The sequence below is a fragment of the Arthrobacter sp. TmtSoilC77 genome, from assembly GCF_059739415.1.
This window is the reverse complement of record NZ_AP046050.1, coordinates 3,215,714-3,273,384: the sequence shown is the minus strand read 5'-3', so window position 1 is coordinate 3,273,384 and position 57,671 is coordinate 3,215,714. Positions and strand designations below refer to the sequence as shown.

General features: G+C 62.4%; 50 protein-coding genes and 2 tRNA genes (2 of these 52 running past the window's edge). 35 read left to right on the top strand and 17 right to left on the bottom strand.

Annotation, left to right across the window (positions count from 1 at the left end):
• The 4 genes in view from thiO to AC6I99_RS15015 are tightly spaced (at most 14 nt apart) and all read left to right on the top strand, a layout consistent with a single transcriptional unit that may run on beyond the window.
• On the top strand, positions 1-998 hold the 3' portion of the coding sequence (thiO, locus tag AC6I99_RS15030; protein ID WP_497961212.1) for a glycine oxidase ThiO. Its footprint begins 259 nt before the window's first position; the window shows 998 of its 1,257 coding nt (coding positions 260-1,257); the start codon falls outside the window, past its left edge; the stop codon is at positions 996-998.
• The gene (gene thiS / locus AC6I99_RS15025) at positions 995-1,231 is read left to right on the top strand and encodes a sulfur carrier protein ThiS (RefSeq protein WP_224088178.1); all 237 of its coding nucleotides are present in this window, start codon (positions 995-997) and stop codon (positions 1,229-1,231) included. The genes thiO and thiS overlap by 4 nt, the downstream gene beginning before the upstream one ends.
• Positions 1,232-1,234: 3 nt before the next feature.
• Entirely contained in the window at positions 1,235-2,032 is a 798-nt protein-coding gene (locus tag AC6I99_RS15020) for a thiazole synthase (RefSeq protein ID WP_497961211.1), read from the top strand.
• A gap of 14 nt (positions 2,033-2,046) precedes the next feature.
• The gene (locus AC6I99_RS15015) at positions 2,047-2,418 is read left to right on the top strand and encodes a 4a-hydroxytetrahydrobiopterin dehydratase (RefSeq protein ID WP_497961210.1); all 372 of its coding nucleotides are present in this window, start codon (positions 2,047-2,049) and stop codon (positions 2,416-2,418) included.
• Between the two features lie 58 nt (positions 2,419-2,476).
• Here AC6I99_RS15015 and AC6I99_RS15010 read toward each other — a convergent pair whose 3' ends face one another.
• The 3 genes from AC6I99_RS15010 to AC6I99_RS15000 are packed head-to-tail and all read right to left on the bottom strand — an operon-like array spanning position 2,477 to position 3,824.
• On the bottom strand, positions 2,477-2,779 hold the full coding sequence (locus tag AC6I99_RS15010; RefSeq protein WP_224088176.1) for a hypothetical protein: 303 nt from the start codon (positions 2,777-2,779) through the stop codon (positions 2,477-2,479).
• Positions 2,780-2,814: 35 nt separating this feature from the next.
• The gene (locus tag AC6I99_RS15005; protein ID WP_224088175.1) at positions 2,815-3,039 is read right to left on the bottom strand and encodes a DUF3107 domain-containing protein; all 225 of its coding nucleotides are present in this window, start codon (positions 3,037-3,039) and stop codon (positions 2,815-2,817) included.
• 50 nt (positions 3,040-3,089) lie between these two features.
• Complete coding sequence (locus AC6I99_RS15000; protein WP_223946458.1) at positions 3,090-3,824, bottom strand: TetR/AcrR family transcriptional regulator; 735 nt, start codon at positions 3,822-3,824, stop codon at positions 3,090-3,092.
• A 6-nt stretch (positions 3,825-3,830) separates the two neighbouring features.
• Here AC6I99_RS15000 and moeB point away from each other — a divergent pair, with 6 nt between their 5' ends.
• Positions 3,831-5,030, top strand: coding sequence for a molybdopterin-synthase adenylyltransferase MoeB (gene moeB / locus AC6I99_RS14995; RefSeq protein ID WP_497961209.1), 1,200 nt, complete (start codon positions 3,831-3,833; stop codon positions 5,028-5,030).
• A 40-nt stretch (positions 5,031-5,070) separates the two neighbouring features.
• On the top strand, positions 5,071-6,060 hold the full coding sequence (locus tag AC6I99_RS14990; RefSeq protein ID WP_497961208.1) for an SDR family NAD(P)-dependent oxidoreductase: 990 nt from the start codon (positions 5,071-5,073) through the stop codon (positions 6,058-6,060).
• 10 nt (positions 6,061-6,070) lie between these two features.
• Here the strand turns inward: AC6I99_RS14990 and AC6I99_RS14985 are convergent, their stop codons facing one another.
• Positions 6,071-7,390, bottom strand: coding sequence for a glutamyl-tRNA reductase (locus AC6I99_RS14985; protein ID WP_224088172.1), 1,320 nt, complete (start codon positions 7,388-7,390; stop codon positions 6,071-6,073).
• 159 nt (positions 7,391-7,549) lie between these two features.
• On the opposite strand from AC6I99_RS14985, the gene hemE reads away from it, so the two are divergent.
• The 10 genes from hemE to AC6I99_RS14935 all read left to right on the top strand — a co-directional run bounded on the left by hemE (position 7,550) and on the right by AC6I99_RS14935 (position 18,967).
• Entirely contained in the window at positions 7,550-8,677 is a 1,128-nt protein-coding gene (gene hemE / locus AC6I99_RS14980) for a uroporphyrinogen decarboxylase (protein WP_497961207.1), read from the top strand.
• A 5-nt stretch (positions 8,678-8,682) separates the two neighbouring features.
• Positions 8,683-10,176, top strand: coding sequence for a protoporphyrinogen oxidase (gene hemG, locus AC6I99_RS14975; protein ID WP_497961206.1), 1,494 nt, complete (start codon positions 8,683-8,685; stop codon positions 10,174-10,176).
• A 72-nt stretch (positions 10,177-10,248) separates the two neighbouring features.
• Positions 10,249-10,950 (top strand): hydrogen peroxide-dependent heme synthase, encoded by a 702-nt coding sequence (hemQ, locus tag AC6I99_RS14970; protein WP_216924089.1) that lies wholly within the window; start codon positions 10,249-10,251, stop codon positions 10,948-10,950.
• A complete protein-coding gene (locus tag AC6I99_RS14965) occupies positions 10,947-12,170 on the top strand; it encodes a ferrochelatase (RefSeq protein ID WP_497961205.1) in 1,224 nt (407 codons plus the stop codon). The genes hemQ and AC6I99_RS14965 overlap by 4 nt, the downstream gene beginning before the upstream one ends.
• Positions 12,167-13,153 carry a hydroxymethylbilane synthase gene (hemC, locus tag AC6I99_RS14960; protein ID WP_497961204.1) on the top strand — a complete coding sequence of 329 codons (987 nt, stop codon included), beginning with the start codon at positions 12,167-12,169 and terminating at the stop codon, positions 13,151-13,153. The genes AC6I99_RS14965 and hemC overlap by 4 nt, the downstream gene beginning before the upstream one ends.
• Position 13,154: 1 nt before the next feature.
• On the top strand, positions 13,155-14,063 hold the full coding sequence (locus AC6I99_RS14955) for a uroporphyrinogen-III synthase (RefSeq protein WP_497961203.1): 909 nt from the start codon (positions 13,155-13,157) through the stop codon (positions 14,061-14,063).
• Complete coding sequence (gene hemB, locus AC6I99_RS14950) at positions 14,060-15,040, top strand: porphobilinogen synthase (protein ID WP_224088163.1); 981 nt, start codon at positions 14,060-14,062, stop codon at positions 15,038-15,040. The genes AC6I99_RS14955 and hemB overlap by 4 nt, the downstream gene beginning before the upstream one ends.
• A complete protein-coding gene (locus AC6I99_RS14945) occupies positions 15,040-16,155 on the top strand; it encodes an LLM class flavin-dependent oxidoreductase (RefSeq protein WP_497961202.1) in 1,116 nt (371 codons plus the stop codon). Before hemB ends, AC6I99_RS14945 begins: the two co-directional genes overlap by 1 nt.
• A gap of 54 nt (positions 16,156-16,209) precedes the next feature.
• Complete coding sequence (gene hemL / locus AC6I99_RS14940; RefSeq protein ID WP_497944766.1) at positions 16,210-17,529, top strand: glutamate-1-semialdehyde 2,1-aminomutase; 1,320 nt, start codon at positions 16,210-16,212, stop codon at positions 17,527-17,529.
• 157 nt (positions 17,530-17,686) lie between these two features.
• Positions 17,687-18,967: a glycoside hydrolase family 3 N-terminal domain-containing protein gene (locus AC6I99_RS14935; protein ID WP_497961201.1), complete on the top strand. Its 1,281-nt coding sequence runs from the start codon at positions 17,687-17,689 to the stop codon at positions 18,965-18,967.
• Between the two features lie 134 nt (positions 18,968-19,101).
• Here the strand turns inward: AC6I99_RS14935 and AC6I99_RS14930 are convergent, their stop codons facing one another.
• The 4 genes from AC6I99_RS14930 to AC6I99_RS14915 all read right to left on the bottom strand — a co-directional run bounded on the left by AC6I99_RS14930 (position 19,102) and on the right by AC6I99_RS14915 (position 22,608).
• Positions 19,102-19,839 (bottom strand): amino acid ABC transporter ATP-binding protein, encoded by a 738-nt coding sequence (locus AC6I99_RS14930; RefSeq protein WP_224088148.1) that lies wholly within the window; start codon positions 19,837-19,839, stop codon positions 19,102-19,104.
• Positions 19,836-20,600, bottom strand: coding sequence for an amino acid ABC transporter permease (locus AC6I99_RS14925; protein WP_224164821.1), 765 nt, complete (start codon positions 20,598-20,600; stop codon positions 19,836-19,838). Before AC6I99_RS14925 ends, AC6I99_RS14930 begins: the two co-directional genes overlap by 4 nt.
• A 12-nt stretch (positions 20,601-20,612) precedes the next feature.
• Positions 20,613-21,563, bottom strand: a complete 951-nt coding sequence (locus AC6I99_RS14920) for an ABC transporter substrate-binding protein (protein WP_497961200.1) — start codon at positions 21,561-21,563, stop codon at positions 20,613-20,615.
• Positions 21,564-21,897: 334 nt separating this feature from the next.
• On the bottom strand, positions 21,898-22,608 hold the full coding sequence (locus AC6I99_RS14915; RefSeq protein ID WP_224164819.1) for a 3'-5' exonuclease: 711 nt from the start codon (positions 22,606-22,608) through the stop codon (positions 21,898-21,900).
• A 66-nt stretch (positions 22,609-22,674) separates the two neighbouring features.
• Between AC6I99_RS14915 and AC6I99_RS14910 the strand changes: the two genes are divergently transcribed.
• From AC6I99_RS14910 to AC6I99_RS14900, 3 genes are read left to right on the top strand one after another with little or no spacing between them, the layout of a single operon-like run.
• Complete coding sequence (locus AC6I99_RS14910; RefSeq protein WP_309928724.1) at positions 22,675-23,091, top strand: MGMT family protein; 417 nt, start codon at positions 22,675-22,677, stop codon at positions 23,089-23,091.
• Positions 23,088-26,405: an ATP-dependent helicase gene (locus tag AC6I99_RS14905; RefSeq protein ID WP_497961199.1), complete on the top strand. Its 3,318-nt coding sequence runs from the start codon at positions 23,088-23,090 to the stop codon at positions 26,403-26,405. Before AC6I99_RS14910 ends, AC6I99_RS14905 begins: the two co-directional genes overlap by 4 nt.
• Entirely contained in the window at positions 26,402-29,932 is a 3,531-nt protein-coding gene (locus tag AC6I99_RS14900) for an ATP-dependent helicase (RefSeq protein ID WP_497961198.1), read from the top strand. Before AC6I99_RS14905 ends, AC6I99_RS14900 begins: the two co-directional genes overlap by 4 nt.
• Before the next feature lie 24 nt (positions 29,933-29,956).
• Here the strand turns inward: AC6I99_RS14900 and AC6I99_RS14895 are convergent, their stop codons facing one another.
• Complete coding sequence (locus AC6I99_RS14895) at positions 29,957-31,282, bottom strand: macrolide 2'-phosphotransferase (RefSeq protein WP_497961197.1); 1,326 nt, start codon at positions 31,280-31,282, stop codon at positions 29,957-29,959.
• A gap of 179 nt (positions 31,283-31,461) precedes the next feature.
• Between AC6I99_RS14895 and nudC the strand changes: the two genes are divergently transcribed.
• Genes nudC through AC6I99_RS14880 form a run of 3 tightly spaced genes read left to right on the top strand, consistent with a single transcriptional unit; the run spans position 31,462 to position 35,203 of the window.
• Positions 31,462-32,451: an NAD(+) diphosphatase gene (nudC, locus tag AC6I99_RS14890; RefSeq protein WP_497961196.1), complete on the top strand. Its 990-nt coding sequence runs from the start codon at positions 31,462-31,464 to the stop codon at positions 32,449-32,451.
• Complete coding sequence (locus tag AC6I99_RS14885) at positions 32,448-34,580, top strand: ATP-dependent DNA helicase UvrD2 (protein WP_224164807.1); 2,133 nt, start codon at positions 32,448-32,450, stop codon at positions 34,578-34,580. Before nudC ends, AC6I99_RS14885 begins: the two co-directional genes overlap by 4 nt.
• Positions 34,580-35,203, top strand: a complete 624-nt coding sequence (locus tag AC6I99_RS14880) for a M48 metallopeptidase family protein (protein WP_497961195.1) — start codon at positions 34,580-34,582, stop codon at positions 35,201-35,203. Before AC6I99_RS14885 ends, AC6I99_RS14880 begins: the two co-directional genes overlap by 1 nt.
• Positions 35,204-35,248: 45 nt before the next feature.
• Here the strand turns inward: AC6I99_RS14880 and AC6I99_RS14875 are convergent, their stop codons facing one another.
• Complete coding sequence (locus tag AC6I99_RS14875) at positions 35,249-36,685, bottom strand: zinc-dependent metalloprotease (RefSeq protein WP_497961194.1); 1,437 nt, start codon at positions 36,683-36,685, stop codon at positions 35,249-35,251.
• A 211-nt stretch (positions 36,686-36,896) separates the two neighbouring features.
• Between AC6I99_RS14875 and AC6I99_RS14870 the strand changes: the two genes are divergently transcribed.
• The 3 genes from AC6I99_RS14870 (at position 36,897) to AC6I99_RS14860 (ending at position 41,437) form a co-directional block, all read left to right on the top strand.
• Complete coding sequence (locus tag AC6I99_RS14870) at positions 36,897-38,033, top strand: YlbL family protein (RefSeq protein WP_224164800.1); 1,137 nt, start codon at positions 36,897-36,899, stop codon at positions 38,031-38,033.
• A 130-nt stretch (positions 38,034-38,163) separates the two neighbouring features.
• Positions 38,164-41,160, top strand: a complete 2,997-nt coding sequence (locus AC6I99_RS14865) for a UPF0182 family membrane protein (protein ID WP_497961193.1) — start codon at positions 38,164-38,166, stop codon at positions 41,158-41,160.
• 203 nt (positions 41,161-41,363) lie between these two features.
• Positions 41,364-41,437: transfer RNA gene (locus AC6I99_RS14860), tRNA-Met, on the top strand.
• A 117-nt stretch (positions 41,438-41,554) separates the two neighbouring features.
• On the opposite strand, the gene AC6I99_RS14855 is transcribed toward AC6I99_RS14860, so the two are convergent.
• Positions 41,555-41,794 (bottom strand): hypothetical protein, encoded by a 240-nt coding sequence (locus AC6I99_RS14855; RefSeq protein WP_497961192.1) that lies wholly within the window; start codon positions 41,792-41,794, stop codon positions 41,555-41,557.
• A 48-nt stretch (positions 41,795-41,842) separates the two neighbouring features.
• Between AC6I99_RS14855 and AC6I99_RS14850 the strand changes: the two genes are divergently transcribed.
• Together AC6I99_RS14850 and AC6I99_RS14845 are read left to right on the top strand one after the other, a co-directional pair.
• Positions 41,843-41,916, top strand: a tRNA-Met gene (locus AC6I99_RS14850).
• 150 nt (positions 41,917-42,066) lie between these two features.
• A complete protein-coding gene (locus AC6I99_RS14845) occupies positions 42,067-42,864 on the top strand; it encodes a GntR family transcriptional regulator (protein ID WP_224164796.1) in 798 nt (265 codons plus the stop codon).
• 101 nt (positions 42,865-42,965) lie between these two features.
• Here the strand turns inward: AC6I99_RS14845 and AC6I99_RS14840 are convergent, their stop codons facing one another.
• Entirely contained in the window at positions 42,966-43,754 is a 789-nt protein-coding gene (locus AC6I99_RS14840) for a PspA/IM30 family protein (protein ID WP_216924066.1), read from the bottom strand.
• Positions 43,755-43,853: 99 nt separating this feature from the next.
• A complete protein-coding gene (locus AC6I99_RS14835) occupies positions 43,854-45,902 on the bottom strand; it encodes a TPM domain-containing protein (protein WP_497961191.1) in 2,049 nt (682 codons plus the stop codon).
• 346 nt (positions 45,903-46,248) lie between these two features.
• Between AC6I99_RS14835 and AC6I99_RS14830 the strand changes: the two genes are divergently transcribed.
• From AC6I99_RS14830 to AC6I99_RS14805, 6 genes are all read left to right on the top strand, one after another.
• Positions 46,249-47,940 (top strand): S1C family serine protease, encoded by a 1,692-nt coding sequence (locus AC6I99_RS14830; protein ID WP_497944776.1) that lies wholly within the window; start codon positions 46,249-46,251, stop codon positions 47,938-47,940.
• A 254-nt stretch (positions 47,941-48,194) separates the two neighbouring features.
• On the top strand, positions 48,195-48,998 hold the full coding sequence (locus tag AC6I99_RS14825; protein ID WP_216924063.1) for an electron transfer flavoprotein subunit beta/FixA family protein: 804 nt from the start codon (positions 48,195-48,197) through the stop codon (positions 48,996-48,998).
• 12 nt (positions 48,999-49,010) lie between these two features.
• On the top strand, positions 49,011-49,964 hold the full coding sequence (locus AC6I99_RS14820; RefSeq protein ID WP_224088130.1) for an electron transfer flavoprotein subunit alpha/FixB family protein: 954 nt from the start codon (positions 49,011-49,013) through the stop codon (positions 49,962-49,964).
• Positions 49,965-49,969: 5 nt separating this feature from the next.
• Complete coding sequence (locus tag AC6I99_RS14815) at positions 49,970-50,749, top strand: PIG-L deacetylase family protein (protein ID WP_224164788.1); 780 nt, start codon at positions 49,970-49,972, stop codon at positions 50,747-50,749.
• 74 nt (positions 50,750-50,823) lie between these two features.
• Entirely contained in the window at positions 50,824-51,369 is a 546-nt protein-coding gene (locus tag AC6I99_RS14810; RefSeq protein ID WP_497961190.1) for a gluconokinase, read from the top strand.
• Complete coding sequence (locus AC6I99_RS14805; RefSeq protein ID WP_497944778.1) at positions 51,366-52,769, top strand: GntT/GntP/DsdX family permease; 1,404 nt, start codon at positions 51,366-51,368, stop codon at positions 52,767-52,769. The genes AC6I99_RS14810 and AC6I99_RS14805 overlap by 4 nt, the downstream gene beginning before the upstream one ends.
• 97 nt (positions 52,770-52,866) lie before the next feature.
• On the opposite strand, the gene AC6I99_RS14800 is transcribed toward AC6I99_RS14805, so the two are convergent.
• The 4 genes from AC6I99_RS14800 to AC6I99_RS14785 all read right to left on the bottom strand — a co-directional run bounded on the left by AC6I99_RS14800 (position 52,867) and on the right by AC6I99_RS14785 (position 55,988).
• Positions 52,867-53,700: an anti-sigma factor gene (locus AC6I99_RS14800; protein WP_497944779.1), complete on the bottom strand. Its 834-nt coding sequence runs from the start codon at positions 53,698-53,700 to the stop codon at positions 52,867-52,869.
• A gap of 1 nt (position 53,701) precedes the next feature.
• Positions 53,702-54,307 (bottom strand): ECF RNA polymerase sigma factor SigK, encoded by a 606-nt coding sequence (sigK, locus tag AC6I99_RS14795; protein WP_497947011.1) that lies wholly within the window; start codon positions 54,305-54,307, stop codon positions 53,702-53,704.
• Positions 54,308-54,493: 186 nt separating this feature from the next.
• Positions 54,494-54,961 (bottom strand): tRNA (cytidine(34)-2'-O)-methyltransferase, encoded by a 468-nt coding sequence (locus AC6I99_RS14790; RefSeq protein WP_224088121.1) that lies wholly within the window; start codon positions 54,959-54,961, stop codon positions 54,494-54,496.
• Positions 54,962-55,046: 85 nt separating this feature from the next.
• The gene (locus tag AC6I99_RS14785) at positions 55,047-55,988 is read right to left on the bottom strand and encodes a J domain-containing protein (RefSeq protein ID WP_224088120.1); all 942 of its coding nucleotides are present in this window, start codon (positions 55,986-55,988) and stop codon (positions 55,047-55,049) included.
• Positions 55,989-56,110: 122 nt separating this feature from the next.
• Here AC6I99_RS14785 and AC6I99_RS14780 point away from each other — a divergent pair, with 122 nt between their 5' ends.
• Together AC6I99_RS14780 and AC6I99_RS14775 are read left to right on the top strand one after the other, a co-directional pair.
• Positions 56,111-57,037, top strand: coding sequence for a diacylglycerol/lipid kinase family protein (locus AC6I99_RS14780; RefSeq protein WP_224088119.1), 927 nt, complete (start codon positions 56,111-56,113; stop codon positions 57,035-57,037).
• A gap of 129 nt (positions 57,038-57,166) precedes the next feature.
• Positions 57,167-57,671: the 5' portion of a hypothetical protein gene (locus AC6I99_RS14775; RefSeq protein ID WP_497961189.1), read on the top strand. 212 nt of this gene lie beyond the right edge of the window; 505 of the gene's 717 nt are visible here — the first part of the coding sequence; its start codon is at positions 57,167-57,169; its stop codon lies off the right edge, out of view.

Here is a 57,671-nt window from a genome sequence, read left to right as displayed (position 1 = left end):
ACGGCAGCGAATCAGCCGCCGGATACCGCACGACGTCGACCATCGCCGTTGGTGCGGACGCCGCCGACCGCCGTGCGCTGGCAGACCTCCGCACAGTCCAGCAGGCCGCGGGGCTGCACGTGGAGCCACTGTCTTTGCGTGAAGCGCGCGAGCGTGAGCCTCTGCTCAGCCCCGGGATTTCCTGTGCCTTCGACATACCGGCCGATCACCAAGTGGATCCGCGGCGCCTTGCACGATGCCTCCTGGACGGGTTATCAGCCCACGGACCAAGTGACGCAACCTGGGTTTCCGGAGCGGAGGACGGTTTCGCCCTGCCGTTCCAAGCGTCCCGCCTGCTCTGGGATGGCGGCCGAGTCTGCGGGGTCCAGCTCGGTCCGGGCGCCGGGCGCGTTGTTTGGGCCTCAGAGACTGTGCTCGCCTGCGGGCTGGATGCAGCCAGGATCGGCGGTCTCCCCGAGGGTCTCAACCTGCCCCTGCGGCCCGTTTACGGCGACATTCTCAGGCTGCGCGTTCCCCAACACCTCCAGCCGCTGCTCACATCCACCATCCGGGGCATGGTCCGCGGGGTGCCGGTCTACATCGTCCCCCGCAACGACGGAACGGTGGTGATTGGAGCCACCCAGCGGGAGGACGGGTTGTCTGCGTCCAGCAACGCAGTGTCCGCCGGGGGCGTCTATCAACTCCTGCGTGACGCCCAAGTGTTGGTTCCTGCCGTGGCGGAGCTGGAACTGTTGGAAGCGACAGCCCGTGCACGGCCAGGCACACCGGACAACGCACCATTACTGGGACGCGTTACCGGGTCCGGGGGCACCATCGACGGTCTCGTGATCGCCACCGGGTTCTTCCGCCACGGCGTTCTCTTGACGCCTGTGGCCGCCAAAATCGTAGGCGGGCTGATCAGCGGCCCAGCCGACCCCCGATGGTCCATTTTCCGGCCTGATCGATTTACGGCAACTCAGGATCACCTCCTCCAACCAGCAATCAAGGACACACCATGAACATCAAACTCAACGGCTCCGAACACGCCGTGGCGGACGACGCGTCCGTGAGCACACTCGTCAGTGCCATCACAGGCCGCGCGCTGGACCACCGGGGACAGGCAGCCGACGGCGGCAAGCTGGGTGTCGCCGTCGCACGTAATTCCGAGGTTGTGCCGCGCAGCCAATGGGCAGCGACTGCGCTCGCCGATGGAGACGAACTCGAACTCGTAACCGCAGTCCAGGGAGGCTGAAAAATGACCGCAGCAAAAACTGACGTCCGCACTGACGCTTTGGTGATCGACGGCGTCGAATTCGGCTCCCGCCTGATCATGGGTACCGGTGGTGCGCCGAGCCTGGACGGGTTGGGAGCAGCCCTCCTGGCTTCAGGAACGGAACTGACCACTGTTGCGATGCGCCGATACTCACCGGCCGAGACAGGTTCATTGTTCCAGCTCCTGGTGGACCACAACATCCGGGTCCTGCCGAACACGGCTGGCTGTTTTACTGCCAAGGACGCCGTGATGACCGCGGAGCTCGCCCGGGAGGCCCTGGAGACGGACTGGGTGAAGTTGGAAGTCATTGCCGATGAACACACGCTTCTTCCGGACGCGGTGGAACTCGTTGAGGCCACGGAACAGCTGGTGAACCGCGGCTTCAAGGTTTTCGCTTACACCAATGACGATCCCGTTCTGGCGCTGCGCCTGGAAAACCTGGGCGCCACAGCTGTCATGCCCCTCGGTTCGCCTATTGGAACGGGGCTGGGCATCCTGAACCCGCACAACATCGAACTGATCGTGTCCCGGGCCTCCGTACCGGTAGTGCTCGACGCCGGCATCGGGACCGCCTCCGATGCCGCGCTTGCGATGGAGCTGGGCTGCGATGCCGTCCTGCTGGCAACAGCCGTGACCCGTGCGCAGAATCCGGTACAGATGGGCGAAGCCTTCAAACACGCGGTGATCGCCGGTAGGCTGGCCAAGCAGGCTGGCCGTATTCCGCGCCGGGAGCACGCCCTCGCGTCATCGGCCATGGAAGGCCGGGCAGAGTTCCTCTGAATGAAGGAGCCGTGGTGGCTGACAGGAAAGAGCAATTGACCCAGGTCGCCATGGAGGCCGCCCTCAAGGACCTCCCGGACTGGAAGCTCCAGGACGGCCTCGTGACGGTGTTCAAAACCTCGACGGCGGCCAACGCCTTGGCGCTCATCGCCGCCATTGGCCGGATCGCCGAGGAACAGAACCACCATCCGGATCTTGACTGGCGTTACAACAAGGTGTTCCTGCGTTACGTTTCCCATGACGCCGGCGGCCAGGTGACCCAGCGCGACATCGCCGCTGCGACCGCCGTGAGCGAGGCGGCAGCGGCGTCCGGTGCCAAGGCGCAGCCGGATCGCTACCCAGCAGCCGGATCGCTACCCAGGGGCTTGAACGGGATAGAACGTTAAACTTCGCTGGCCATCACCCATGGGTGATGGCCAGCGACGTTTATTGAGTGAACAGTGCCTAGAGCCTCAGGGCTTTGGTGAGGGCGGCGGTGTCATGCTGGGTGCGCTTGCGGCCCAGAAAGACCACAACGGCAATCGCGATGACCGTCCCCAACACGATGGGGAGGACCCAGGGGATCCAGGTCAGCCCGGGCTGGTAACCAAAGCCGGCCATGATGAAAGCTATCCAGCTGAGCACGCCGACGGTTGCCGAAACGCCCGCCGGCAATGCGATCCCGTACTTGCCGTGTCGCTTGTCATTTGCCCACACGATGAATCCTGTAGCGATCGTGGCAAGAACCACCACAACGAGTGAAAGCATGGAGACTCCTTAGCGGCAGCTGTAACCGGGAACCGCTAGAGTGCGCCGAAACCGACGCGGCGCACTTCCTCGGCACCAATTTCAACGTAGCCCAGCACATTGCCGGGAACGATGATTTGGCGGCCCTTCTCATCCGTGAGCCGCAGATCCGATCCCTTGGAGATGGCCTCTCCGACAATCTTGGCGACAGCATCAGCATCGAGTGCGGATTCGAGCACAATTTCACGGCCAACATTCTGAATGCCGATCTTTACTTCCACAGCAAGGCCTCCAAGCCAATCAAGTTTTAAGTCAGTCCTCTATTTGTAGCTTAGGACTCTTTGGGGAATCGACTGATTCCGCGCCAAGCTAAACGATAGATCAGATCACTGGCTACATCGAGGTCGAGATTTCCATCGGTTTCGAGCCAGTAGCGGGCGCTGACCTGCGCCATTCCTGCCAGTCCGCGGCCAAGGAGCTGCGCCTCCAGAGGGGGCAACTTGGTGTCCTCGGCGATGACGTGGGCCACGGCGTCGGCGAACGTTTTGTTGAACGTCTCCAAGCGCGAGCTGACATCGGGGTCATTGATGAGGTCAGACTCGAAAACCAGGCGGTGGGCTTGGTCGTCGTCGGCGATGAACCTGTAGTAGGCCCGCATGACTGCCTTCACGCGCTCTTTGTTATCCGTGGTGGAGTTCAGGGCGTTGAGCATCAAATCGGTCAGGGCGGCCAGGTGGCTGTCCAGCAGCGCCATGTACAGCTCGCGCTTGGAAGGGAAGTGCTGATACAGGACCGGCTTGCTCACATGTGCTGTCTCGGCAATTTCGTCCATGGCCGCACCGTGGAAGCCGTTGGATACGAAAACTTCCAAGGCGGCGTTCAGCAACTGCGCGCGGCGCTCGTCCCGGGGCAACCTTGCTGAACGCGTCGAACCAGTCCGTTCTTGCTTCGCTGGTGCTCCATCGTTTGCCCGTGTGCCGTCAGCCACAGTCTGCCGCCTTTCCTTTGCAGTTATGACCACTGTACCGGTGGGTAATATGACCGGGCGGCATCGGCAGGCATACATTGGGGTATGGCCTCAATTCTTGCTGCCCGCCCCGCGCCCGCCGTCCTGCCGCCCCTCGTTGAACCGGCCGCCGAACTAACGTCGGCCGAGGTGGAACGGTACTCCCGGCATCTCATCATTCCGGAAATCGGCGCTCTGGGCCAACGCAGGCTTAAGAATGCGAAAGTTCTTGTCATAGGTGCCGGCGGGCTGGGATCTCCGGCATTGCTGTACCTCGCCGCGGCGGGCGTTGGAACCCTGGGAATCGTCGACGATGACGACGTAGACCTCAGCAATTTGCAGCGGCAGGTCATCCACGGCGTCAGCGATGTGGGCACGCCCAAAATCGAATCTGCGCGGAAGGCCATTGCGGAGCTGAACCCTTTGGTGGATGTTGTCCTCCACAACGTCCGCCTTGACTCCTCGAATGCCCTGGAGCTGTTCGCGGATTACGATCTCATCCTGGACGGTGCGGACAACTTTGCCACCCGTTACCTGGTCAACGACGCCGCCGCGATTCTCGGCAAGCCGTACGTCTGGGGCTCCATCTTCCGCTTCGACGGGCAAGCCAGCGTCTTCTGGGCCGAGCACGGCCCCACCTATCGCGACCTCTACCCTGAAGCCCCGCCTGCCGGCTCAGTGCCTTCATGCGGTGAGGGCGGAGTCTTCGGTATGTTGTGTGCTGCCGTTGGATCCCTCATGGTGACTGAGGCAGTCAAGCTGATTACCGGCGTCGGCCGTTCCTTGCTTGGCCGGGTGGCGCTGTTCGATGCGCTTGGCGGCAGCTGGCGCGAAATCAAGGTCTCCAAGGATCCTGAAGCGGAGCCCATCACTGAACTCGTGGATTATGAGGCATTCTGTGGGGTGACTCCGGCTGCGGCCACTGACCAGGAGCACACGGTCACTGCCAAGGACCTCGCGCGGATGTTGGCCGAGCGGGAGGCGGGTGAACGCGACTTTGAACTGGTGGATGTCCGCGAGTCCGGCGAGCACAGCATCGTGAACATCGATGGATCGGTCCTTATCCCGCAGGGCAGGATTCTTTCAGGCGAGGCCTGGGTCGACTTGCCGCAGGACAAGGACATCGTGTTCCACTGCAAGGCCGGGACGCGCTCTGCTGCGGTCCTGGAGGCCGCGCAGAAGGCAGGCTACAAGCGCGTCAGCCATCTCGACGGCGGTATCCTCGCCTGGGTCCGCGACGTCGAGCCCGAAAAGCCTGTCTACTAGTCGTTGCCTGCATCGGTCCTGATCTGTGCAAAGCTCAAGCATGAGCGAAGAATCCACAGCAACGCCCCAACGCCCCATCGGCTCCGGTTTTGGGCACGGCTCAACCGCCATGGAAGTGGTAGAAGGCCTTGACCTGACGGGTAAGACGGCAATTGTCACCGGTGGTTACTCCGGGCTTGGACTGGAGACAGTGCGGGCTTTGGCCTCGGCCGGGGCGGCGGTTACCGTTCCGGCGCGCAGGCTCGAACACGCACGGAAAGTGCTGGCAGAGGCAGGTTTGGCGGACACCGTGGAAGCGGACGTCGTGGACCTCGCCGACCAGGCGGCCGTCAAGGCGTTCTCAGCGCGCTACCTGGAACAGCACGACACCCTGGACATCCTGATCAACAACGCGGCGATCATGGCAAGCCCGGAGCATCGCGTTGGGCCGGGCTGGGAGGCTCAGTTCGCCACGAACCACTTGGGGCATTACACGCTGGTCAACCTGTTGTGGCCTGCGCTGGCCGCCTCCGGGAACGCGAGGGTTGTGTCCCTTTCCTCCACCGGCCACAAGCTCTCACCCATCCGCTTTGACGACATCAATTTCACGTCCGGCTATGACAAATGGCGCGCCTATGGGCAGGCCAAAACCGCGAATTCGCTCTTCGCCGTGGAGCTGGACCGCCTGGGCCGGGAATCGGGCGTCCGTGCTTTCGCGGTCCACCCCGGCGGAATCATGACCGAACTTCAACGCCACCTGCCTCAGGAAGAAATGGTGGCTGCGGGATGGATGGACGCGGAAGGAAACCTCCGTGAGGGTTTCAAGACGCCGGAGCAAGGCTCCGCGACGTCTGTCTGGGCTGCAACGTCTCCGGCTTTGGCCGGTATGGGTGGTGTCTACTGCGAGGACTGTGACATTGCCGAACCCACGGACAAGGATTCGCCCCTGGCAAGGTACAGGGGAGTCGATGCGCACGCGATTGACAGGGCAGATGCCCGGAAGTTGTGGGAACTATCGGCCGAGCTGACGGGCGTGAACGCCTTCAGCTGATTCCGGTTGGCTAGGCGCTTTCGGAGCGGAGTTGCTCGTGGTCCACGGGGCATTCTGCAGCAGCGGGAGCCTGGGGCTGCTCCACCTGGATGCCGTACAGGGCTTCCAGTGCGGCCACGTAGTCGTCCTGCTGCCCGTTGGCTGCAAGTTCGCGGGCGCGCACTGTTGGAATGTGGAGGAGTTGCTTGACCATCCGGCGGAGCGCAAATTCCACCTCTTCGGCGGCAGCGGTGCATCCGTGGCGGGCGCGGACTTTTTCCATCTCCGCATCCAGTACGTTCATGGTGTGGCGGCGCAGGGCTACGATCGCGGAGTCGACGGAGCGGGATTCGCGTTCCGCTTCGAAGGCGGACGCAGCCCCATTGACGATCTCGCTGGCATGGGACAGGGATTCTGCCTGTTCCTGGGGTGCAGCGAGACGTACGGATTCAAGCGTGAGGAGCTCGACGCCGTCGAGCTCGCCTACTGCGGGGTCGAAGTCGTGGGTGAGCGCAAGATCGATCGCGATTAGTGGCTTACCTGAATTTGCCCTGACCCGCGCAAGATCATCGGCTTCAACGCGCGTGTCCGAACCGCTGCACCCGATCATGACGTCGGCTGCGGCAACCGCCGCCGGAAGGCTGTCGGCGTCGAGCGCTGTCCCACCGCGGGTAGCGACGAAACCCTCGGCGCGGCCGGAGGAGGAGTAGACGGAAACATCGGTGCATCCGCGTTCGCGGAGCAGGGACATGGTGGCCCCGGCATAGGCGCCCGTTCCGAAGACAACTACCTTCTTGGCAGACCAATCGTCACTGTCAGAGAGGTCCGTTGCCAGATCCAGGGCTACAGAGACGATGGAAAGGCCGCGGGAGCCGAGGGCCGTCTGGGCGCCAACGTCTTTTGCGGTCTTGGATGCAGCCTGGAACAGGCGGACGAGTCCGGAACTTGCAGTGCCTTCCTGCTGCGCGGTGATCAGGGCCCGGCGGACCTGGCCCGCTATTTCGCGTTCGCCCACCACCGCAGAGTCCAGGCCGGCGCTTACAGCGAAGAGGTGCCGGGTGACGTCAGGTCCCGTGTGCGTGCTGAAAGAGCGGGACACGAGTTGTTCGTTGAGGCCGCTCAATTCGCTGATCTGGGAGACAAGGGCCGATCGGGCAGCTTCGAGGCCCGCTCCGTTGGCTGTTTCGCCGTAGATCTCATAGCGGTTGCAGGTTGCCAGGACGACGGCACCGGAGACCAGCGGGGATCCGGAGAGGGCCGAAGAGGCAAGCTCAGAGGAACCGTTGCTCAGCTGAGCAACGGTTTCGAGATCGATGTCGGCGTGTGTAGCCACCAATGAGAAAAGAACCACAGCACCCCAATCATAGCTTTTTCGCAGGCCGGTAGAACAATGCGGCGCAGTGGGAATTCACACGCGGTTACGTGATCCCCGCCACGCCACCGGTTGGAAGGGTGGGACGTGACAGCCTGTCGTTATCTTTTGGCCGGGATTTTCGGCACAATCAAAGGCATGACTTCTAGCGCGGCAGCATCCAATAGTACGGCCACCAACGCCACTGCAGGCGAACCTGCCGGCAAACTTGGCGCGGATCACCCGTTGATGGACGGCCGTACGTCGGACTCCCCGCTCATCACCGCCTACCGGGGCGGCAAGCCCTCGCGCAGGCCGGTGTGGTTCATGCGCCAGGCCGGCCGCTCCCTGCCGGAATACCTGAAGGTCCGCGAGGGCGTTGCCATGCTGGACTCGTGCCTGCGTCCCGAGCTGGCCGCGGAGATCACCCTGCAGCCGGTTCGCCGCCACGATGTGGATGCAGCCATCTTCTTCTCCGACATCGTTATCCCGCTGAAGCTCGCAGGCGTTGGCGTGGACATCGTTCCGGGCGTGGGCCCGGTCCTGGACAAGCCGGTCCGGACGGCCGCCGATGTCGCCGCCCTCCCCAAACTCACCTGGGAAGCACTTGAGCCCATCCGCGAAGCCGTCCGCCTGACTATTGCGGAACTGGGCAAGACTCCACTCATCGGGTTCGCCGGTGCGCCGTTCACGCTCGCCGCGTACATGGTCGAAGGGAAGCCTTCACGGGACCACCTCGGCCCCCGGACCATGATGCACGCGGACCCCGAAACCTGGACCGCCCTCGCCAACTGGGCAGCGGATGCTTCCGGAATGTTCCTTCAGGCACAGCTTGAGGCCGGGGCGTCAGCCGGACAGCTCTTTGACTCCTGGGCCGGCTCCTTGGGCCTGGCTGATTACACCCAGTACGTCGCTCCTGCGTCAGCGCGGGCCCTGGATCATGTGCGCGGGCTGGGTGCTCCGCTGGTGCATTTCGGTACCGGCACGTCGGAGCTCCTTGTCGCCATGCGCGACGTCGGCGTGGACGTTGTTGGGGTGGACTACAGGTTGCCACTGGATGAGGCCAACCGCCGCCTGGGTGGCACGGTGCCGCTCCAGGGCAACATCGATCCCGCCCTCCTCCCGGCTCCGTGGGAGGTCCTGGAGGCGCATGTCCGCGAAGTCATAGCCGCGGGCTCGCACGCTCCAGGCCACGTCCTGAACCTGGGCCACGGCGTGCCCCCGGAGACGGACCCGGCTGTCCTGACGCGGGTTGTGGAGCTCATCCACTCGATCCCGGCAGAGTAGGACGCATGCGCGGGGGACACGTCCATGGCAAGGCGAAGGAAGCAGCCACAACGCAACCATCGCCGGGGCCTACCGCTGTTGTGATCGGTGGCGGCATTTCCGGCCTTCTGGCTGCGAGGGAACTGGCCATGGCGGGTACCTCGGTGACGATCCTTGAGGCGAGCGAAGCCTGGGGTGGTTGCGTCGGAAGGCACGTGGTGGCCGGCCTGTCATTGGACAGCGGGGCCGAGTCCTTTGCTACGCGGTCCACGGCCGTGGCCGATCTGGCGCGCGAACTCGGGCTGGAGGGCCAGATCGTTTCCCCGCACCCTGGCGGCGCCTGGGTGCAGCTACCGAATGGACCGCAAGAGCTGCCCAAGACTGGAATTCTTGGTATCCCGGCCAATCCTTGGGACCCCGAGGTCAGGCGCTCGCTTGGCCTCTCCGGCGCCCTGCGTGCATCCCTGGACCGCTGGCTGCCCGCTTCGATTGGCACAACATCCGAGGTCACAAGCGTGTCCTCACTGGTCCGCGCCCGCATGGGGAAGAAGGTCCTGGAACGGCTGGTTGCTCCTGTGGTGGGCGGTGTGCACTCCGCCGATCCCGGGCTCTTGGACGTCGATATGGTGGCTCCGGGCCTCCGCTCCGGCCTGAAGAAACACGGGTCCCTGGCTGCGGCTGTTGCTGCGCAGCGCAAGGCAGCCCCCGGCCCAGGTTCCGGGTCCGCCAGGGCGGGTTCCGCCGTCGCGGGTTTGAAGGGCGGCATGAACACACTGGTCACGGCGCTGGTTAACGACCTGCGCCGCCGGGGCGTGGACATGCTGAGTGGAAAGAGCGCTGACACCGTTACGAAAACCGCCACGGGGTGGCGGGTCGCCGCCGGAGAAACCACGTACGACGCCGGCCGGCTGGTAGTAGCGCTGGACGGTCCCGCTGCGGTGGGACTCCTGGAAAGGGCTTTACCGGAACTGTCCGGCCTGCGCCCCGCGCCCGGACCCTTGGTGAGCTTGGTGACACTGGTTGTTGATCTTCCCGAACTGGATGGACGGCCCCGCGGCACCGGAATCCTGGTGGCCCCCCAGACCCCGGGCATCCGGGCGAAGGCACTGACGCACGCCACTGCCAAATGGGATTGGCTGGCAGAGGAGGCCGGACCGGGAACGCACGTCCTGCGCCTTTCCTATGGCCGCCGTGAGGACGCCGATGGGGGAGTGCCGGATGTTGTCATGGACGATGAAGAGTTGCTGGCTGCAGCACTTGATGATGCTTCCGCGTTGTTGACTGTGCCCGTTACGCGCGCAGACATTGTTGATTGGGATGTGGTGCGCTGGGCAGGCGCCTTGCCGTTTGCCGCCGTCGGTCATAAACAGCGCGTAGCCCGGGTGCGGGAACTGTGCGCCGCAGCCGATGGCCTAATGGTCGTTGGTGGCTGGTTGGCAGGTAATGGCCTTGCCGCCGTGGTGGCGGATACCCGCTCGCAGCTCGCCCAGGGCATCGGCGATATTCGCCCCATTTCGTGATTTATGTCACTTCTACGCCTTGTAGAAGTGATCCGTTTCGACTTAGTGGCTGGCACGGGGCAAACTTGAACCATGAGCCACACTTCTGCCGAATCTGTCACTAAAACTGCTGGAACCGAAGAGCAGTTCTTTACGCTCTGGACCGTCTTCAAACGCTCGGCCGATGTCCTGCGCAGCGGCGATGCTGCCCAGGAATTCGAAGCCCTTGAAGGGAAGCTCGCCGAAGAAGGCGTGACCCTGCGGGGCAGTTACGACGTTTCGGCCATGCGCTCGGATGCCGACATCATGGTGTGGCTCCACGGATCCAAGCCGGAAGACCTCCAGTCAGCCGTCCGTTCCATTCGCCGCAGCAAGCTCTTTGCCGGCACTGAGATCGTCTGGTCCGCCATGGGCGTCCACAGGGAAGCCGAGTTTGCCAAGAGCCACGTTCCGGCCTACGCACGGGGCGTTGAGCCCAGCACCTGGCTGTGCGTCTACCCGTTCGTCCGCTCCTACGAGTGGTACCTGCTTCCCGCGGAAGAACGCGGAAAGATGCTGCGTGACCATGGAATGCTGGGCCGGGAGTTCCCGCAGGTCATCTCAAACACCGTTTCCTCGTTCGCGCTGGGTGACTGGGAATGGATCCTGGGCCTGGAGGCACCTGAACTCGTTGACCTCGTTGACCTCATGCGCCACCTGCGCGCAACCGACGCCCGCAACCATGTCCGCGAAGAAATTCCGTTCTACACCGGCCGCCGCGTGACTGCCGCCGAGATTGCAGAGGTCCTCGCATGAGTGGCCTTGCCGTCTCCACCACCCCCAACGAAGTCACCGGGCGTGGCCGTCAGGAAGCAAAGCAGTACGATGCCGTGCTTCTTGCATCCTTTGGTGGTCCTGAAGGCCAGGAAGATGTCATTCCCTTCCTTCGCAACGTCACCCGGGGCCGTGGCATCCCGGATGAGCGTCTTGAAGAGGTCTCACACCACTACCGCGCGTTTGGGGGCATCAGCCCCATCAACCAGCAGAACCGCGAACTGAAGGCCGCAATCGAAGCCGAGTTGGCCAAACGCGGCATCGAGCTTCCGGTCCTGTGGGGTAACCGGAACTGGGACCCGTACATCGCTCCGGTTCTGCAGGACGCCTACGACGCCGGCCACCGCCGCATCCTGATGCTCACCACCAGCATCTACTCCTGCTACTCCAGCTGCCGCCAGTACCGTGAAGACATTGGCATCGCCCTGACCGAAACAGGACTGGACGGCAAGCTCGAGGTGGACAAGATCCGCCAGTACTTCGACCACCCCGGTGTTGTCCAGCCCTTCCTTGAGGGGACCGCCGCCGGGCTGGAAGAGATCCGCGGCAAGTTGGCAGCCGCCGGTGAATCCGATCCCGATTCAAAAATCCGGGTCTTGTTTGCTACCCACTCCATCCCCACGCGCGACGCCGAAGCAGCCGGCCGGTCCGAGGACGAGCCGCGCGAATTCGCAGAGGGATCTGCCTACGCAGCACAGCACCTGGCAAACGCCCAGGCCATCATGGATGCCGTTGCCCCGAACGTGGCCTGGGACCTCGTGTACCAATCACGCTCCGGCGCGCCGCACATTCCTTGGCTGGAACCGGACATCAACGATCACCTCGAAGAAATCGCCCCCGAAGGCGTACGCGGCGTCGTGATCGTTCCCCTTGGCTTTGTCAGTGACCATATGGAGGTTGCCTGGGACCTGGACACCGAGGCCCTGGAGACCTGCAGGAACCTGGAGATGGAAGCCACCCGCGTCCCCACCCCGGGAACGCACGCTGCCTTTGTTTCCGGGCTGGTTGACTTGATCTGTGAACGCACGGTGGATAACAACATCGCCGATCGCCCCCACGTAACGGACCTTGGTCCTTGGTACGATGTCTGCCGCCCCAATTGCTGCGAAAACTTCCGGGGAGCAAAGCCGGCTATTGCCGAGGTCGGTTCCACTATCGGTGTTGGCCATGACGCTTACTCCTCCACGGAGGCCCGCAAGTGACCATTCGCATTGGCACCCGGGCCAGCAAGCTCGCGCTGACCCAGACCCAGCAGACGGCCGATCAGCTGGCGGCTGTTGGTGGCTTCCCGGTGGAGCTGGTGCACATCAAGACCGAGGGCGACGTCAAGACCGGCTCGCTGTCGCAGATGGGTGGCACGGGTGTCTTCGTGGCGGCCCTGCGGGATGCCTTGCTTGCCGAAACCTGCGATGTCGCTGTCCATTCTTTGAAGGATCTGCCCACGGGGGCTGCAGTTGGACTGAGCATCGCCGCTACCCCCAAGCGCGTGGATGTCAGGGATGTCCTGTGTGCACGGGATGGACTAACCCTTGCCGAATTGCCCGGTGGTGCCAAGGTAGGTACGGGTTCACCTCGTCGTGCTGCACAGCTAAGGGCGGCCCGGCCTGACATTGAGGTGCTGGATATCCGTGGCAACGTGGACACACGCCTGGGACGCGTCCCCGGGCTTCCCGGCAACGTCACCGACGAAGTTGTTCCCGGCAAGTCCTGCGACCTGGACGCCGTAGTGCTCGCTGCGGCCGGGCTGGAACGGATGGACCGGCTGGACACTGTGAGTGAGTTCTTCGAGACGGATGTCATGTTGCCTGCCCCGGGCCAAGGCGCGCTAGCCATCGAATGCCGTACGGAGGACGCCCCGCAGTTGGAAGGCTCCCAAGGCGTGCTCGCCCAGGCTCTCGCCGCATTAAACGACCCCGACACCCGGCTTGCCGTTACAGCCGAACGTGCCGTCCTGGCCCGGCTCGAAGCTGGTTGCGCCGCGCCGGTAGGCGCCTACGCGTTCAGGAAGGGCAGCATGCTGCACCTTGAAGCCGTTGTCTGCGCCGTTGACGGCACCAAGACCGTGCGCGAGAAGAAGGCCACCGACGGCCTGACCGAAGTAGGGGCGACGTTGCTCGGCATCGAAGTTGCGGAGCTCCTGCTCGCTGCCGGTGCCGCGGAGATCGCGGACCTTGCAGCGTCCTGATGTGACTCAAACATCGGCTTTGGCCGGTCGGCGGGTCCTGATTACCAGGAGCGCCGACCGCGCCCGGCCACTTGCTTCGCTCCTGCACACGCTCGGAGCGGAGCCCTTGGTGCTTCCCCTTATCGATTTCGAACGGGCGGAGGACCAGGCTTCCCTCAACGCCGCCCTGGACCAGCTCGCCGCTGGATATTTTGACTGGATGGTGGTCAGCAGCATCACCACCGTGCGCGTCCTGCTCGAAAAGGCTGCCGAGCGTGGCACGCTTCCGGCAAACCTCGTGCCATCACGGACGCGGGTGGCAACGATCGGTCCATCGTCACAGCGGATCCTCGAAGCTATCGGCCTGACCGTCTCACTGGCACCCACGGACCTTCAATCTGCCGAAGGCCTCGTCACCCTATGGGAACCGGAACCTGCACGGGTTCTCCTCCCGCAAGCCGATATCGCGGGCCCCGGCCTGCGGGACGGATTGTCCTCCAAGGGCGCAGAGGTAACGTCGGTGACCGCCTATCACACGGTGGACTACCCGGCCCGGACGGGACTGCGACTCGAAGCGGAACTACCCGCCGTCGTCGTGCATTCCGGCAGTGCTGCCTCCGGCACTACTGCTTCCGGCACTGCCGGTTCCCGTACCGGACAGCCGCAGGAAATGACTCCCTCGGAAGCTCGTGCGGCCATTGACGCCGGGATGCTCGACGCCGTTGTGGCCGCTTCCCCGAGCGCCGCGCGACGTATTGCGGAGACCCTTCTGCCCTTGGGCGGGTGCCGCTTCATAGCCATTGGGCGTCCGACGGCGGAAGAGGCCACCCACCTCGGAATCACCGTCGCAGCCACCGCCAAAGAACCTACCCCGGACGGCATCGCGGCCGCCTTGGAAACAGTATTCGTCAACGAAGGGAACCCCAGATGAGCTTTCCGAACCACCGTCCCCGCCGCTTGCGCACCACCCCGGCGATGCGCAGGCTCACGGCAGAAACACGTCTGGCCCCCGCAGACCTCATTCTTCCGGCCTTCATCCGTGAAGGCCTCAGCGAGCCCAGCCCGATCAGTTCAATGCCCGGCGTAGTCCAGCACACCACAGACACTCTCAAGCGCGCGGCTGCGGAAGCCGTGGAACTTGGCGTGGGCGGCATGATGCTGTTCGGCGTACCAGAGGTCCGGGACGCACGGGGCACCGCATCCTTGGACCCGGAAGGTGTCCTGAACAAGGCCATCCGGGACGTCAAGGCCGAGGTGGGCGATGACCTCGTGATCATGGGCGATGTATGCCTGGACGAATTCACTGACCACGGACACTGCGGCGTTCTGGATGCCGAAGGATACGTGGACAACGATGCCACTTTGGAGATCTACGGCCAGATGGCGGTTGCCCAGGCCGAGGCGGGCGCCCATGTGTTGGGACCTTCGGGCATGATGGACGGACAAATCGCCGTCATCCGCCAGGCGTTGGAGGATTCGGGCCACAAGAACACCGTTGTCCTGGCCTATGCCGCCAAGTACGCCTCAGCTTTCTACGGTCCGTTCCGTGAAGCCGTGGACTCCCAGCTGAAGGGTGATCGGCGGACCTACCAAATGGATGCAGCCAACCGTCGCGAAGCCATTCTCGAAGTTGAACTGGACCTTGAAGAAGGCGCCGACATGGTCATGGTCAAGCCGGCCATGAGTTACCTCGACATCCTCGCGGATATTGCGGCCATGAGCCCCGTACCCGTCTCGGCCTACCAAATCTCCGGGGAGTACGCCATGATCGAAGCCGCCGCTGCCAACGGCTGGATCGATCGGCGGGGCGCCATCACCGAGTCGGTGCTGGGCATCAAAAGGGCCGGAGCCGATACCGTCCTGACCTACTGGGCCTCCGAACTGGCAGGCTGGCTGAAGGAGTCCTGATGACCGCAGTGCCTTCCGAACCGGGATTTCCGTCTGCATCCAGGGCTGAATCCGACCCCACCGCACCGGTGGGCGCCGCCGAAATCCTGCTCGGCCTGAACACCTTCGGGGACGCGGGCCTCGATGCCGACGGCAATCCCAAGGAGCACGCCCAGGTCCTGCGGGAGTTGCTTGAGGAAGCAAAGCTGGCTGACGCCCTGGGCATCCATGCTTTTGGCGTGGGAGAGCATCACCGCCGCGATTTTGCTGTATCTGCTCCCGAGGTCTTCCTCGCGGCAGCTGCCGCAGTGACATCCCGGATCCGGCTAGGATCGGCCGTGACGGTACTTAGTTCGGATGATCCGATCCGGGTCTTCCAACGTTTCGCCACTGTAGACGCAATCTCCAATGGCCGGGCGGAGGTCATGTTGGGTAGGGGCTCATTCATTGAGTCCTTCCCGTTGTTCGGACTGGACCTGGCGGACTACGACGTCCTGTTCGAAGAAAAGCTTGAGCTGTTTGACAAAGTGCGGGCCCAAAAGCCGGTTCATTGGGAAGGACGCACCCGCCCCAACGTGAACGGACTCCAGGTCTACCCGCGTTTGCAGCACCATTTGCTGCCGGCATGGATAGGCGTGGGCGGTACACCTGAATCCGTGTTGCGGTGCGCGGAATATGGCTATCCGATTATCTTCGCGATCATCGGGGGAGAGCCCCGCCGTTTCGCTCCGTTGGTAAATCTTTATCGCGACGCAATGGCCAAATACGGTCACTCCATGCGACAGATCGCAACGCACTCGCCCGGCTTCATTGCAGACACTGACCAGGATGCCCGGGAAGAACTGTTTCCGCATTGGCTCGAGCAGCGCAACAGAATCGGGGCAGAGCGCGGCTGGGGTCCGGGAAACCGCGGGGAATTCGACGCAATGTGCGGCCCGGAGGGCGCTCTCTATGTGGGTTCTCCCGAGACGGTGGCCCGCAAAATCGTCCTGCTCAAGCGCAACCTCGGCGTGGACCGCTTCGACCTCAAATACAGCAACGGCACCCTCCCGCACGGATCCATGATGCGTTGCATCGAGTTGTACGGCACTGAAGTGGCCCCCCGGGTCGCTGAGCTGCTGGCGGACGCCTCATAGCTGCGATGCTGAATCACCGAACGACGCTTCTGAATGACTGAAAGAATAGGAACCATGACTTCAAACACCCCTGTGTCCGACCAGCTTTTCGATCGAGCCCGGTCCCTCATGCCCGGCGGAGTGAACTCGCCCGTGCGTGCGTTCGGGTCCGTTGGCGGCACACCGAAATTCATGGTTTCGGCCAAGGGCGCCTACCTCACTGACGCTGATGGCAAGGAATACGTAGATCTTGTCTGCTCGTGGGGCCCGGCCCTGCTCGGCCATGCCCACCCCGCCGTGCTCGATGCCGTGCACGCTGCCGTGGACCGCGGTCTGTCCTTCGGAGCATCCACCCCGGATGAGGCCAACCTGGCCCAGATCGTGAAGGAGCGCGTGTCCGCCGTCGAACGCCTGCGCATGGTGTCCACGGGCACCGAGGCCACGATGACGGCGGTTCGCCTCGCCCGCGGCTTTACCGGCCGCAACCTGATCATCAAGTTTGCCGGCTGCTACCACGGTCACCTGGACGGCCTGCTGGCAGCCGCAGGTTCCGGCCTCGCGACGTTGGCCCTCCCCGGTTCGGCCGGCGTCACGGCTGCCACCGCCGCTGAGACACTTGTTTTGCCTTACAACGACCTCGCAGCTGTCGAAGCTGCCTTCGCCAAGCACGGCAACAACATCGCGGCCGTGATTACCGAAGCTGCCCCCGCAAACATGGGTGTCGTCACCCCGGGCGAGGGCTTTAACGCCGGGCTGTCCCGCATCACCAAGGACCACGGTGCGCTCCTCATCCTCGACGAAGTCCTCACCGGTTTCAGGACCGGTTACGCCGGCTACTGGGGGCTCACAGGCCGTCAGGAAGGATGGGCCCCGGACCTGCTCACCTTCGGCAAGGTCATAGGCGGCGGAATGCCGACGGCGGCCCTCGGCGGACGCGCCGACGTCATGGATTACCTCGCACCCGTTGGCCCGGTGTACCAGGCAGGCACGCTGTCAGGAAACCCTGTGGCCATGGCTGCCGGCGTCGCAACGCTTACCCATGCGACGCCTGACGTTTACGCCTATGTGGACGCCCGTTCGCTGGAGCTGTCCGCAGCTCTTTCCTCCGCGCTTGATGCCGAAGGCGTGGACCACTCCATCCAGCGTGCAGGCAACCTGTTCTCGGTTGCGTTCGGTACTTCCACCCACGGCGTGCACAACTACGACGACGCCCAGGGCCAGCAAGCTTACCGCTACGCACCGTTCTTCCACTCGATGCTGGATTCCGGCGTCTACTTGCCGCCGTCGGTCTTCGAGGCCTGGTTCCTGTCCGCGGCGCATGACGACGCTGCCATGAACAGGATCGTTGACGCACTCCCGGCTGCTGCGAAGGCTGCGGCCGCCGCGATCGCCTAGGTCTGCGATCGCCAAGGTCCGCGATCCCGAGGTCTGCGATCCCGAGGTCATGGACAACGCAGTGCCCCAGCCGGCTGGTCGAAGCAGTCTGGGGCACTGCGACTTCCCGGGGTAGGCTCGTAAGGGAAACCCAACCCCAACGAATTCACGGTTTACCATGCGCAAGATCCAGTCAATTGCATCCCTTGGCGTGAGGGCCGCGGCGGCCGGAATCCTGATCACAATGGTGCCTGGTTGCTCAAGTGGAAATGAAACCGCTGGCCCAACAACTGCACCGGTTCCGCCGCCTGTAACTACCCCTTCGCCGACGACCACCCCTGTTCCGGGCAAGTCCACTTCAGGGGCTTCAACCGAGCCCAAGGTCTCCCAGGCACCTTCCGCACCACCTACCCGTGAAGCACTGTCCACGGCGCAACAACAGCTTGCCGGGCTAAGCCTGGAGCAACGTGTCGGGCAACTCTTCATGATTGCCGCGAAGGCGACGGGTGCGGAGCCGGGCACCATGGAAGCACTTACCAAATACCACGCTGGCAACGTCTACTTGAGTGGTCGCAGCAAGGCCGGGACTGCTGCCACAGCTGCCGTCGTGGCCTCCCTCACCGGGACAGTTTCCGCCGAAACTACCGGTGGGCTCCCTCTCTTCGTGGCCACGGACCAGGAAGGTGGATACGTCCAGGTCCTGGCCGGCCCGGGTTTCTCCACCATCCCTGCCGCATTGGTGCAAGCCGGAGCTGGTCCCGCGAAGCTTAAGGCAGACGCCACAGTTTGGGGGAAGGAACTCCGTAGCGCTGGCGTCAACGTCAATCTGGCTCCGGTCCTGGATACTGTGACGAGCCCTGGGTTCGCGCCGTCCAATGCACCCATCGGACAATTCCAACGCGAGTACGGATACGTACCAGGGCAGGTGTCCAACCTCGGAAACGCTTTTGCCCAAGGCATGAAGGAGGCGGGCGTTGCGCCCGTCGTCAAGCACTTCCCAGGCCTCGGCAGGGTAGTTCCCAACACCGATGTCAGCCAGAACGTCAGGGACACTGAAACCACGCGGAATGATCCTGCCTTGGAACCGTTCCGCACAGCCATTGCGAACGGCGTGCAATGGGTCATGGTGTCCAATGCCTACTACGACCAAATCGACCCCGCCAACATCGCGCCGTTCTCGCCCGTGGTGATGGGGCAGATGCTTCGCGGGGACGCTGGCTTCAAAGGCATTATCCTCTCGGATGACGTCTGTAGTGCAGCACAGCTGAAGCCGTGGACCCCTGCGGACCGCGCCACCAACTTCTTCGCAGCGGGCGGCACGATGCTGGTTTGCGCGGACCCGGGAAGCATCCCCGCCATGTATGACGCCGTACTCCAGAAGGCGCAATCCGAGCCGGATTTCCGCAACAAGGTGGACGCAGCGGCGTTGACAGTGTTGTCTGTGAAACTCGGGAAGTAATGCTGGAAACAAGACAAGGGACTGGCTGGTGCCCAACCGCAGTTGCGCTTAATGCAGGAAACCCCGCTTCCTGACTTTCACCACTAGGGCGATCGTCCGGAGGCGGGGTCTGCTGTTTGGCTGCCCTACGCGGACTAGAGGACGTCCGAGAGGAAACCCTGGAGCCGCTCTGTCCGGGGGCTGTTGAAAAGCTGCTCCGGTGGACCGGATTCCACAACCACGCCAGCGTCCATGAACGTCACGACGTCTGAGACGTTGCGCGAGAAGCCCATCTCATGGGTAACCACCACCATGGTCATGCCTCCCTGCGCGAGATCCGTCATCAGGGCAAGGACGCCCTTGACGAGTTCCGGGTCCAGCGCGGAGGTGGCCTCATCGAAGAACATGACCTCGGGCTTCATGGCCAGCGCACGGGCAATGGCTACGCGCTGTTGCTGGCCACCTGAAAGGTTGGCAGGGCGGGCATCGGCCCTGTGCTTGAGGCCAACCAGGTCCAGTTGGGCCAAGGCCTCCTCACGCGCCTGTTCCTTGGACATTCCGCGAATCTTACGCAGCGCCAGGGAGATGTTCTCGGCCACCGTCTTGTGGGGGAAGAGATTGAACTGCTGGAACACCATTCCGATCCGGCGCCGGAGCTCGTCGGGGTTGTCCTTGAGGACGGAACGGCCATCCAACAGGATGTCGCCCTGGTCCGGTTCGATGAGCCGGTTCATCACGCGGAGCAGCGTTGACTTGCCTGAACCCGAGGGTCCGATGACCGAAGCCGTGGTGCCCTTCTCAACGTGCAGGTCAATTCCCCGCAGGACGTGGTTGGTGCCGAACGACAAATGGATGTTCTTTGCCGTCAACGTGCCGGATGTGAATTCGCTCATGCGTGGGCTCCCTTCCCGACGACCGCCGCAGCATCGTCCGGTTCTTTCTTTTCAGGCCTGCCTGAACGGAAGCGGGCATCAATCCAGTTCACGAAGTGCGTGAGCGGAATCGTGAGGACCAGGTAGAAGACGGCCGCAGCTACATAGGGCGAGAGGTTGCCGCTGGTCGCAGCCGCGTCCTTGCCGATCTGGAAGATCTCGCGTTCCGTGGCCAGCAGGCCCAGGAGGAAGACGAGGGAGGATTCCTTGATCAGGGCGATGAACTGGTTGACCAACGCAGGAAGCACCCGGCGGATGCCTTGGGGAACCACCACCAGGCGCATGGAAGCGCCGTAGCCGAATCCCAAAGCGCGGGACGCTTCGAGCTGTCCCTTGTCCACGCTCTGGATGCCGGAGCGGAAGATCTCGCCGATGTATGCGCCCGACATCAAAGACAGTGCTGCGATGGCCATTGGGTAGGGGCTCGTGGAACCGGTCAGTTCACGGATGATGGGGCCAAAGCCGAATCCGATGACCAGAATGGTCAGCACGGGCGGAAGTCCGCGCAGGACGTCCGTGTAGATGCGTGCAATCCACCGGGCCGCGGCGTTCCGGGAAATCCCCATCAGGGCCAGGGCCATGCCCAGCAGGGTCCCGATAATGCCCGAAATGACAGCGAGCACCAGTGTGTTCGGCAGGCCGACGGCGAACATCTTGGGAATGACTTCGCCCATCGCCTCCCAGTCAAGGAAGGTGTCAGCCAGTTGCTTGAGGATATCCATGGAACGCCCGGGTTACTTGGCCGGGATCTGGACGGCCTTGCTGCCCGGCTTCCAGCCCTGGGGAGTCTGCTCGGCCGCGGTGGGGCGGTCGGTGTACCACTGGGAGGTGAGCTTGGTCCACGTACCGTCAGCGATAACGGCATCCAGGCCGGCGTTCAGTGCATCGAGGAGGGGCTGGTTGTCCTTGTTCACGGCGTAGGCCGTGAAGTTCTGCGTGTTGACAACCTTTTCGGCGATCTTGGTACCGTCGCCGTCCTTGACCTGGCCCGAAGCCTGCTGGGACGGAGCAACCCAAGCGTCGATCTGACCGTTCTTCAGGTTGCCATAAACAGTGTTGTAGTCAGGGAAGCGAACGGGCTCCAGCTTGAGGGTGTTCGTGACGTAGTCATCCTGAACGGTGCCCTGAACGACGCCGATCCGGACGCCTTCCTTGAGGTCGGCGAAGCCGGTGACCTTGGCGTCGTTCTTGGTCACGACGGCCATGTAGCCAAAGTCGTAGCCGTTGGTGAAGCCGACGGTCTTTCGACGGGCATCCGTGGTGGAGATCGAGGAGGATCCGACGTCGAACTGCTTGTTTGCTACCTGCGACAGCAGGGCGGAGAAGTCAGTCGATGCAAACTCCACCTTCAGGCCAAGCTTGTCGCCGATGGCGCGAAGGAGTTCGTTGTCATAACCCGTGAACTTGCCCGAAGGGTCGATGAAGATGTTCGGCGGTGCATCGGACAGGGTTCCAACGCGCAGGGTGCCGTCCGTGATGAGTCCGAGCTTCGACTTGTCGATTTTGTCCAGCGCCGTGACGTCCGCGGTGGTGTACTTGTCCAGGGTCTGCTGGTCACTGCCGGCGAGGGCATCGGTGGGCGAGCCGCTGGGCTGGGAGGTTCCTCCGCCGCATGCTGCCAAGGAGATCACCAGGGCCGCTGCTACGGGAGCAGCAGACAGCCACTTGAGGGCTTTGAATTTCATGAAGAAATCACTTTCGTCGGGTCACAGAGACGTTCGCGGTGGGCGGGGAACGTGGCAGCAAGTATGGGGATGGCTGCCCTAGCAGACTTCAACCCGCCAAACTTAATTATGTCACCAGCCCCCGGACGGCTGGTGAATCGAACAAGTGATTGCCCTGGCTCGTTTTTTCCGAAGAAAGTTCCTATCCTGAGCCCTGTCTTCCCGGAACTGTTCCGGTGATGGCCAGACTGATGAAATCCCTGCGCACCACGCCGGTGCGCGGGGACCTTCGAAATTCTTGTGACTTGCGTCCCAACTGTGTCCCGACTGCGGGCCGTCCGGGCCGAAACCTGCCTCAGAAGCCGCCTCGGCTGGCATCCTCGGGTGGCAGTACGGGCCACTCGCCTTCGATGACAGCGGTGGGCTTGCTCCGCCGCAGATACTGCTGGAAGTCAGCCGCTTGGGAAGCAGCCCAGTCCACCTGCAAATGGTGCAACTTGGAGGCAGGCATTTGCAACTTGGGGAATTTGCCAGCCATGGCATCCAGAACGCGCAGGGTGGCCAAGGCGTCCGCAGCGGAGGTGTGGGCGTTGTCCAGGATCACGCCATATTCCTCGCATAAAGCGGTCAGGGTCCGCTTGCCCTTGCGGTACCGGTCCACCTGCTTGTTCATGACGTAGGGGTCCAATACTGGGAAACGGGTCAGTTGCGGGACACCATGCCGTGCCGACTCTGCAGCGAGCACCGTGAAGTCGTAGCTGGCGTTGAATGCAATGACCGGGGTGTCGTCGTCGAACAATTCCTGAAGAACCGCTGCCACCTCGCGCGTGACCTCAGCCGCCGGGCGGCCTTCCGCGCGGGCTTTCTCCGTAGTCACTCCGTGGACCTCGCTGGCCTCCAGGGGAATTTCCACCCCGGGGTCCGCCAGCCATTCATGCTCTTTGATGAGTTGTCCGTGCGCATCCACCACAGTGATTGAAGCGGTGACGATGCGGGCGGAACGGGAATTCTTCCCAGTAGTTTCGAGGTCGAAGGCAGCGCGGGGGAGGGTGTTCCAGGAGCTCATGTTTTCACGCTACCGGCTGGCACTGACAGTACTGGGCGCGACACTCCTGCGGCTACGCTGGAGCACATGCGGATGGAGTATGTGACGGCGGTGCTGGCTGTCGTGGACCTTGTTCCGCCCGGCACGGCCCTGTCATATGGTGACGTCGCAGAACTCCTTGGAGCCGGCGGACCCAGGCAGGTGGGCGCGGTGATGAGCCACTACGGCAGTTCCGTACCTTGGTGGCGTGTCCTACGGGCAAGCGGGGATGCCCCGCCCGGCCACGAGGCAGAGGCCCTGCGCCATTATGTGCAGGAGTCCACACCCCTGCACGGCGCTTTTGAGGAATTCCTGCGGACAGGCGAGGGGCGATGGCGCGTGGACCTTGGAGCTGCACGATGGGCGCCAACTGATGCTGAATTCGATCGTATTGATGTGATCTCGGACCAGTTGGAGCGTCAGCTCCATAATTTGTCGGTGCCCGATGATGAAATGACTGTGTGACCGCAACAGCTACCAAAACCCGCCAAGCCCCGGCAGCCCTCCGCCTGCTTCCGCCGCGCGAGATTCACTACGCGGCGCCTGACCTGTCTCCGGACCAGCGTGCGGTTGTGTCAGTCAGGCAAGGAGGCGGCCCTGTCCTGGTCCCTGGGGGTCCGGGCACCGGAAAGTCCACGGTGCTGGTCGAATCGGCGGTCCTCCGTGTTAATGAAGACGGCGTGGATCCCGAACGGATACTTATTCTCGCTCCTGGCCGACACGCCGCAGCCGCCTTGCGGGACAGCTTCACCGGTCGCCTGGACAGAAGCCTCAGTACGACGCCGGCACGCACCTGGGCGTCGTACGCCTTCGACGTCATCCGGCGAGCCAAAGCGGAAGGCGTCCTGCCGTTGCCCCGTCCGCCGAAGCTCCTTTCCGGACCGGAACAGGATCTGATCATCAAGGAGCTGCTGGAAGGCCATTCCCGCCCAGGGCATCAGTTGCCTTGGCCGGAGGACCTCTCCGCAGCATTGCCCACCCGGGGCTTCCGCCACGAGATCCGCCAATTGTTTGATCGCATTATCGAGTCCGGCCGCACTGCAGAGGACCTGGTGGGGCTCGCCTATGAATGTGGGCGTCCGGATTGGATGGCGGCCGCCCAGCTCTACAGCGAGTATCGGGATGTTTTGGACCTCCGCATGCCCGAGGCCTTTGATCCCGCAGGGATCATCACCACGGCGCGCCAGATTTTCCAGGACTCGCCGGCTTTCCTGGCCGCTGAGCGTGACCGGCTGCAGCTGGTTCTCGTGGACGATGCCCAGGAATCCAATCCTGCCGTGTTTGAACTCCTGGCGGATATTGCCGAGGGCAAGGACGCCATAGTTACGTATTCGCCTGACACGGTGGTGCAGGGCTTTCGTGGAGCGCGGCCGGACCTTGTCCCGGAGCTGCCCGTGCTTCTCGAGGGAAGCCACGGGGTTCTTGAGCGGCCACTGTGGACCACGCATCGTCATCGCCCCGAGGTGGCCCGGGCCTGGACAAGGGTTGCCGCACGTATCTCACAACGATCGGGGGGCCAAAAGGCGAGGCGACTCGAACAGCCGGAGTCCATCGAAGGCGCCCGGGAAATCAGCAACGGCGGGCGGGTGGAAGGACACGTGCTGCCTTCTCCTGTCCATGAGCTCCGATACGTTGCACAGCGGATTCTGGAAGCGCAGTTGCGTGAGGGCCGGGACTTCAGTGATATTGCCGTCATTGTCCGAAATGGTGGATTGATCTCGCAACTCCAGCGGTACCTCAATGGACAGGGAATTCCCGTGCGCGTTCCTGTGGCTGATTCTGCAGTCCGGGATGAGGTGGCTGTCCGGCCCCTCCTGGAAGTCTTCGCTGTCATCCTTGATCCGGCCAAGCTCACTCCCGAAACCGCTGTTTCCCTCCTGACTTCGCGCATTGGTGGAGCGTCTGCCATTGAGCTCCGCCGCCTCCGTCAATCTCTCCGGCGCGAGGAGCTGCTTGGCGGCGGCGGACGTTCCAGTGACGCGTTGCTGGTGGAAGCGTTGCTTGAACCGGGAGCCCTGGCTTCGTTGGGAATTGAAGGAAACCCTGCCCGACGACTTGCACGGATGATTGCTGCGGGCACTGCCGCAGCAGCCGAACCCGGGGCCAACGCGGAATCCGTCCTCTGGGCGCTATGGCACGCCACGGGATTGGCGCCACGCTGGTCCGACGCTGCGCTGGAAGGAGGGAGTGCAGGGGCGCGCGCTGACCGCGACCTTGACGCCATGATGGCCCTGTTCCACACGGCGGAGCGTTTTGTGGATCAACTGCCCGGCTCAGGCCCGGAACAGTTCCTCGATTACTTGTTGAACCAGGAACTTCCGATGGACACCCTTGCGGCCAGGGCCCAGCTTGAGGAATGCGTGGAAATCATGACTCCTGCCAGTGCGGCTGGCCGCGAATGGCCTGTGGTGATCGTGGCCGGCCTGCAGGAAGGTGTCTGGCCTAATACCCGTCTACGCGGGGAACTCCTGGGCAGCACCCTGTTTGCGGACGCCGTGGAGCATGGAGTCGACTACGCGTTGGGCCGCGGACCCCTCAGCAGGCTCAGGGACATCCGCTACGACGAACTCAGGAGTTTCTCCACTGCGGTCTCACGCGCCAGGGAGGTCCTCATCTGCACGGCTGTCTCTTCGGAGGACGAACAACCTTCGGCCTTCCTGGATTATGTCGCACCGTTGGCTTCCGGCGAGTACCGGCGCGACTACACACCGGTGGATCGACCCATGACTCTTCGCGCGCTGGTGGCCGAGTTGAGGCAGCATGCCCAGGCCGAAGACCACGACGCCAACGGCGAAACACCCACGGCGCGCGAGGCAGCACGTGTGCTGGCCCGTCTTGCTTCTGTTGATCCACCCGTGGCCGGAGCCCATCCGGATACCTGGTGGGGCTTGGCGCCCTTGAGCTCCGAGGAAGCGGTTGTCCCACCGGGAGGCACTGTTGCGGTATCGCCATCCAAGGTGGAGACCGTCCACAAGTCCCCACTGGATTGGTTTGTGCAAGCGGCCGGAGGAGAAGCTGCCACGGACTTCGCACGGAGCCTTGGCACACTGGTCCACAGCATTGCACAGGAGCTGCCGGACGCTTCAGGGACGCAGTACGTTGCGGAACTCGTTCGCCGCTGGCCCACCCTTGGCATGAAGGACAATTGGGAAGGAAAGCTCGATTACCAGCGTGCGGAACAGATGGTTCGCAAATTGGCCCAGTACGTGCTCATCATGCGAAGCGAAGGTAGGAGCCTGCTGGCGGTGGAGCACGACTTCGAAGTCCAACTTCCCGACGTCCACCTGGGTTCTGCACGTCTGAATGAGGATGCAGATGATTCGGCCGCCACTCGGCACGCTGTGCTCCGCGGACAGGTTGACCGCTTGGAAATCGACGCCGCAGGCCGTTTGGTGATCGTCGATCTCAAAACCGGAAAACGCCAGCCGGGCAAGGCCGAAGTAGCCAGGCACCCCCAGCTGGGGGCGTACCAGGCAGCGGTGCTCAAAGGTGCATTCGAGGATGCGGGCGCACTTGGGGAGTCCGGCCACCCTGTTCCAGGTGGGGCCGTCCTTGCACAGCTGGGAACCAAGACCAAGAGCCCGGGGGTTCAACAGCAGGATCCACTCGAGCCCGACGACAACTGGGCAGAGGCTTTGGTCCATGAGGCCGCGGAACTCATGGCCGGCGCAACGTTCGAAGCCCGGCATGATCCGAGCAAAGCGGGACACGGCGGACATGGCTGCCGTCTGCCCGATATTTGCCCACTGTGCGCCAGAGGAAAGCAGGTCACTGAATGACTACCGATCTTCTTGAAGGATCCGGCAGCAGGGATGCCGGAATCCTGGAAGGGGAGTCCGGGCTGCCCGTTCCCAGGTTCTCCCCGTCGGAACTGGCAGACATCCTTGGCGAAAAGAACCACCCCACCGCAGAGCAGGCAAGCATCATCGCTTCCTCCCTTACGCCACGGCTGGTGATTGCCGGCGCGGGGTCGGGGAAAACGGCCACCATGGCAGACCGCGTTGTGTGGCTCGTGGCCAATGGTTGGGTCCGGCCCGAGGAAGTCCTGGGTGTGACATTTACCCGTAAAGCTGCCGGCGAGTTGGCCAGCAGAATCCGGGCAAAACTGGCCACCCTCCAGCGCATAGCCAACGAAGACGATGGCAGCATCGGCTTCCCGGAAGGGCTTCTGGGTGCCGACGACCTCGAGCCCAAAGTGTCCACCTACCACTCTTACGCGAGCGGAATTGTTTCGGACTATGGATTGAGGTTGGGCATCGAGCGGGACGTCGTCCTGCTCGGCGGTGCCCAATCGTGGCAGTTGGCAAGCGAGGTTGTTGAGGCTTACGACGGCGAATACGAGCATTTCACCGCGGCAAAGTCGACGCTCGTCAATGCCGTCATCCAGCTGGCCGGCGAGTGCGCGGAACACCTGCAGGACCCCGCCACCGTCCGGGACTGGGTGCTGGAGCGCGTTCAGTCCTTCGAACAACTCCCTTATGTGGCCGGGGCAAAGAAGAGCCCCACGCAGGCGGCAGGGGAGCTCGCTGCCATGCTGCGCACCCGGGCCAGCGTCGCAGATATGGTTCTGCGCTACCAGGATGCCAAACGTCAAAGGGGAGTGCTGGATTTCGGGGACCTCGTGGCACTTGCGGCCCGCATCTCCCGGGAAATACCGTTGGCTGCGGCCACTGAGCGGGCACGCTACAAGGTGGTGCTGCTGGACGAGTTCCAAGACACTTCGCATGCCCAGCTTGTCTTGTTTTCGCGCCTTTTCGGCCACGGTCATGCCGTCACCGCGGTAGGGGACCCGAACCAATCGATCTACGGATTCCGCGGCGCTTCCGCAGGACAGCTCTTCCACTTTGTGCAGGAGTTCCCCGTGAGGCACAACGATCAAGCATCTGGCGGAGACTCCTATTCTGTGGCGCCAACGTCGTACCTGACCACGGCTTGGCGCAACGGCAGGAACATCCTCCAGGCAGCCAACACTATTGCCGCACCCTTGAACAAAGCCGCAGCAGCCGACGGCCCCGCGGGGGAGAGGGACACTGCAAGTGGCGTGGCGGTTCCACCCCTGGTGCCGAGTCCGGCCGCGGCCGAAGGCAGCGTTGTTATCGGTCGCTTCAGCACGGACGAAGATGAGGCTGGCGCTATTGCCCGCGACGTCCGGCGGTACCAGAGGACCGTCTTCGAGGAAGAGAAAGACGGTACTCCCGTCAAGCCAACCATTTCGGTTCTGTGCCGGCGACGCGCGCAGATGGAATGCCTTCGGAGGGAATTCGAACTTCAAGGAATTCCCTATGAGATCGTTGGCCTCGGGGGTCTGTTGGACACGCCTGAGATAGTGGACCTGGTGGCAACGCTGCGGGTTCTGGCTGATCCTGGCCGTTCCGATGCTTTGATGCGGCTTCTGGCCGGAGCACGATGGCGCATTGGGCCAGCGGACCTCATGGCCTTTAATGATTGGTCCCGTTTCCTGGCCAAGCGGAGGCCAGGACCCGGCAACACCCCTGAGGTGGCGGACGAAGACCCGGCTGCTGTCGTGATGGAAAGCGACATCACTGACGCCGCGAGCCTTGTGGAAGCCCTGGACTTCCTGCCGCGGCCGGGCTGGACATCCGGACATGGGAGGTCGCTGAGCCTTCCAGCCTTGGAACGATTGACGAGGTTGTCGGAGGAAATGCGCACCCTTCGCACCTACATTGGGGATGACCTGACAACCTTGCTCGGCGAGGTTGAACGTGCCATGTTGCTGGATATCGAGGTGGCCGCAAAGCCTGGCGTCAGCATCCACCAAGCACGCCGAAACCTGGATGCCTTCCAGGACGCGGCCGCCGGATTCCTGCAAACCTCCCAGCGGATCGATCTTCTGGCTTTCCTCTCCTGGCTGGAAGCCGCAGCCTCGGAGGAAGGTGGCCTGGACATTGCTCCTCTTGAAACCAATCGGGAAGCAGTCCAACTCTTAACAGTCCACGCCTCCAAAGGGCTGGAATGGGACGTCGTCTTTGTCCCCGGGCTCAACGCAGGTTCCTTCCCCAGCAACAGGGACTCACGATGGAGCAGCGGCGCAGCTGCCCTGCCATGGCCGTTGCGCGGTGACCGGGCTGATCTGCCGCAGTGGGATCTTGACCACAACGACCAAAAGGGGTGGCTGGACGCTGAGAAGGACTTCAAATCGGAAGTTCAACATCATGGCGAAGCCGAAGAACGCCGGCTTGCGTACGTCGCCTACACGCGGGCCAAGTTTGTTTTGATGGTGTCCAGCTCCGCATGGAATGGGTCCAGATCCGGTATGGCAGGGATGTCGTCGTTCCTCTCCGAGCTGGCGCCGCTCGCGGGAGTGTCCTCCTCGTCCCGGGACGCCCTGGCTGTCGCGAATGTCCAGGGCGTTGTGGTCCACCCCGAGTCGGTAGCCGAAGAATCGCTGCCCGATAGCAGCCCGCTCACCGCCACGTTGGAAGTGGCTCAATTTCCCTATGATCCACTCGAAGGCCCGTCCGATCCCCGTACGGGAGCCCGCATTAGGCTCGTTCCCGGGCGTCGTGCCGCCATGGACCGGGCTGCGGCCCGGGTACGTGAATTCATGGAGGAGTCCGCTTCTCAAGCATCGCCGGAAGCTTTGACAGGCAACCCGGGGAGGTGGTCACACGAAGCCCAGCTGCTACTGGATCGCCGGCTCCAGGGAAAGCTTCGGCAGGATGTGCACTTGCCCAGCCACATCTCGGCCTCCCTGTTCGTTGACCTTGGCGCAGATCCCGCAGCGGTGCTGGCCCAACTGCGCCGACCCGTACCCCGGGAACCGGGCATTTCGGCCCGAAAGGGCACAGCTTTCCATGTCTGGGTGGAGGAGTACTTCGGAACAACCGGCATGTTGGACATCGACGAAGCACCCGGCTCGGATGCCCATATCGACGAAGCGTACGGCCTGGATCAAATGGTTGAAGCGTTCAAGCAGTCCGAGTGGGCGCATCGGGCCCCGGCCTTTGTGGAAGTGCCTGTGGAAACGAGGATCGGTGACGTGGTGGTCCGCGGACGTATCGACGCCGTTTTCCGCGACGCGGACGGGCGATGGCAACTAATCGACTGGAAAACAGGACGCCGGCCTGCAGGCAAACAGCTCGCAGCGAAAGCCGTGCAGTTGGCTGTGTACCGTCTTGCATGGGCGCGGTTGAAGGGCGTTCCCCTGGAGGAAGTCAGCGCGGCGTTCTATTACGTGGCGGAGGATGCTGTCGTGCGTCCGCATGACTTGGGCAGTGCCGAGGAACTCGAGCAGATCATCGACGAGGCCCTCATGAACGATCCCGCGCGTGGGGTTTCCGGGTAGAAGGAATCCGGGAGAAGCGCTGGTCTAGGAACGCTCGCCGGCATGCAGCGGTGTCACATTGACAACATTCAAAGCTGCAGTCGACGCGTCATCCTGAGGCCGAGGGGAGGATTCATCCGCCACCTTGTTCGACACCGTTTCAGCATCCGCATCGGATGCTGCTTCCTTGTCAGGCGCCTCGTTGTCAGGTGCTTCCTTGCCAGGCTCCTCGTTGTCAGGTGCTTCGGCGTCAGGCACTCCGGCGCGGGGGGCTTCCTTCGACGATGTGGGAGGTAGGAAAGGCGCCGGGACTGAAGTCCCGGCGTCGGGAATCGCCACGACAGTAACGGCAGGCTGCCGGACGTTATTCGAGTGATTCGCGGCTTCCTGCAGTGCCGCGCCTTCAGCCTCAGCTGCAGCCGCCTGCTCGGCGGCCAGAACGGCCTCGTCATGCCGGGCTTGTTCTTCTATGTCATCCGCAAGGGACTGCAGCATTGATACTGCCTCTGACGTCATGTCGTCGTGCCCAACGGCCATTGCCTTCACCAAATACTGGGCCAACGCGAATTCAGCCAGCAAAGCGGCGCGTCGAAGCAGATGGGCGTCGGGTGTGTCCCGGCGCGCCTCGGTATACCGGCCGAGCACCGCTTCAACGAACGAGGCTTCGTTGGACGCCACCAGCCACGCGAAATCATCTGCGGGATCACCAATGCGGAGGTCGGTCCACCCCGTCAAGGCCGTCACGGTATCGTCCTGGACCATCAGGTTGTCTTCGTGGAGGTCGCCATGAACCACCGAGGGGTTGAACCGCCACAGCGCGACGTCCTCAAGGGCATGTTCCCAGCGGCGCAGCAACGTGGCGGGGATCTTGCCGGTAGTGGCCGCCTGGTCCAATTCGTTGAGCTTGCGCTGCCGAAACTCGTTGGCCGAGTAACTGGGCAGATCTGCATTGTTGACCAGTGCCAGGGGGAGGTCGTGGATGGCGGCAAGGGCGTTGCCAATATCACGGGCCAAAGCCGGACTACCGGCGGATAGCTCGTCAATGGACAACGTGGAACCCTGCAGATGGGCATACACGAATGTTGTGAGGGCGCCCTGCCGGACTGTGCCGGCGATGGTTGGCACATGGAAAGGAAGCTCGGCACGGATGGCGGGCGCGAAGGCCCGAAGTACCATGAATTCCGTTTCGAGGCGGGTACTGGCCTCGGGATGACGCGGCGAACGGACGCGCCAACGCTTGCCTTCCGCATCGAGCAACAACGCCGAATCGAAGTCGGCGTCGTCATCGGGGGAATAGGCTGTAGCCGTCGGTGCCAGTCCGGGCACCGCCGCGGTTGCTACAGCGGCCAGTTCGAGCGGTGTTCTTCTCACGTCTTCCACGGTAGATTGAGTGGCGCCTATGGCCATGATGCAGTGCGGCGAGTCTTCAGATCCGCACGAAAACAAGGCAGAAGTGGATCATCGGTCCCCTCAGCCGCCGGCATTGGCACGATATGCACAAGCGGCCGATCCAAATGTTCTTTGTCGGTGCGAATCAGTACGGTAGATACATGAGTTATGCGGAGTCTCCGGCGCTGGCCAACCACTTGATGGAAACTGTTCTTCCAGTGCGCCCGGCGTTGGTGGACCGAGGCTCCAGTGAGCGCATGAAGCCTGGCATGGTTGAGGACCTCATCGCCTCCGGCAGGGCCAAGGCCATGGTCATTTCCCAACGCAAGGCGCTGGTGAGGAGGGATGGCCTTTGGTTCGGGGATGCTGGTCCACTGTGGGCTGCCCTCGGCGAAGCAAAAGCCGGCGCCCTGACTGCTATCTACCTGGGTACCACCTTGCGACCTTCGTCCGTGGCCGAGGGTACTCCCGTTTTGCTGTTTACTGTTGCTGAGCCGCCCGTGCCCGGGACAGCCCTGATCCCCTCCGTTGCGCAGTGGGCCGGGTTCCGGGAAGTTGCAGAACGCCTCGATGCTACTGACACTGCCTTGTTCATCGAAGCCAGCGCCATCTCCAACTGGCACGCGACCCATACCCATTGCCCGCAGTGCGGCACGCCAACTGATATTGAAACCGGGGGCTGGGTGCGGCGGTGTCCCAAGGACAACTCTGAGCACTATCCGCGTACAGACCCGGCGATCATCGTTACTGTCGTTGGCCCTGACGGCCGGCTCCTGCTGGGTGGCGGCGGGCCTGCCGACGCCAGTAACTACTCCACCCTTGCTGGATTTGTTGAGCCCGGGGAATCGCTTGAGCAGGCTGTTGTCCGCGAAATCGGAGAGGAAGTAGGCGTACGCGTTACTGCCTGCCAGTATCTTGGTTCGCAGTCGTGGCCCTTCCCTGCCTCGCTCATGTTGGGCTTTACGGCAATAACGAACGACGCCGTTGCCCGCCCCGACGGCCTAGAGGTCACCCGCGCGCGGTGGTTCAGCCGTGAAGAGTTGCAGGAGGCTGTGTTGAGTGGCGAGATCACCATCTCCACGCGCCTGTCCATTGCGCGCTCCTTGATTGAGCATTGGTACGGCGGCGTCATCGAAGACCTCCAGCCGTGACAGGAGGAATTTTCGACGTCGGAGGCTCACTTGAGGAGCGGATCCTCAGCGGCCTGGATGATGAGCAACGTGAAGTAGCCAGCACTCTCACTGGCCCTCTTTGCGTACTCGCAGGTGCAGGCACAGGCAAAACCCGCGCCATTACGCACCGCATCGCTTATGGAGTGCATTCGGGGGTGTATTCACCACAGAGGCTGCTGGCCGTGACCTTCACAGCCAGGGCTGCGGCCGAAATGCGGAGCAGGCTTCGGGATCTTGGCGTGGCCAATGTGCAGGCACGGACTTTCCATGCTGCGGCCCTGAGGCAATTGCAGTTCTTCTGGCCGCAGGCGATCGGCGGTACCCTGCCCAGCCTGCTGGACCACAAGGCGAACATGATTGCTGAGGCCTCACGCAGGCTTCGCCTCAGCACTGATCGGGCTTCCATCAGGGACTTGGCTGCAGAAATTGAGTGGGCAAAAGTCTCTATGCTCACACCTGCCAACTACCTGGAGAATGCACAAGGACGCGGGACTCCGGGAGGCTTCGACCTCACGGCTGTGTCCAGGGTGTTCCAGGCGTACGAGGATATTAAGACTGACCGCAACGTCATTGACTTCGAAGACGTCCTGCTTATTACGGTTGGGATCCTCCAGGAGGATCCCAAGGTTGCAGCGACGGTCAGGGAGCAATACCGCCACTTCGTCGTCGACGAGTACCAGGATGTTTCCCCGCTTCAGCAGCGGCTCCTGGATCTCTGGTTGGGTGGTCGTGATGAATTGTGCGTGGTGGGTGATGCGAGCCAGACCATCTACTCCTTTACGGGGGCCTCACCCAAACATCTCTTGAATTTCAAGGCACACTACCCAGGCGCCACCGTCGTCAAGCTCATCCGTGATTACAGGTCCACCCCGCAGGTGGTTAAGCTGGCCAATGAGCTTCTCGGGTCCCGGCGAAGTGGTGGACCGGTTGCCGATGCGGCGTGGGCGCCTCCGCTCAAGCTTGTCGCCCAAAGGCCAGCAGGCCCGGAACCGCGGTTCATGGAATGTCCGGACGACGAAGCGGAGGCGGCGGTCGTTGCCGGCAGAATCCAGGAGCTACTCAACACGGGAGTAAAAGCCAGCGAGATCGCCATACTGTTCCGCACCAACGGGCAATCCGAAGCTTACGAGCAAGCGTTGGCGTCAGCGGGGATCGGTTACCAGCTTCGCGGCGGAGAGAGGTTCTTCGCCCGCAAGGAGGTCCGGGATGCCATCCTGCAGCTGCGTGCGGCGACCAGGGCTGTGGCAGAAGGCGCCCCGGAGCCCCTGGGCCAGATTGTCCGTGACATTGTTGCCTCGCTTGGCTACAGCGAAGCCGCGCCACACAGTGGTGGAGCACTTCGCGAGCGTTGGGAATCCCTGGCCGCGTTGGTGGCCTTGGCTGATGAGTTGTCAGTCAGCCGTGGAGAGTCTTTCACCTTGGCTGAGTTCGTCAACGAGCTCCAGGAACGGTCGGTGGCCCAGCATGCTCCCACAGTTCAGGGTGTGACTCTTGCCTCTCTTCACGCGGCGAAGGGCCTCGAATGGGATGCCGTTTTCCTGGTGGGCCTCAGCGAAGGACTCATGCCTATCTCCTTCGCGGACACCCCGGAGGACGTGGACGAAGAACGCCGGCTGCTCTACGTCGGGATCACCCGTGCGCGTGAGCATTTGAACCTGTCATGGTCCTCCGCGCGTACTCCGGGTGGCCGCGCCAACCGCAAGCCCTCGCGCTTTCTCGATGGACTCCGGCCGGATTCGGTGGCGTCCGCGAACGCCAGGAGCCGGGCAGGTTCCACCCGCCGCAAGGCTGCCGCGCCGGCCTCGTGCAGGGTATGTGGAAGCATGCTTGCCTCCGGAGCCGAGAGGAAGGTGGGTCGGTGCAACCAATGCCCGCCGACATACGAGGAACAGACCTTTGACGCACTGAGGCAGTGGCGGCGCGATGAAGCGCAATCTGCCGATGTTCCCGCCTACGTTGTCTTCACTGATGCCACATTAACCGCAATAGCCGAAGCCCGGCCGGCGTCGCTGGAGGAATTGGCCGGACTGGCGGGGGTAGGGCCCTCCAAACTGGAGCGCTACGGAGAAGCCGTCCTCGCCGTCCTCGCAGAGAGCACCAACCTCTGATGCCGCGCTCAACGGCCGGCCAGGCCGACGTTCCCATGCTCACCGACGACGGTGCTCCAGTAGTTGTCAGGCGCTCAGCCCGGCGCCGGCGGACGGTAGCTGCGTTTTGGGAAGACGGTAATGCCGTTGTCGCGATTCCCGCCAGCTTTACCAAATCACAGGAGCGCGAGTGGGTGCGGCGCATGCTTGCGAAGCTCCAGAGGCAAGGTGAGCGCAGGGCGGGTCAACCAGATCGGCGCAGGCCTGCTACGGACGAGGCACTTGCCCAGCATGCAGCGCACCTTTCGCGGACCTACCTCGGAGGACGGGCGGTTCCGACGTCGGTCCGCTGGGTGACGAACCAGAACTCACGGTGGGGCTCGGCTACTCCAGCGGATGGAACCATCCGGCTTTCGAACAAGCTTCAGGCGATGCCACAGTGGGTGATCGACTACGTGCTCCTGCACGAATTGGCGCATTTGTTGGTAGCGGGGCACAATGCGCAGTTTTGGCACTTGCTGACGGCCTACCCGGAGACACAGCGCGCCAAAGCATTCTTGGAGGGGGTCGCGTTCGCGACCTCCCGTGGGATTAGCGGTGACGCCAATGAATCGGCTGGAACGGGCACGGACGAAACGGAGTAGGGACGAGAATGGTCGCCATGAAATTCATGGCGACCATTGCTGACATTAGGTGGACGGTGACTTCGGATCTGCGCTGCCTGGGTCGGGCCCGCTGTCGTCCTGGGAGTCGTCACCTTCCGATTCGGCGTCCCCGGGCTCATCGTAGCCTCCGCTCAAGAGCTTCTGCAGAGCATCGTCAACCTCGGTGTCGCTGGCCTCGGCAAGCCTGCGGCGTTCGGAGAAGCCCTTGGGATCGTCCAGGTCTTCCCCGGTGGGCAGCAGGTCAGGATGGTGCCAGATGGCATCCCTGCCGGCAATACCGCGTTCTGCTTTCAGTGTTGCCCACAAGGTAGCGGCCTCCCGAAGCCTGCGTGGGCGCAGTTCCAGCCCCACAAGCGATGAGAAGGCATGTTCGGCGGGGCCGCCGGTGGCACGCCGACGACGGACAGTTTCGCGAAGGGCGGTAGCCGAGGGGAGTACCTTGTCCGTGGCTTCAGCAGTGAGTTCATCCACCCATCCCTCCACGAGGGCAAGCGCCGTTTCGAGCTTTTCAAGAGCGGCAGTCTGCACGGGCGTCCGCTCCGGAGTGAAGACGCCCTGGGACAAGGCTTCCTGGATTCCTTCAGGGTTGCCGGGGTCCAGCTCCCGTGCGAGATCCTCGATTCGGGACATGTCAATGTGGATGCCTCGTGCATAGGCTTCAATGGCGCCGAGCAAGTGGCCGCGCAGCCACGGAACCTGCACGAACAACCGGGCGTGGGCTGCCTCGCGGACGGCGAGGAAGAGCCGGACATCGTTTTCGGGGAGGCTGAGACCTTCGCCGAACTTGGCGACGTTGGCCGGGAGCAGGGCCATCTCCAAGTCAGCCAGGGGAACACCGATGTCCGTGGAGCTGACTACCTCGGCCGAGAGCGCGCCAATCGCCTGGCCCAATTGCATCCCGAAAATGGCGCCGCCCATGTTCTGGAGCATTGACGAAGCACCACCCATCATGGACTTCATTTCCTCGGGCATCTGCTGGGTCAAGGCGTTGGACAATGCATTGGCGATGCTGTTGGCAACTGGCTCAGTCAGCCGCTTCCAGGTTCCAAGGGTTGCTTCAACCCATTCCGCACGGGACCACGCACGGCCGATAAGTCCGGTGGCGGAAAGGTCCGTCACAGGATCCAGCCATAGTTCCGCGAGCCGTAGTGCTTCATCGATGTCCCGGGCCTGCTGGGCGTTCACCGATGGATCGCTCCCGGACGCCGCAACGCGCCGTGCGTTCTCATGGGCCAGTTGCCAGTTCACCGGACCCTCGGACGTTGAGCTCATCATGGCCTGGACTTGTGCGAACATTTGCTGCAGGAGCTGGGGATCGTTGGGCAGCCCTGCAGCCTTGGCCAGTTCGGCGGGATCGATGTTGCCCATGCCCTGGCCGCCCATCAGGTTCTGCAGCATTTCCGCCAGCGGGTCCTTGGGCGTCTCATCGTCATCTGACGGGTGGTTGGGATTGGAAGTCATGGTGCCGCCGATCGTCGAACTGGCTGGTGATCACTTTCACCGTACCGCGCGGTGGGAAGGCTGTCTGCCTGTGTGCGGCGCCGTTCGCTGTAGGCAAAGCATCCCCACAACGCCCGACCGCGTAATGTGGATGTTTGGTATGTGCCCGTCGCCGCGGCCAGCGGCAGGAGCCAAAATGCCGGTCGCACAGTACCGGTAAAGAGAGGCCTCAATGCTTACTTCGCCCAGCCCCGAGGGCTCGCTCGATCCGCGTCAAACGCCCGACGCCGATTCCTCCCCTGAATCTCCGGAACCTGCCGGCAGCGGCCGGTACATGATCATGGTGGTCTCGGGCCTGCTGGCACTGGGACTTGGGATCGGGGCGGCTGCTTTGCCGGTTCCCTACGTAGTTGAGTCTGCCGGACCGACCTTTAACACGTTGGGGCAGGATGGGGACAAACCGGTCATCAGCATTTCGGGACATGAGTCCTTCCCAGCCAAGGGAAACCTGGACCTGACCACGGTGGTGATGGCGGGCGGGCCGAAGACTCCTGCAACAATTTTCGAAGTCTTCCGGGCCTGGTTGGACAAATCCAAAGCCGTTTATCCCGAGGAACTGATCTACCCCAAAGGCACCACAGCTGAAGAGACGGTCCAGCAAGGCGAAATTGCCATGGAGACTTCACAGGAAAACGCTGTTGCCGCAGCACTGCGGCAATTGGATATCCCCTTTGAACAGAGGCTCAAGGTGGCCGGCCTCTCGGATCCGTCTCCTTCCGTGGGGAAACTTCAGGAAGGAGACCGGCTGACCTCCATTAACGGAAAGCCGATCTCCTCCCTCAGCATGGTCCAGGCTGAACTGGCAGCCGGAAACGGCGCCCCGGCGGTCCTCGTCGTGGACAGGAACGGTTCTGCAGTCACGGAAACGATAACGCCCACCAGGAATCCCGCTGGCCGCTACGTCCTGGGCATCCTCCTGGGTAGCGACTTCACGTTCCCGTTTGAAGTGAAAATTTCCTTGGACAACGTGGGGGGTCCAAGCGCCGGAATGATGTTTGCCCTGGGCATCGTGGACAATCTCACGCCAGGGGACCTCACTGGAGGAAAGCACGTGGCAGGGACCGGAACCATCACCGCTGATGGAACAGTGGGAGCCATCGGCGGCATTGCGCAGAAGATGATTGGAGCGCGGCAGCATGGAGCCACCATGTTCCTTGCGCCGGCCGCGAATTGCGCCGACGTCGTAGGGCACATTCCTGATGGCCTGCAGGTGGTGAAGGTGGAAACCTTGGCCGATGCCACCGCAGCAGTGGAACGACTCGGTTCAGGACAGGACACGGCGGGCCTTCCCACCTGCACCAACAACTAGACTGGCGGTGGAACTTAGCTCCACCGCCACTCGTGGCATATATGACGGACTCCGCCATCGCCCAGGGGCAGAGATCGTTGAACACACGCACACCGACTTTTAACTGACGACCACCAATGAGGTACAGAGTTTGTCCCGTCCCGCCAGCTCCAACCCGCCCGGAAGATCGCCGCTGAGACGAGGTGCCCTGACTCCGACGCTCATCGTCGTGGCAGTGGCCGTCGTTGGATTCATTTTCTTCGCCAATGTGTGGACAGACGTCCTCTGGTACCAGCAGCTCGGCTTCTTCGAAGTTTATGTCCGCGAGAACCTCGCCCGGATCGTCACGTTCCTGGTCGGTTTCGCCATGATGTTCACTGCCGTCTACTTCGCCATCAGGATCGCGTACCACGCCAGGCCGGTCTACGCTCCGGATGCTGAGTCACGTGACAACCTCAACCGCTACCAGGCCCAGCTTGAGCCTGTCCGCAGAGTCGTCATGGTCGGCCTGCCGATCCTGTTCGGGCTCTTTGCCGGCAGCGCAGCGGCAAGCCAGTGGCAGAAGGTTCTCCTCTTCTTCAACCAAGAGCCCTTCGGCCAAGCGGATCCGTTGTTCAATCTCGACATCAGCTTCTACTTGATGTCGCTCCCGTTCCTTGGCTTTGTTACCGGATTCCTCATCAGCATTGCGGTAGTGGCTGGCATTGCCGGCATCCTCACGCATTACTTGTACGGAAGCATCCGGCTCATGGAGCGTGGTGTTTTCACCAGCCGGGCCGCCCAGATCCACATTGCCGTAACAGGTGCATTCTTCCTGCTGCTGCTTGGCGTGAATTTCTGGCTGGACAGGTACTCCACTGTGCAGAGCTCATCCGGACGGTGGGCAGGTGCACTGTATACAGACGTCAATGCCGTTGTGCCCACCAAGGCCATCCTGGCGGTTGCCGCGGGCTTGGTTGCGATTCTCTTTATCATCGCTGCGGTTATTGGCCGCTGGCGCCTGCCGGTAATCGGTACCGCGATGTTGATCATCACGGCCATCCTGGCGGGTGGCGTCTACCCATGGGTTATCCAGCAATTCCAGGTGCGTCCCTCGGAGAACACCCTGGAAAGGGAGTTTATTGACCGCAATATCAAGATGACCCGGGCAGCCTACGGCCTGGACAAGATTGATGTGTCCGCCTATAACGCCACAACAACGGCTACGAGCGGAGCTTTGGCAAAGGACGCCCAGACTGCGGCCAACATCCGCCTGCTGGATCCGAACCTCATCTCCTCGGCGTTCGCCCAGCTTGAGCAGTACCGTCCGTACTACCAGTTCCCCCAGACACTGAATGTGGACCGCTACACCGTGGATGGCAAAGTGCAGGACACCGTCATCGCTGTTCGCGAACTGAACCCGGACGGCCTGAGCGCAAACCAGCAGACCTGGGTCAACCGACACATCGTTTATACGCACGGTTACGGTGTTGTCGCAGCGAAGGGCAACAAGTTCACGGTTGATGGCAAGCCGGATTTCCTGCAATCAGGAATTCCATCCAACGGCGTTCTCGGCAATGACACCACGTACGAACCTCGCATCTACTTCGGCGAGAACTCTCCTGAATATTCGATTGTTGGCGCTCCCGAGGGTGCCCAGCACCGCGAGCAGGACCGCCCGGCTGGTCGCGAAGGCGGGGGAGAAACCCAATACACCTTCACCGGCAACGGCGGACCCATCGTAGGCAACTGGCTCAACCGCATTCTGTACTCCATCAAGTTCCAGTCCTCGGACTTGTTGCTTTCGGACGGCGTGAACGAGAAATCCCAGATTCTCTACGACCGCAATCCCCGCGAACGGGTTGAGAAGCTTGCTCCCTACCTGACCGTGGATGGCAACGCGTATCCGGCCGTCGTCGATGGTCGCGTGAAGTGGATCGTTGACGGTTACACCACTAGCCAATACTTCCCGTACTCCCAGCCCCAGCAGTTGCAGAACGCGACCGTTGATTCGCAGACCAGTGCGGGCCGGACGGTGACACTGCCCAACAGCTCCGTGAACTACATCCGCAACTCGGTCAAGGCCACTGTCGACGCATACGACGGCTCGGTCACGCTCTATGCCTGGGACGACCATGATCCTCTCCTGAAGGCTTGGCAGAAGGTGTTCCCCACCACGATCAAGTCCTACACGGAGATGTCCGGCGACCTCATGAGCCACGTCCGCTACCCCGAGGACCTTTTCAAGGTCCAGCGCGAACTCCTTGGCCGCTACCACGTCACCAACCCTGACAGCTTCTACCAAAACAATGATGCGTGGAGTGTTCCGAATGACCCCACAGTCTCGGAAGCCGTCAAGCAGCCGCCGTTTTACATGTCCCTGCAGATGCCTGACCAGGACAAGCCTGCTTTCCAGTTGACGTCATCCTTCATTCCGCAAACAGTCAACGGCAACGCAAGGAACATCCTGTACGGATTCCTGGCCGCCGATTCGGATGCCGGGAACGTCAAGGGAGTTAAGGCTGACAGCTACGGCAAGCTAAGACTGTTGCAACTTCCTACGGATACCCAGGTTCCTGGCCCAGGACAGGCGCAGAACAAGTTCAACTCGGATCCCACCGTGTCCCAGGCGCTTAACTTGCTGCGTCAGGGCGCATCAGACGTCTTGAACGGAAACCTGCTGACCCTGCCCGTGGGTGGCGGCCTACTTTACGTCCAGCCCGTCTACCTGAAGTCAACAGGCGAGACCTCTTATCCCACCTTGCAGCGGGTCCTCGTGGCCTTCGGTGACAAGATCGGCTTTGCAGCTACCTTGGATGAGGCTCTGGACCAGTTGTTCGGTGGTAACTCCGGTGCGAAGGCTGGTGACTTCCAGAACAATGGCCAGACGCCCGCAACGCCGCCCGGTACCACAACGCCTCCTGCGGGCCCGACTGACGCCAAGGCTGATCTCAAGGCGGCTCTGGACGAGGCCAACAAGGCAATCCAGGATGGCCAGGCAGCTCTGGCAAAGGGAGACTTTGCCGGTTATGGCCAGCAGCAGACCAGGCTTTCCGAGGCACTCAAGAGGGCCATCGACGCCGAGACCCGCCTGGGCATAACGCCGGAACCGACAGCGACGCCGAGTGCTACACCAAGCGCTACGCCGTCGCCGTCACCGAGCAGCTAGTAGCCGGTGAAAGGTTGACGCCGCGTGACTAGAAGGGCCGTTGTCCTCTCCTCCTGGAGCGGGCAACGGCCCTTTTGGTTTACAAAATGGTTGGGGAAGCGCTCTTCCGGAAATTCGATTGAGCGATATTGACCGGGGGAGATGCACATCACGTCGTCAGGATTTGGTCTGCCATTCACCGGACGGTAATGTTGTTCTTGCGACGCGGGGTGGAGCAGTTCGGTAGCTCGCTGGGCTCATAACCCAGAGGTCACAGGTTCAAATCCTGTCCCCGCAACTGGAGAAAAGATCCGGATCAGTATTCACTGGTCCGGATCTTTTGTTTTCCCGGGTCTTAGGGTTATGGGACAAAACGTGGGGTTATAGGACAAAACGTGTGTAAATCCCGGGTGTGTCATGTGCGTCCGGCCCAGCCTTTGCGGTGCTCTTCGCTCATGCCCCGGTGGGCCCGCAGCAGTAACCGAAGTTGGGCGTCGGTGCCGCCTTCCATGCGCTTGGTGGTCGAGGCGATCTGAAGGCCGGCGAACTCGGCGCCCAGGTAGCTGAACAGTGTCCCCCATACACACGTTTGTCCTATGACCCCGGATCTTAGGTGGCCAACCCTCCAGCCCGTGATCTGCACCACCTTCACCACGTGATGGTCATAAGCACCCTGCCTGGTGCGGTAGAGTTGTTCTTGCGACGCGGGGTGGAGCAGTTCGGTAGCTCGCTGGGCTCATAACCCAGAGGTCACAGGTTCAAATCCTGTCCCCGCAACTGGAGAAAGGTCCGGATCAGTTTTCACTGATCCGGACCTTTTTGTTTTCATGCTGCGCCAGGCGCCCGCGGTGCCGGTGCTGGCGTCCAGCGCCGGTGCTAGCATCAAATCCGGAATGGCTGCGTGCGGGGAATGAATGGAAAGGCCGGATGGTCAAGGAAGACTTCAGCCAGGACCTGGATCGACAGGCCCTGCAAAGGAACAGCCCCGTAGCGGTGTACCAGCAGGTTGCAGACGTCCTGACTGATCAAGTCAGCCGGTTGGAACCGGGCGCACGGATCCCGACCGAGGAATCGTTGATGGATGAGTACGGGATCAGTCGTACTACGGTCCGCAAAGCAATAGAAACCCTTGTTGTGAAGGGGTTGCTTGTTCGCCGGCAGGGCAAGGGTACTTTCGTCATGGCGCAGCGTCCGGTCCGGATGCTGAACCGCTTGGCGCCCTTCATGGAGACGTTCACAGCAGCAGGAATGAAGACTGTCAAAGGCCTGATTGAATACAAATGGATGGAGAAGGACAGGTCCGTGCCAGCCAAGCTGGTGTCCGATGACAATCTCGTCCTGGTGATCCGTCGCTCCTATTCAAGCGGCGGATGGCCCTATGCCATTGCGGAAATCTTTATCCCTTCCCACATCGGCCGTCACATCAGCCTCGCGGATGCTGAGCGCAATTCCATTTACCAGGTGATCCAGGACAGGACGTCCAAGCCTCTCCAGCGGGCCGAAATCACGGTCACGATGCACGCCCCACCGGAGCACCTTGCCGATGCCTTGAATGTCCGTGAATTTCCCATGGTCCCGCGCTTGGAGCGGACCACTTTGGGGCCGCACGGTGAAGTCCTTGAATGCACGGTGACTTATTTCCACCCCAAGGGTTTCGAAATCCGTGCTGAAGTGGCCACGGACGTTGGTCCTGGCCAGGACCCTTTGGAGTCTTCCCTGCTCTAGGCATGGTTGGCGACAGAAGCAGAATGGCCGGACCCTGGAAGAGGGATCCGGCCATTTGCATGGTTCAGGTGCACATCAGAGAGCCGTAAGGCCCTACATAGCTAGAGCTTGTCGAAGTCGGTTTCGTCGATCGTTGCACCGCTGGAGGCCGGGGCCCCGGCCCCGATGGCAGGCTTGCTGCCTCCGGACTTCAAGGCCGCCAGGCGGGCCTCAATTTCGGTCTGCTCTCCGAGGTCTTCCAGCTGATTGAACTGGGCATCCAAGCTGGATGCGGCAAGTTCCTGTTGGCCCAGGACCTTGGCTTCCTCCCGGCGAATCTTCTCTTCGAAACGGCCAACTTCACTGGTTGGGTCCATGATGTCAATGCTCTTCAAAGCATCGTGTACCTGCGACTGCGCAGCTGCGGTCTTGGAGCGGGCTACGAGTTCGTTGCGCTTCGCCGTGAGCTGGTTGAGCTTGTTCTTCATCTGGTCAAGCCCACTCTTGAGCTTGTCCACAACCTCGGTCTGGGACGCAATGCTGGGCTCCGCGGCCCTGGCTTCCGACTCTGCCGTCATCTGGCGCTGGATGGCAACCTTGGCCAGGTTGTCGAACTTCGTGGCATCCTCGGTATCACCGGCAGCCCGGTACTCGTCGGCCTTGCGCGACGCGGCAAGGGCTTTGTTGCCCCAGTCCTGGGCGTTCTTGACGTCTTCGTTGTAGTCGGCCTGCAGCATGCGGAGGTTTCCGATGGTCTGAGCCACTGCCGACTCGGCCTCAGCGATGTTGTTCGTGTAGTCGCGGACCATCTGGTCCAGCATCTTCTGCGGGTCTTCAGCCTGGTCCAGCAAAGCGTTGATATTTGCTTTGGCGAGCTGCGAGATCCGGCCGAAAATGGACTGCTTAACCATGGTGTTGCCTTTCGTCCTGCTCAGTGGAACCCACTGAAATCAGTGATCAGTTGTTGTACCGCTCCTAGATGGGGCATGGACCCCAGCTAAGGTGTGGGGCTAGAAACTGCCGGAGTCGCCGCCGCCGAAATCACCTCCGCCGCCACCCCAGTCGCCGCCGCCGGAGTCGCCACCGAAGAATCCGCCGCCACCGCCGTCGCTGTGGCCGCCGCCCCAACCGCCGCCTCCGCTGTTGAAGATGGAGTTGATCAGGATACCGCCGAGGATTGCGCCTCCAAGGCCGCCACCTCCGCCGCCGCCTCCGAACATTCCACCGCGGCCGTAGCCTTGATCGGCATAACCGAAGTGGTCGACGTCGGCCTGCGCCAGCTGGGCTGCCTGTGCAGCGAGTGAGTGGGCCTGCTGGGCGTAGGTCAACGCCGTTACAGGGTCATTGCGCGAGATCGACAAAGCGTAGTCGAGATTGCGCTGGGCTTCTGCGAGCCTGGTGCGGGCCTCAGTCCCAACGCCGCCACGACGTGCCGTGATGTAGTCCGAGGTCGCGCTGATCTGGGCCTGCGCCGCCATGATGGTCTGCTGCAAGGACGCTTGCGCGCGGCGGGCCTGTTCCTGCTGGTCCCGGATGCCGGACAGGGACTGATCCAGCGCTTGGTGCGCTGTTTCTACGCGCGTCAGGGTGGCAATGGGGTCGATCTTTCCACCTTGGATCTCCGTCTTGACTTGGGCCAGCGCCGCTTCCACGCCAGCTACGGGCCCTGCTAGTTCAGGATGTTCACCTGACTGGATCATGGCCCTGGCCTGCGCGAGGTCCTGGCTGGTTTCGGCGACCGCGCTTTCCAAGGAGGCACGGGCCTCGTCAAGGCTGCCCGCCGTCTTGGAGATCGCGTCGATAAGGACGTTCGTCTGGTGCAGGCTCTCTTCGGCAGCGCGAACCGCTACGGCGGCCAGGCTGTTTTCTCCCGCAGCCAGTTTTTCCTGGGCGGTAGTGGCTGCATTCTGAACGAACGCCAGGCGTTCCTTCGCCTGCAGGATGTTGTCGGAGACCTGCGTCAACGCAGACTCGGCGTACTTGCTGCGAAGGCTTTCAAGGGATTGCTCTGCAGTGGCGATCCTGGAGTCGGCCTCCCGGGCACCTGCCGTGACGGTGGCCAGGGCCTGCGGGGCCTTCTTCTCGAGCTCGCGAAGGGAGTCGAAGTCTGCCTTCTGGTCACGCAGTGATGCTAGGGCCGCCTCGGAACGGCGAATAATCTCTCCGAGCCACGTCCGCTGTTGTTCCTCGGTGTCCGGAATATGGTCGTCCAGTTGCTGTTGCAGCTTGAACGATTCGGTCATGTGGGCCTTGGCTTCCTGAAGAGCCTTGGTGAAGTTGCCGATCGCCGAATCACCGTACTGGGCCTGGGCGAATCCGAGTTCCTGTTCGCTGGATTTAATGGCGTCATCGGCCTCGATAAGCAACGAGCCGCTCTTCTGGCGCAGCTCCGGAATGCTCAGCCCTGCCAGTGGGTCAAGCTCTTCTCCTTGGGGGCCGTAGCTGGCGCTGGATGCCTGGCCGGTCTTCTTGCGGCGATTTCGCAGGTAGAGGTAGGTGGCTGCGCCGCCTGCTGCCACTACGCCCACACCGACGAGGACTCCGACACTGCCATTACCGCTCGGCACGGTACCGCTGCCGCCACCGGCGGCGTCCCCAATTGCTGCGGCTGTGTCAATTGCTGCCTGGGCGTAGTCCTTCTTGCCGCCGCCCAGGTTGGCAGCCACGGCGTTTTGGGCTATAGCGCCCTGCTTCGAGTAGATGGGGCTACCTGAGTTGAGCGCGAAGTTGTACTGGCCAGCCGTGGAAATCGCAAGGATCGCATCAGGCTTGCCCATGCCCTTGGCTTTGGCTACCGCTGCGGTCCACGCCTTGGGATCTGACGGATTCTCGAAGGAGTTCACCGTAACCACGTACAGGTTGTATTTGTGGTCCTTGAGTGTTTTCTGGATGGCTTCCTGAACTTCGCCCTTGCGGCTGCCCAGGACATTGGCATCATCCACGATGTTTTGGCCGGACGGTATGGTCACCGGATCTGCTGCCCAGGCGGCGCCGGCCGGGAGGGCCAACATTCCAGCCACGCCAATCACGGCGAGTACACGTTTCACTATTGACCGCATGTGCAACCCTTCAGCACGTCTGCGACTGGAACAAGGCGAACCAATCGTCACAGAATGCTCAGCGCCCCCACGCATGGTTTGTAAAGCCGCAGGTCGCTGTGGCAATTCCACTTGATTCTATGGTGCACCCCATACCCCGTCCACAGCGTTGAATATGCCACCAGCGAAACATAGGAGAAACCCGCAATGCCCGCGCGTTGAGGCTCTGTGTATCAGCCCTCGCTGTCCTTTACCCGGGGTCCTGTGCCGCACTGAAACGGGCTTTCAGGAAGCTCCCAGCGAACGTCCGATTTTGTTCCAGTAATAAGGGCCATAGTTATGGGAGACAAGGATGAAAGGAAGTCCCATGACGGAGAACCCAGCGCAGGGCACCGCACCAGAGAACCGTGATCCGTCCGAGCCCCGGGATCCCGCTGAAAGCTCTGACGCCGCCCCAACCCGGCAGCAGCCAACCCATCAGCAGCCAACCCAGCACTCTGCCTGGAATTCCGGGCAGGAAACCGGTACGCATGCAACAACTCCGCTGCCGGCCTTCCAGCCTCCTGCCCAATCGGCGCCTCACACCAATGGCAGTCCAGGCAATGCCAACACAGGGGCACACGCCAACACAGGCCAGCCAAACACAGGGGCACAGACCAACGCAGGCCAGCCACACACAGGCCAGCCACAGTACTACGGCGGCCCTCAGCCCCACGAATCCGGGCACCGCCCCAACTACCCGCAGCACCAGCCGTTTTACGGCGGGGGGACCAACCCCGGAAACCACGCGCCCGGAAACCCCGCTCCCGGGCAGGGCTTCCACAGCGCACCTGGCCAGCAGTCCCCGGTAGGCACCAAGCGCAAGCCGGCGTTCGGTATTGGGACGCTGCTTGCCAGCATCCTCGCCGCCGGCCTGGTAGGTGGCGGCGTGGTGGCGGGCAGCAACATGCTTTTGGACAACCCGGCACCGGCGGCTTCAACTGGCGGGCAGTCGAGCACGGTGATCGTCAACAACAAGGATGACGTTAACGTCATCACAGCAGCGGCAGCCAAGGCGTCGCCGAGCGTCGTCACCATCAAAGCGACGGCCGGTAACGAAGGCGGAACGGGCTCCGGCATCATTATCGATGACCAGGGCCACATCCTGACCAATACGCACGTGGTGACCCTGGATGGTGCAACGTCCAATGCCGCCATCGAGGTCCGCACCAGTGATGGGAAAGTCCTGAAAGCCAAGGTCGTTGGAACCGATCCGCTATCGGACCTTGCGGTCATCAAAGTCGACGACACGTCCGGCTTGGTACCTGCCACGCTCGGTGACTCTTCGAAGATCAATGTGGGGGACACCGCCGTCGCGATCGGTTCGCCGCTTGGCCTGACTGGCACGGTGACGGACGGTATTGTCTCGACGCTCAACCGCACTATCAGCGTCGCCTCCTCTGCTGCGCCGAAGGAAGGCACTGACGATTCGCAGGGCGGCGACCAGGGCTTCCAGTTCGCCCCTCCGGGCGGTGGCCAGGGCCAGCCGACTGCGAATGAGGGCTCGATCTCGATCAACGTGATCCAGACTGACGCCGCGATCAACCCGGGCAACTCCGGTGGTGCGCTGGTGAACAGCAAGGGCGAGATCATCGGCGTCAATGTCGCCATCGCGTCTGCGGGCAGTGGCACATCGGATTCCTCAACCGGCAACATCGGTGTGGGCTTCAGCATCCCGATCAACCATGCCAAGCGCGTTGCACAGGAAATCATCGATACCGGCAAGGCGAGCCACGGCCAGTTTGGTGTCTCTGTGCGGTCGAAGTCGTCCACGGGCAGCGATTCAGGGTTCTCGGTTGGCGCGGAGGTGGCTTCAGTGACCTCGGGTTCGGCCGCGGCGAAGGCAGGCATCAAGGTTGGCGACGTCGTCACCAAGTTCGGTGACTACCAGGTGACTGACCCCAACCAGTTGACCGCGGCGGTCCGCGAACAGCCCGCTGGCGCCAAGGTCAAGGTAACTATCCAGCGCAACGGCCAGTCCCAGGAAGTGGAAGTCACTTTGGACGCTGCACAGCAGTAACGACCCAACGGCAGTAACCTGCACAAAGGAGACGACGGCGGGCGGCACCTCAGCGGTGTGGCCCGCCGTCGGTCTGTGCCCGCAGTTGCCGTAGCGGATGAAACAGGCGTTAACGCACAATCGTTTTTCTGCGGGTTTCTGCGGGCAATATGCTTAGCTAGGGGAAGCCCACACGCTGGGCAATTCACGGCCACGCTCCTGCGGTTGGCCGTCCACAAGCATGGAAGGCTGCTTCGAAGACAGTGGAAGAGACATTGAAGATTGTCGTTCTGGTCAAGCACGTCCCGGACGCGCAGTTCGACCGGCACATCACCGGACCCGGCAACACAACTGACCGTGATGAGAGCATCTTGTCCGAACTTGACGAGTACGCACTTGAGGCAGCACTGCAGCTGGCTGAAGAGCGTGGCGGGGCCAAAGCCGGCAACGAGGTCATTGCCCTCAGCATGGGGCCCTCCGGTGCGGTAAACGCAGTCAAGAAGTCGTTGCAGATTGGCGCCTATTCCGGGGTCCACCTCAGCGATGACGCGCTGGCTGGTTCGGACGCCGCGGCCACGTCGTTGGCGCTTGCAGCCACCATCCGCCATCTCTCCGCAGATGGACGCCCGGTGGACCTGGTTCTGACCGGCATGGCTTCCACGGACGGCGAGACCTCTCTCATCCCGGCTCAGCTGGCCGAGCGGTTGTCGCTCCCGCAGCTTACGTTTGCCTCAAGCCTGGAGGTTAACGGCGGAACCGTGGTGGCGCGTCGGGATGCCGGCTCCCACTCGGAAACCGTGGAAGCGCAGCTCCCGGCGCTGGTCTCGGTCACAGATCAGATCAATGAACCGAGATACCCCAATTTCAAGGGAATCCTGGCAGCGAAGAAGAAGAAGATTGCCTCGTTGTCGCTTGCCGATATCGGTGTCGATCCTTCCGAGGTAGGCCAGGCAGGCTCGTGGACGGTTGTGGAGTCTGCAGCTGCCCGCCCGCCCAGGACCGCAGGTACGATCATCACCGACGAGGGCGACGCCGGCATCAAGCTCGTCGACTTCCTGGCCGCACAGAAGCTGCTCTAAAGGACTCCAACCATGGCAAATGCACTTGTTTTCATTGACAATCCCGGGGCTGCGCTCAAGAAGAGCAGTTTGGAGCTCCTGACCCTTGCGCGGAAGCTGGGGGAGACCGCCGTCGCGATCAACGGTGAATTAACCGACGACGTCGCAGCTACCTTGGGTGCCTATGGCGTGGCGACGATCTTCCAGCCCTCTGCGGATGACCTGGACGACTACCTGGTTGCGGCTAAGGCCGGGTACCTCGCGGCGGCAGTGGCGGCTTCAGGAGCAACAGCTGTCCTGGTCGAAAACTCGCCGGAGGGCAAAGAGATCGCGGGACGACTCGGCATTAAGCTGAACGCCGGAGTCATCACCGACGTCGTTGGTGTGGATGCGGATGGCACCGCCCACAAGTCGGTTCTCGCGGGTTCCTACAACACCACGGCGAAGGCTACTACTCCGGTGTCGGTCTTTTCCGTAAAAGCGAACATCGTGGAACCAGAGCCGGCAGGCGCAGCCGCAGCTCCCGCGACAGCCAAGGTTGAGGTTCCTGCAGATGCTGCAGCGAATGCGGCCCGGATCTCCTCGCGCACGGTGAAGCCCGCCAGTGGCCGGCCTGACCTCAGCGAGGCCAGGATCGTTGTGGCCGGCGGGCGGGGGGTCGATGGCGACTTTGGCCCGTTGGAAGAACTCGCCGATGCCCTTGGTGCTGCGGTTGGCGCTTCGCGGGCAGCAACCGATGCTGGGTGGATTGGCCACGACGCCCAAGTGGGCCAAACCGGTGTGACTGTGTCTCCGCAGCTGTATATTTCGGCAGGCATCTCAGGAGCAATCCAGCAAAAGGCTGGAATGCAGACGTCCAAGGTCATTGTGGCGATCAACAAGGATGCAGAGTCTCCTGTCTTTGAGATCGCGGACTTCGGCATCATCGGTGATCTTTTCAAAGTTGTGCCGCAGGCAACAGCTGAGATCAAAAAGCGGAAAGGCTGATCCCTTTGACTTCTGGCGTTTCGTCAGCAAAGAGCCCGTTCAACACCTCCACGGAGCGTGTTGAGCGGGTGCTTTGTTTTACTGCCCATCCTGACGACATCGACTTCGGAGCCGCAGGAACCATAGCTGCCTGGACTGCCGCCGGCGTACAGGTCACCTACTGCATCATGACTGATGGCGACGCCGGCGGATTTGATCCCGTTGACCGGGAACGCATTATCGAACTCCGTGCCACGGAACAGCAACGGGCGGCAGAGTTGGTGGGAGTCAAAGACATCCGGTACCTGCACGAACACGATGGCTACCTTGAGCCGACACACAACGTCATCAAGCAGGTTGTGAAGCTCATCCGGGAAATCCGCCCGGACATCGTGTTGACCATGCACCCGGAACGGAACTGGGACCGCCTTCAGAAGAGTCACCCCGATCACCTCGCAGCCGGGGAGGCCGTAACCAGGGCGGTTTATCCCGCCGTGGAGAATCCCTTTGCCTACCCTGAGTTGGCTGAGGCCGGACTTATGGCTTACAAGCTTCCCTGGCTCTGGTTTATCTCCAGTCCAGAGGACCGTGAGAACCATTTCGTGGACGTCACCAAGCATGTTGATGCCAAGCTCGATGCGATCCGCATCCACGCGAGCCAGCACCCGGACATCGAGGGGATGGAGCGCGTGGTCCGTGGCATGTTGATGGCCAACGGTGCCCGTGCAGGGCTTCCTGCCGGGGCAAGCGCCGAGAGTTTCCACGTAGTGTCCGTCAACGGATCCAGTACTATCGCCGGCTTTTGACATTGCCGATATGTAACCCGTGTCATATGCTGGACCTCGGTTAAATCATATTTATTCGAGGAAGGCAGACTTTGATGGCGAAGACTGCACAGCAACCCGTGCTGGTGATTATGGGAGTCTCCGGTTCGGGCAAGTCGACTGTAGCCGGCGTACTGGCCGGCAAGCTTGGATGGGATCTCGCCGAAGGCGACGATCTCCATCCGGAAGCGAATGTGGCCAAGATGCACTCGGGCCAGGCCCTCAGCGATGAGGACCGGTGGCCTTGGCTTGGCATTATTGCCCAGTGGATCCGGGAACACACAGATGCCGGTACGCCGGCCATCATCACGTGCTCGGCATTGAAGAAGAAGTACCGCGACGTGCTCCGGGGCGAAGGGGTTGTCTTCGTTTTCCTGCAAGGGAGCAAAGACAGGATCTCGGACCGGCTCGCGTCGCGGCACGGCCACTTCATGCCGCCCTCGCTCCTGGAGTCCCAGTTCGAAGCACTTGAGGAACCCACGGAAGACGAGAACTACATCTCGCTGTGTGTTTCGGCCTCGCCCGCTGAGGAGGCGGACGAGGTCATCGAACGGCTCGGCTTGCGTCCCCTGGGCGCCGGTTCCGAAACGGCAGCCTCATGATCGCGCTGGAAACGGCCACACAGGTGCAGGAATGGTCCGGGCACGACACCCAGCTTCTTGTGGTGGCAGCGTTGGGTATTGCGCTGATCGTGGTTCTGATCGCAAAGCTGAAACTCCACCCATTCCTGGCCCTGGTGCTGGGCTCGGCGTTTGTTGGGCTTGCCTCGGGTGTGGAGCTGGGCAAAGTCATTACCAACTTCGAAGACGGGGTTGGGGGAGTCCTCAAGGAAGTCGGTCTCCTCATTGCCTTGGGCGCCATGCTTGGCAAATTGCTTGCCGACTCGGGCGGGGCCAACCGGGTAGTGGACACCTTGTTGGCGAAGGCCACCGGCAACAAGATCGTCTGGATGATCACGCTTGTGGCTGTGATCATTGGGCTGCCGATGTTCTTCGAAATCGGGCTGGTGCTCCTGCTGCCGGTGATTGTCCTTGTGACGCAGAGATCCGGGATGAAGCTCATGCGGATAGCCATACCGGCCTTGGCGGGGCTTTCCGTTCTCCATGGCTTGGTGCCCCCGCACCCCGGACCCCTGATCGCCATCAGCGCCGTAAAGGCTGAATTGGGCACAACACTGGGCCTGGGTATCCTTGTCGCCATTCCCACGGTCATTATTTGTGGCCCGCTCTTCTCGCGGCTGGCCGCACGTTGGGTTCCGGTGGAGGCTCCCGCCGTGGCGGGTGGCATCGACACCAAGCACCGCGCAGACCTTAGTGATGTCAAGCGCCAGCCCTCGTTCCTGGTGACGCTGCTGACCATCATCTTCCCTGTGGTCCTCATGCTGCTCAAGGCATTGGGCGACATCATCTGGCCGGACGCAGCAACCGCTCCGATGATCCGGATCTTCTTCGATTTCGTGGGCCAGCCCCTGGTCGCCATGACGTTGGCGGTACTGGCCGCCATTGTGACGTTTGGATACGCGGTGGGATTCACGGGCAGCAAGATCACCGCCAAGCTGGGCGACAGCCTGGGCCCCATCGCCGCAATCCTTTTGATCGTCGGAGCTGGCGGTGGCTTCAAGCAGACGCTGATTGGTGCCGGCGTGGGTGACGCCGTCAAGAAGTGGGCAGAAGGCGCCAACATGTCTGTCCTCGTGCTGGGCTTCATCGTGGCGGTAGCGCTCCGCCTCGCCACGGGTTCGGCGACCGTTGCAACCGTGACTGCTGCGGGCATCGTCGCGCCGCTGGCCAGCAGTTTGACCCCCACCCATGCGGCTCTGCTCGCCTTGGCAATCGGAGCAGGCTCATTGTTCCTCTCGCACGTGAATGATGCGGGATTCTGGCTGGTCAAGGAGCTCTTCGGGCTGACGGTGGGCCAGACGTTCAAGACGTGGTCCGTCATGGAGACGCTGATCTCCGTGGTTGGCTTCGGGTTCGTGATGCTCTTGTCGCTGGTTTTGTAGCTGCGACTCACCTGAAAGCAAGAACGACGGCGGCCGGCCCACCTTGGTGGGACGGCCGCCGTCGGGCCTTAAGGGTTGACGCCATTCCCGGCTGAGATCAGGCGCTCAGCGGAACCACCAACACAGGTGGCTGCGTGGGAGAGCTTGACCCGCCAGCAGGCTCCACCGTAATAGCTACTGAGGAAGCTGAAGACAACCCCTTCACCACTGCCGGCTTGGACAATGTCTGGGCGTCCATAGTGCCCTGCGGCACGGGGGCTGACCCATCCTTCGGCAATGTCCACAACTGGTAGACCTTGCCCTCGGGGGCCGGGGCAACGCCGTCCATCAACACCACAAAGGAGTCCTTGGCGGAGGAAGCGGAAATCGTTGCCGTGCCCCCTCCAGGAACCTCTGCAGTTTTCTTCTGGACATCCTGGGCCTGGAGGACCTGGTTCACGGGGTCGTTCTGGGCGGCAACGTATGCACCGACACCCACGCCGCCCAACGCTATGGCAGCAGCAGCCGCAGCACCCACCAGCCATGCGCGTCCGTCACTGAAGCTTCGGCGTTCTGCGCGCTTTGTCCGGGCGGCGGCGAGTTCATCGACGACGGTCCCAGGTGCCGCGGGAGGGGCCGCGTCTGCAGCCGGCTGTGCAGCAGCGTCTTTCGTGATCCGGTCCATGATGTTGCCGAAGAGGGCGGCGGGCGGCTCTTCCTCGGGAGCGAAACCTGCCACCAGGGTCTCGCGGGCCTGCCGGACCCGCTCCTGGAACGCTGGGCCTTCCGGAGCGTCCTTGACGTAATCGTCAATCAGGGCCCGTTCGGATTCGGTGACAGCATCCAAGGCATAGATTTCCGCGAGTTCGAGGACGCGGCCCTCGGCCAGGTCGGTTGCGATGTCATTGGCGAACATTCTGCGGACAAATCCTCCACCATTGTTTTCGCTCATTTCAGCCCACCCCCAAGCAGGTCTTCAAGCGCAGGAGTCCATCGCGGATGCGGGACTTGATGGTAGGGACCGCGGCACCAAGGTGCTCCGCAACCTCCCTGTAAGTGAGCCCACCGTAATAGGCGAGGCGGACCGATTCCTGCTGGGTATCCGTCAATGTGCCAAGGCACCTGCTAACGGCCTCGGCCTCAAAGTTCGTGTCGGCTTCCTCGGATACGACGTCGCGATCAAGGTCCTGGCTCGCTGCGCCGTACCGGGCTTCGCGGTCCGTTGCTGCCTGCACGGCACGGACGCGGTCGATGGCACGGCGATGAGCGATGGTCATGAGCCAGGCCATGGGGCTGCCGGACGCGCGATCGAACCTGGCGGCGCCCTGCCAGACCTGGATGAAGACTTCCTGGGTGGCGTCTTCGCTCAGCTCGGAGTCGATCAGGATGCGCCTGGCCATGCCAAAGACCCGTTTGGAGGTCAGCCGGTAAAACTCGGCGAAGGCCACCTGGTCGCCTGCAGCAATCAATTCAAGCAGGCCCGTGAGCTGCGAGTTCAAGTCTGTCGCCGTGCCCGAAGTCTCGACGACCGGGGGACCGGGATTGTTGGGGATGTCCATCACTGTCCAGCATAAGTCGTGTGGTTTGAAACCCGCAGCACGAGGGCGCGTCGTTGTGCGCACAGCCGTGCAGCGGTTTGCCACCACCAGGGCCTCCAGCGCGCTCACATCGGCTCCCTCATCGAATGTCCAAGGCAGGAATTGATCCTGCATAGGTTATTCGCAGCTGCGGGCCCTGCGGATGGGCTACACCTTGGCGCCGGCAAATCCGTTCTGCCGCCACGCCTCGAAAACGGCGATGGACGCGGCGTTTGCCAGGTTCAACGAACGCAGGGAAGGCCGCATCGGGAGCCGCACCCGGGCCGTGACGTGCGGATCCTTCTTCAGCCAATCCGGGAGGCCGACAGATTCAGGGCCGAACATCAGTACGTCGCCCTCGCGGTAGTTGATATCCGTGTAGGACGTTTCGCCGTCGGACGTAAAAGCAAACACACGCTCAGGCTGCAAGGCAGCCCAGGCTGCGTTAATGTCCTTATGGACCGTTACGACGGCGAGGTCGTGGTAGTCCAGGCCCGCCCGTCGCAGCTTGGCATCGGAAAAGTCAAAGCCCAGGGGCTCCACCAGATGGAGTTCGGCGCCGGTGATGGCGGCCAAACGAATGGCGTTGCCCGTATTGCCCGGGATTTCTGGAGTGTGGAAGAGGATGCGGAACACCGTCCCATCCTAGCCAGTCCCGCCCCAGCCGGTTCCATCGAGCTGGCTTCATGATGAGTCAGCCAGCGTCCACGAAAGCATGATGTCAGTGCATGCCGCGGAGCAAGCGGGCAAGAACGGGAACCACCACGGTGTTCGGTGCTGGTCCTGAACCAAGGAACTGCTTCAAGCCGCGGGCCAATCCTGCGCCGTTGACTACCTCAACCGCGTTATGGCTTTGCCCTTTTCCGTACTGGTCAATGACTGGTTCGTGCAGGTTGCCGTCAGGACTGTGCAGGACCACCCAGCCGGTGACGTTCAACTCGGGGAAGATGTCCTGCATATGGCGAACGATGTGGGCCAGCTGCGGCGGAGCCACCGACCGGCCGCCGTGGCGCAACGAATTGCCGTCCCACGCGTAGGCGCCCTTGGGCAACAGCATGGAACCAACCAGTGCCAGCCGGTAGCCGGAAAGCACTGCGTGGTCGATGTGGTTGTTGTCAGAGGGGGAGCGGAGCCCGTTGATGAGCCTTGCGGCGGGGATGGCAGGCAGGACCTGCCTGCTGATGAGCTGTACCGTCCGCATCTCGCGTTGGATGCGGGCTTCGGCTCCAAAAATGCCGCGCTTTCGCGGCAAGCCGTGGACCTGTTGGGCAGCTTCTGCCATCGAAATAAGGGGAACTTCAAGAGGGTCATCAAAGGCGGGAACGTAGACGGGCGGATCGCCTGCCGTGTTGCGCGGGGCCTGCGGACGCCTGACTCCCGTGCTGGTCGCCGGACCCGGCGCAGGCGCGCCTGTGTAGTCGCCCGGACGCGGCTGGGAGCGGCCGGTGGTGCCGCTGGCATACCTCCGGTCATACTCGGCCCGACGCTTCGGATCGATCAGGGTTTCATACGCGAGCGTTACACGGCGGAACATTTCGGCTTCGCCGCCGTGATCGGGGTGGGCCTTCCGGGCGGCCTTCCGGTATGCCACCTTGATCTCCTTGTCCGTCGCAGTGACGGACACACGAAGAACCTGATAGTGGGAACTGCTGCCCTCGGCCAAGCACAGGCCCTTCTCTAGGATGGTGGGCCGCTCCACTGTCGGGGCGGTACGGCCAGTTTATCCAGCCACTATGAGAACGTCGGCAGCGGGCGCGGTGGTTCCCGGCTGGCATAATTCACCAGGTGAATCCTCCGGCGCCCAAGAATCCCAAGCACTCGCCGGAGAAGATCGCCCTTGCCATCAATCCAACAGCATCGTTCGGACGCCACGGCCTCGCCGGGGACGAGGCCGCAGCCTGCCTTCGCGCCGCCGGTTGTGACGTCGTCGTACTGGAAGCCGGAAGCTACGACGACCTCCGGACCCTGGTTGATGAGGCCATAATTTCAGGCATCAGTGCGCTGGTTGTGGTGGGCGGGGACGGCATGGTCCATTTGGGTGTCAATGCGCTCGCCGGAAAGGATCTTCCGCTGGGAATTGTTCCCGCCGGCACTGGCAACGATGTTGCCAGGCTGCTGGGCTTGCCACTCGGGGACGCAAAGGCGGCGTGCGACCGCCTGCTGGCATCAATGGCATCGGGCGGGCGGAAGATCGACGCCGGACGCGTCACCGCCGCCGGGCGAAGCAGCTATTTTGCGGGGGTCCTGTCTGCCGGATTTGACGCTGCCGTTAACGAGAGGGCGAACTCGTGGCGGTGGCCCAAGGGAAAGAGCCGATACAACCTGGCGATGCTCCGGGAACTCGGTTCCTTCCGGCGTATCGAATACACGGTGACGGCCGACGGCGAGCAGTGGCGGCAGCCGGCGTTGCTGATTTCGGTGGCGAACGGCCAATCGATCGGCGGCGGCATGAGAATTACGCCCAATGCGTTGCCCGACGACGGGCGGCTGGATCTGTTTATCGTCAAGCCGTTGTCGCGGCTGAATTTCCTGGCGGTGTTTCCCAAGGTGTTCGCCGGCAAACACCTTGGTCATCCGGCCGTGGAGATCCGGCGGATTCGGAAAGTGCGGCTGGAGGCAGAAGGTGTCGTGGCCTACGCCGACGGCGAGCGCGTGGGCAGATTGCCTGTGGAGGTCGAGGTTGTGCCCGGGGGTCTGCGGGTCCTTGCCTAGTCGCTTGAGCAGTTTGGTTTTGGGAGGGGCGAGGCATTTCGCGTTGGTCCGCTGGCCACGGTCCGCTGTGGCGGGAGGTTAGACTCGGTGGCGGCAGAAGTGGCTCGTCGGCAAAAGAGAGGACCGCCTATGGCACGGGGTGTTGGACGACGGCAGGTCCCGGGCATGGTGGCCCCCCTGCCTGGGTTTGCTGCCGTGGCTGGTTTGGGTGCCGCGGCTGCTTCGGCTGTGCTGCTTGCGGGATGCAGTGTGAACGTGCCTGATCCCGCAGCACCAAAGCCTTCACCTTCGGCCTCGACGCTGTCCACTCCAACCATTACGCCCGGACACGATGCTGAGGCTCTCGCCGCGAAGGACTTGCCCTTGGCCGCGGGAGAAACCTTGGCGCCCGGAGATCCGGTATTGGTATCCAGCCAACTGGAAGAAGCGCCGGGGTGGTCCGTTGTGCACTCCGGCCTGCAAGGTGAAACCCGGTTCGCGAAGACTGATGGATGCGTGGTGGTGGTCAGGGTCAGCGTTAACCAGGGACCGTTGGTGGTTCCCGGGGATGACGCCGCGTCCACGAAGGAACTGTTCCGCTACCTGGATCCCGGGGCCGATGTGGACAAGCTAACGCCGGCCTCATTGCGGTGGG

Excerpts from the sequence above, each read along its gene's own strand:
- AC6I99_RS14810 (WP_497961190.1), top strand. The coding sequence starts at position 50,824 with ATGGCGAAGACTGCACAGCAACCCGTGCTGGTGATTATGGGAGTCTCC.
- AC6I99_RS14990 (WP_497961208.1), top strand. The coding sequence starts at position 5,071 with ATGAGCGAAGAATCCACAGCAACGCCCCAACGCCCCATCGGCTCCGGT.
- AC6I99_RS15020 (WP_497961211.1), top strand. The coding sequence starts at position 1,235 with ATGACCGCAGCAAAAACTGACGTCCGCACTGACGCTTTGGTGATCGAC.
- nudC (WP_497961196.1), top strand. The coding sequence starts at position 31,462 with ATGAGTTATGCGGAGTCTCCGGCGCTGGCCAACCACTTGATGGAAACT.
- hemL (WP_497944766.1), top strand. The coding sequence starts at position 16,210 with ATGACTTCAAACACCCCTGTGTCCGACCAGCTTTTCGATCGAGCCCGG.
- hemB (WP_224088163.1), top strand. The coding sequence starts at position 14,060 with ATGAGCTTTCCGAACCACCGTCCCCGCCGCTTGCGCACCACCCCGGCG.
- AC6I99_RS14945 (WP_497961202.1), top strand. The coding sequence starts at position 15,040 with ATGACCGCAGTGCCTTCCGAACCGGGATTTCCGTCTGCATCCAGGGCT.
- AC6I99_RS14805 (WP_497944778.1), top strand. The coding sequence starts at position 51,366 with ATGATCGCGCTGGAAACGGCCACACAGGTGCAGGAATGGTCCGGGCAC.
- thiS (WP_224088178.1), top strand. The coding sequence starts at position 995 with ATGAACATCAAACTCAACGGCTCCGAACACGCCGTGGCGGACGACGCG.
- AC6I99_RS14930 (WP_224088148.1), bottom strand. The coding sequence starts at position 19,839 with ATGAGCGAATTCACATCCGGCACGTTGACGGCAAAGAACATCCATTTG.
- AC6I99_RS14920 (WP_497961200.1), bottom strand. The coding sequence starts at position 21,563 with ATGAAATTCAAAGCCCTCAAGTGGCTGTCTGCTGCTCCCGTAGCAGCG.
- AC6I99_RS14875 (WP_497961194.1), bottom strand. The coding sequence starts at position 36,685 with ATGACTTCCAATCCCAACCACCCGTCAGATGACGATGAGACGCCCAAG.
- AC6I99_RS15010 (WP_224088176.1), bottom strand. The coding sequence starts at position 2,779 with ATGCTTTCACTCGTTGTGGTGGTTCTTGCCACGATCGCTACAGGATTC.
- AC6I99_RS14820 (WP_224088130.1), top strand. The coding sequence starts at position 49,011 with ATGGCAAATGCACTTGTTTTCATTGACAATCCCGGGGCTGCGCTCAAG.
- AC6I99_RS14800 (WP_497944779.1), bottom strand. The coding sequence starts at position 53,700 with ATGAGCGAAAACAATGGTGGAGGATTTGTCCGCAGAATGTTCGCCAAT.
- sigK (WP_497947011.1), bottom strand. The coding sequence starts at position 54,307 with ATGGACATCCCCAACAATCCCGGTCCCCCGGTCGTCGAGACTTCGGGC.
- AC6I99_RS14900 (WP_497961198.1), top strand. The coding sequence starts at position 26,402 with ATGACTACCGATCTTCTTGAAGGATCCGGCAGCAGGGATGCCGGAATC.
- AC6I99_RS14925 (WP_224164821.1), bottom strand. The coding sequence starts at position 20,600 with ATGGATATCCTCAAGCAACTGGCTGACACCTTCCTTGACTGGGAGGCG.
- AC6I99_RS14935 (WP_497961201.1), top strand. The coding sequence starts at position 17,687 with ATGCGCAAGATCCAGTCAATTGCATCCCTTGGCGTGAGGGCCGCGGCG.
- AC6I99_RS14915 (WP_224164819.1), bottom strand. The coding sequence starts at position 22,608 with ATGAGCTCCTGGAACACCCTCCCCCGCGCTGCCTTCGACCTCGAAACT.
- AC6I99_RS14870 (WP_224164800.1), top strand. The coding sequence starts at position 36,897 with ATGCTTACTTCGCCCAGCCCCGAGGGCTCGCTCGATCCGCGTCAAACG.
- AC6I99_RS15000 (WP_223946458.1), bottom strand. The coding sequence starts at position 3,824 with ATGTATGCCTGCCGATGCCGCCCGGTCATATTACCCACCGGTACAGTG.
- AC6I99_RS14830 (WP_497944776.1), top strand. The coding sequence starts at position 46,249 with ATGACGGAGAACCCAGCGCAGGGCACCGCACCAGAGAACCGTGATCCG.
- AC6I99_RS14835 (WP_497961191.1), bottom strand. The coding sequence starts at position 45,902 with ATGCGGTCAATAGTGAAACGTGTACTCGCCGTGATTGGCGTGGCTGGA.
- moeB (WP_497961209.1), top strand. The coding sequence starts at position 3,831 with ATGGCCTCAATTCTTGCTGCCCGCCCCGCGCCCGCCGTCCTGCCGCCC.
- hemE (WP_497961207.1), top strand. The coding sequence starts at position 7,550 with ATGACTTCTAGCGCGGCAGCATCCAATAGTACGGCCACCAACGCCACT.
- AC6I99_RS14965 (WP_497961205.1), top strand. The coding sequence starts at position 10,947 with ATGAGTGGCCTTGCCGTCTCCACCACCCCCAACGAAGTCACCGGGCGT.
- AC6I99_RS14880 (WP_497961195.1), top strand. The coding sequence starts at position 34,580 with ATGCCGCGCTCAACGGCCGGCCAGGCCGACGTTCCCATGCTCACCGAC.
- hemQ (WP_216924089.1), top strand. The coding sequence starts at position 10,249 with ATGAGCCACACTTCTGCCGAATCTGTCACTAAAACTGCTGGAACCGAA.
- AC6I99_RS14845 (WP_224164796.1), top strand. The coding sequence starts at position 42,067 with ATGGTCAAGGAAGACTTCAGCCAGGACCTGGATCGACAGGCCCTGCAA.
- hemG (WP_497961206.1), top strand. The coding sequence starts at position 8,683 with ATGCGCGGGGGACACGTCCATGGCAAGGCGAAGGAAGCAGCCACAACG.
- AC6I99_RS14840 (WP_216924066.1), bottom strand. The coding sequence starts at position 43,754 with ATGGTTAAGCAGTCCATTTTCGGCCGGATCTCGCAGCTCGCCAAAGCA.
- AC6I99_RS14910 (WP_309928724.1), top strand. The coding sequence starts at position 22,675 with ATGCGGATGGAGTATGTGACGGCGGTGCTGGCTGTCGTGGACCTTGTT.